Raw genomic sequence first — 57196 nt, 5'->3', positions numbered from 1 at the left:
ACAACCTACAAGCTGGCCATTGGCGACCGTGTAGAAAAACTGGAAGGCGATGAATTCAAATTGATTCAGTCCGGGACCATTATCGTCCGCGAATCGGAAACCGTCCGCGCGCAATAAGCTTGAGCCCCCGAGCGTACCTGCTCAGTCCTGGCCATTGACGGCATTGACTGGGCCGGGCGATCACGGGCGGCGAACCTCCGTCACTTCAATCCCAGGGTCTCCCTCAACCTGTTTGAGCGTGACCATCAGTCGCCCCTTCTCGCCCTCGACGTCATACATCAAGCGCTTGTAGCCCGGCGTACCATACGCGGGATACGCCACCACCTGCCTGACCAGCGTGATGCCCAACACCGCACCCACCTGCGCGCCCACCTGTTCCTGGGAACGGATGAACGCATCGAGTGCGAGGTTTTCGGACGTAGTGTCGTCGGGATTGCTCAAGAGATAAGCGGCCACGCCTCCCACGGTCACCAGGACCAGCAGTTGCCTGGCCGTTACCCCGAAGAAGTTCGCGGGCATCGGCATTTGAGACCAGACCTGTTTTTGTTGTAAGTACCGGGTAACCGGCATTGGTCGTTGATGATCAGACCAACCATTCTAAACAGGTCGATGGGTAATGCCAGATGAATCAGTTGTCGCCGTAGGTAATATCCTTGTTATCCCCGACACCGCCCAACGTCCGATCCTTGCCGAAGGAGAACAGGTCGAACGGAACCTGGGGTTGGCTCGGCGGAAAGTGATACTGATAAGCAACACCCCACGGATCGGTCAGCAGCTCCTCGTTGACATAGGGGCCTTTCCAATTCGCGTCGGCGGCGGGCGGCTTGATCAACCCCTCCAGGCCTTCCTCATCGGTCGGATAGCGGCCAGTGTCTTGATGGAAGTGCTCGACGGCCTTGCCCAGCTCGGCGACCTGGGTCTTGGCCGTAGCGATTTCCGTCAGGGTCATCTCGCCAAACAGCCGCGGCCACAATGCCAGGGCCAACACGCCGATGACGACGAGTACCACCAGCACCGCCCACCGCGTAAAGCCGCCGTGGGTGCGCCGGTTGCCGACTATGACTGGTGCAGACATTCTGAGCTCCCTTGTCGCTCGGTTGATACGCTCGTTATATGCCCTGCTTGTTGCAGTTGCGCAAGGCTAACGTAAGTCGATGCGAATCAACGCTCCCGCTGTTTTTTTCCAGGCCATTGAATCCCGGCCCTGCTGACCCTAGACTCCGGCCATGCGTTTACGTCATATCGAAGTGATTCAGGCCATCTTGCAGACCGGACACCTCGGCACGGCCGCCGAATGGTTGCAGCTTTCTGTGGGCGATGTGGACGCGACGCTCAAGGACGCCGAGCAGCAATTGGGCTTTATGTTGTTCGCCAGCGTGCGTGGACGCCTGCAGCCAACACGGGAAACCCTGGAGTTACAGGCGCAAATCGCCCATGTGTATGAAGCGCTGGAGCCGGTACAACGCTTGGCCAGCCGCCTGAAGCACCATCACGCGCCAACCCTGCGTGCCCTGTGTACGCCGCCCCTGGCCAATCAACTGCTGCCGCAAAGCATCGCCGTGCTGCGCCGACGCTTCCAGGACACGCCGTGCAACCTGTCGAGCCAGCCGACCCGCGAGATTGTCAGGAGCCTGTTGCTGCACGAGGCCGACGTGGGCCTGAGCCTGCATGACCCGGAACATCCGCAAATCCAAAGCAGCGTATTGGCCCAGGGCAAACTGCAACTGCTCGCGCCCCATGGCTGGCTCAAACCCAAGCAGAAGTACATCGCCCTGCAGGACCTGGCCGGGCAGTCGATGATCGGGCTGGAGGGCCAGGACCCGCTCAGTCGCCTGCTCGACGCCAAGCTGCAAGCCCTGCGCCCGCTGCCGGTGGTGCAGACGCGGGTGCAGACTTACCAGATGATGCGCAGCATGGTGGAGGCCGGTGAAGGCCTGGCGATCGTCGATCCGTTCACTGCGTTCGGCGCCCGGGAGGCCGGGCTGGACGCGTGCCCGGTATCGCCGCCGATCATGGTCAGCCTGTATGCGCTGACCCTCCGGGAGGGCGTGACCTCACCGGCACTGAATGCACTGCTGGAGATTGTCACGCAGAAAGCCGAAGGCCTGCTCGCGAGCTGAACGCGTCAGACCGCCTCGACTTCCGTCTTGAACAAGCGATACCAGAAAATCGCCACCTCACGGGTTTGCGGGTCGATCCCGCGATAGCGCAGGTGGTCGATCCCGCCCACCACGTACCCACAACGCTCATACAGGCGGCAGGCGCCGAGGTTGTTGTTCTGGGTCTCCAACATCATGCCCGGCAGGTTTTTCTTGCGACTCCAGAACTGCGCTACGTCCAGCAGCGCCTTGGCCACGCCGTGACGGCGCGCGGGCAACGCCACGGCCAGCTCATCGACGTGCGCGAAGCCATTCCAATTGGTACTGACCACGACATGCCCGACCGGTCTGTCGTCCAGAAAGGCCATGAAGATCGCGCTGTCGGGCGCGTCGCGAAAGCTGGCGAACTCCTCCGGGTCGATGCCGTAGCACTTGCGGTACGGCAGGATGCGCTCCACGAGCCACTGTTCGACCCGCTTGCCCAGCTCCGGCACGCCATAGGCGCTGACCTCAAAACTGAAATCATTGCCCCATACGTAGGCGTCGAAGCCCTCGTCGGCGACCCGCACACTGAGCCCTGGATACTTCGGGTTCATTACAGCTTGCATAAACATCCTTATCCCTTGATGCAATCGACGGTGTAACAACGACCACTGCCGTCGTCTTCGTGTTGCAACCCATGAACATCCGCGACAAAGCCGGGGAAACTGCTATCGAACGTGCGGGCAAAGGCCAGGTAGTCGATGATCGAACGCGTTGACTCGGTAAAGCGCTCACCCGGCATGATCAACGGAATGCCCGGCGGATAAGGCACCAGCATCACCGCGGCGATGCGCCCAGCCAAGGCATCGATGGACACCGCCTCGACGTCGCCCCTGACCAATTGGTCATAGGCGTCGGCCGGTTTCATCGCGATTTCGGGCAACACGGTGTACATCCGCTTGAGGTGTTTGGCGGTGGCGTTGCTACGGTAACAGCTATGTAATTGGTCGCACAGGTCGCGCAGCCCCAGGCCTTGATAACGCACTGGGCCCTGGGCAAATACCGAAGGCAGGCAACTGGCAAGGCTGACATTGGCGTCGTAGTTGCGTTTGAATTCCAGCAATTCGGTGAGCAAGGTACTCCATTTGCCCTTGGTGATGCCCATGGAAAACAGCACGAGGAACGAATACAGGCCGGTTTTTTCCACCACCAGGCCACGCTCCCAGAGGAATTTGCTGACCACCGCAGCGGGAATCCCGCAGTCGCTCAACGCGCCGCCGGCAGTGAGCCCGGGCATCACCAACGTGACTTTGATGGGGTCCAGCAGCACGTAATCTTCGGCCACGTCGCCAAAGCCATGCCAGTCATCCTCGGGCTGCAACAGCCAATCCGCCGTGGCGACCCGGTCGATGCCGGCCACGGACGGCGGCTGCCAGATGGAAAACCACCAGTCTTCGGCAGCGATGTGCTGGCGCAGGTTGGCCAGGGCACGGCGGAAGCTCAAGGCTTCGTCGAACATTTCCTGCAGCAGCGAGCGCCCCGCCGGGCCTTCCATCATCGCCGACGCCACGTCCAGCGAGGCGATGATGCTGTATTGCGGCGAGGTGGAGATATGCATCATGAACGCTTCGTTGAACCGATCGCGGTCCAACTGCCGAGCGCCGCCGTCCTGCACATGGATCATCGAGGCCTGGCTGAATGCCGCCAGCAACTTGTGCGTGGAATGCGTGGTGAACACCAGCGGGCTGTCCGGCGTGCGCGACGTGCCCATGCCATAGCGCCCGGCAAAGAACTCGTGGAACGCCGCGTAGGCGTACCAGGCCTCGTCGAAGTGCAGCACCTCGACACTGTTGCCCAATTGCTGCTTGATCAGCTCGGCGTTGTAGCACAGGCCGTCGTAGGTGGAGTTGGTGACCACCGCCAGCTTCACTTTCGCCGGCCGCCCGCGGGTCAATGGGCTGGCCTCGATCTTGGCGCGGATCGACGCGGGGCTGAATTCACTGAGGGGAATCGGGCCGATAATGCCCAGTTCGTTGCGCTCCGGGCACAAGTACAGCGGGATCGCGCCGGTCATGATGATCGAGTGCAATACCGATTTGTGGCAGTTGCGGTCGACCAGCACCAGATCATCTCGAGCGACCATCGAGTGCCAGACGATCTTGTTGGCGGTCGAGGTGCCATTGATCACAAAGAAGGTGTGATCGGCACCAAAATTCCGCGCAGCACGCGCTTCGGCTTCGGCCAGCGGCCCGGTGTGATCGAGCAGCGAGCCCAGCTCCGGCACAGACACGGACAGATCGGAGCGCAGCGTGTTTTCCCCGAAGAACTGATGAAACGCCTGCCCCACCGGGCTTTTGCGATAGGCCACGCCGCCACCGTGACCGGGGGTGTGCCAGGAATAATTGGAGTCGGCGGTGTGTTGTACCAGGGCTTTGAAGAAGGGCGGCAGCAGGCCATCAAGGTACGTGCGCGCGGCGCGGGCGACTTGCCTGGCGAGAAACGGCACGGTGTCTTCGAACAGGTAAAGAATGCCGCGCAGTTGGTTGAGTTCGCTCATCGCATCAGCCGGGGCGTTTTCCAGGGTGACTTGTTCACCCAGGGCGAAAATCGGCAGGTTGGGCGCCCTCAGTCGCGCGAGGCGGATCAGTTCGACCATGTTTTGCAGCAGATGGGTGTTTTCCCCAGCACCTTCGGCGGCGATCAGCATGCAGGCCAGGCCATGGTGGGTCGAGGCCACCAGCCGGCCTTCGGCATAGTCCACCGCAGAAAAGATACTGAAGCCCTCTTGTTCCAACTCTTGAGCGATACCCCGAACCCGGTCGCCGGCAACGGTGTCGGCCTTGATGTCGCGATGCACGATAAGGATGGGGAACTTCAGGTCTTTGTACATGGGGGCTTTGAGTCCTGAGGATGATGCACTCAGGGTAGAAGCTGTGAGCGGATGTAGCGAATGAAGATTTTGAAAGCAGCGACTCACCAATGTGGGAGGGAGCTTGCTCCCGATAGTGGCGGGCCAGTCGACATTGATGCAACAGATCCACCGCTATCGGGAGCAAGCTCCCTCCCACATTGCTGGATTGCGCTCAGCCAGATTATTGCTGGGTCAGTTGGGTCCACAACGCCGGCGCACCCGCCGACTTGGCAATCGCTTCGAGCCGCGCCGCATGCTCGGCCAGGTCCTGCGCGCTGGCGCGGATGATCGGCGTCGGTTTGCGATCCGCCGGCAGGCGACGGATTTCCGAAGGGCGATTGCCCGAACCCTCCGCCGAACCGGCACCGTCGGAGGCATTGCCGGCCAGGGACAGGCTGGTCTGCCCGCCGGTCATGGTCAGGTAAACGTCGGCCAGGATCTCGGAGTCGAGCAACGCGCCGTGCAGCTCACGGCCGGCGTTGTCGACGCCATAGCGTTTGCACAAGGCATCCAGGCTGTTGCGCTGGCCCGGGTGACGCTCACGGGCCATCATCAAGGTGTCGAGGATCGAGCAGTGCCGGGAAATATCCGCGCGATCCGTCTGCCCCATCAGGGCAAATTCGTTATTGATGAAGCCGACGTCGAACGCCGCGTTATGGATGATCAACTGCGCGCCGTTGATGAACTCGAAGAACTCGTCGGCGACTTCCGCGAAGCGCGGCTTGCCTTTGAGGAATTCGTCGGTGATACCGTGGACGCCGATCGCGCCCTCGTCACTTTCGCGGTCCGGTTGCAGGTAGACGTGGAAGTGACGACCGGTGAGGCGACGGCCCATGAGTTCGACACAGCCGATTTCAATGATCCGGTGACCATCGGTCACCGGCATGCCGGTGGTTTCGGTATCGAGTACAACAGATCGGATGGCCATCAGGGTTCAGCTCTCAACGGTGTGGTGTATTTCAAGGGGCGCAATCTTAACACGTCAGGCGGCATCAGCCCTGCTTGTAGCCCCGCACTTCGTCGACGCCACGGTTGGCCAACTGGTCGGCACGCTCGTTGCCATGGTGGCCGATGTGCCCGCGCACCCATTTCCAGGTGATGTTATGGCGGTTGCATTGCTCATCGAGCAGTTGCCACAGGTCGGCGTTCTTGACCGGCTCTTTGGCCGCCGTCTTCCAGCCGCGTTTCTTCCAGTTGACCATCCACTCGTTGATGCCCTTCATCACATATTGCGAGTCGGTCACCAGCAGCACGTCGCAACGCCGCTTGAGCTCTTCGAGGCCGCGAATGGCGCCCATCAGCTCCATGCGGTTGTTGGTGGTGTTGGCTTCGCCGCCCCACAATTCCTTCTCCACGCCCTTGCACACCAGCAAGGCGCCCCAGCCGCCGGGGCCAGGGTTGCCTTTACAGGCGCCATCGGTGAAGAGTTCAACGCTATCGGTCATCGGTTACATCCATCAAAACGGGTTGCCGGGCTTAGGCCGGCAGTATCCCGAGGCCGACTGATCCGGCCTGAAATCAAAAAGAGGGTTCTACGGTTGGCTTTGCTTGCGGTTGACCTTGGCCATCGGCATCGGCACCAGCTTGCCCATGGGTTGGCGTAGCACCTGACGCACCGGCCGCAGCCCGACCACGATCTTGCGTGCGACCAGTAAATAGAAGCCGCCACCCGACAGCTGCCAAGCCCCCGCCCGACGCTCCCAGCCGGCCAGACGGGCCTGCCACTTGGTCGACGCCAGCGGCGGACGATAGCACCCGAAGCGGCGTTTCTCCAGTGCGAAGCCCAGCAGGTTCAGCCAGTCCCCCACCCGCGACGGCGAAATGCAACGGGCCTGGCGCAGGCCGTCATGGGCGAACACATGGCGCAGGCCCCAGCTGCTCCAGGGGTTGATACCGACAATCAGCAAATGGCCACCTGGACGCACGCTGCTGGCGGCTTCGCGCAACAAACCATGGGGTGACAGGCAGAAATCCAGGCCATGCTGCAGCACCACCACATCGGCGGCGTGCTCGCTCAACGGCCAGGCCTGCTCTTCGCAGACGATCTCCACCCCCGGCAACGGCGCGCCCAGGCGCACATTGCGTTGCACCTGCGGCGCGGACGGCGGCGTCTGGGCCGACGGGCCGTAATGCACCAGGTAACCGCCAAAGAACCGGCCCAGCTCGTCTTCGAGCATGCGCCGTTCTTCATCCAGCAAAAATTGCCCGATCGGCCCGGACAGCCAGTCACGGGCCGCGCTGATCAGGGCCAGCCATTCAGGATCGGCCTGGGCGAACGCTTTATCAGTCATTGCATTCTCCAACTCGCCTAGACGTTCTAAGATGCACCAATGTGTTCAGCTTGGCGAATCGAAGAATGATACAGATCAGTGCCCTGCCCGCCTTCACCGATAACTACATCTGGTTGTTACAGGAACCCCAGTCCCGCCGTTGCGCCGTGGTCGACCCCGGCGATGCCGCCCCCGTGCTGGCCTGGCTCAAGCAGAACCCGGGGTGGACGCTCAGCGACATCCTCGTCACCCACCATCACCATGATCATGTGGGCGGCGTCGAAGCGCTGAAACGCGTGAGCGGCGCCACGGTCTACGGTCCGGCCCACGAAACGATCCCGGCGCGGGACGTTGCCCTGCAGGACAACCAGCGCATCAGCGTGCTCGGCTGGGACTTCGCGGTGTACGCCGTACCCGGCCACACCCTCGGCCATATCGCCTTTTACCACCCAGGCGTGCTGTTCTGCGGCGACACGCTCTTCGCCGGCGGTTGCGGCCGCCTGTTCGAAGGCACGCCGGCGCAAATGCATGCCTCGCTGCAACGCCTGGCCGCCCTGCCCGCCGACACGCGGGTGTACTGCACCCATGAATATACACAGAGCAATCTCAGGTTTGCCCAGGCAGTGGAACCGGACAACGCCGATATCGCCGAACGGGTGGAAAACGTCAACCGACTGCGCGCCCGTGGCGAGATCACGCTGCCATCCAACCTGGCCCTGGAAAAACGCACCAACCCGTTCCTGCGTACCGCTGAAACATCCGTTAAACAAAAAGTGGACGAACGGAACGGCCGCGACAACCGCTCTGGGGACGAGGTATTTGCTAGCTTGAGGGCTTGGAAAGATAAGTTCTAACGTGACGCAATCTGATACGTAATTTCTGAATGGTTGACCGGAACCAAAGCGCTTTCTAGAATCGCCCGACATTTTTGCCCGGAACTTACTTCCAGCCAATGTCGTCATCTACTCGTAAATCCAATCATTCAGACGCATTGACCCGCCTGGCTCAAGCCGTGGCGGTGGCTGTCTCCGCAACTCTGGCGGGCTGCCAATCGACAAATTTCGCTGCACAATCCACCGTGCAACCCAAACCGAATCTTGCTGCCAAGATCAAGCAAAAACCTATTTGGCTCTCAGAGAAGCCGAGCCCCGAAGCGCCCCAGGATGTCTGGGAACGCATGCGTCGGGGCTTTCAATTGCAGGACGGCCTCGGCGTCAACCCGCGTATCGAGCAACAACGCCTGTGGTTCGCCAGCAACCCGTCCTTCCTGGAGAACGCCGGCGAACGCGGCAGCCTCTACATTCATTACATCGTCGAACGCCTTGAAGAACGCAACATGCCCCTGGAGCTGGCGCTGCTGCCAGTGATTGAAAGTGCCTACAACCCAATGGCCTATTCGCGCAGCGATGCCGTCGGCTTGTGGCAGTTCATTCCCTCCACCGGGCGCTACTTCAACCTGCGCCAGACCCGCGCCTACGACGGTCGTCGCGATATCACCGCGTCCACCACCGCCGCCCTGGACTATCTGACACGTCTGCATGACATGTTCAACGGCGACTGGCTGCTGGCCCTGGCCGCGTATAACGCCGGCGAAGGCACGGTAAGCCGGGCGATCGAGCGCAACGAGAAGCTCGGCCTGCCGACCGACTACTGGAACCTGCCCCTGCCCCAGGAAACCAAGGACTACGTGCCCAAGTTCCTGGCGCTGTCCCAGGTGGTGCTGGCCCCCGAGGCCTACGGCATCAACCTGAACCCGATTGCCAACACGCCGTACTTCAAAATGGTTGAAGTCAAGCAAAGCATGGACCTGTCACGGGTCGCCGCGCTGGCCGAGATCGACGAAGACGAACTGTTCCAGCTCAACCCGGCGCTGAAACAACGCACCACCCTGGACGGTCCCCAGCATTTGCTGGTGCCCAGCTCCAAGGCACAACTGCTGACCAGCAGCCTTTCGGCGATGAAGCCTGAAGAATTGCTGGCATTACGCCCTAAAAAGCCGGTTTTCGACGAAGTCGAGAGCAAATCCGTGGCCGGTCGCAGCCGTAGCTACAAAGTGCGCAACGGCGACAACCTGACGCTGATCGCCAAGGCCAACAAGGTCGACGTGCATGACCTGCAGCGCTGGAACAAGCTCAACGGCCAGGCACTCAAGGTCGGCCAGACCCTGGTGATGCAGGACACGCGCAAGCTGGTGGCCAAGGCCGACAGCAAGAAGCCGGTGCAGTACAAGGTCAAGAAAGGCGACTCGCTGTATATCGTCGCCAAGCGTTTCAACGTCGAGATGCAACATCTCAAGCGCTGGAACCCACGCACTGGCATGGCGCTCAAGCCTGGGCAGATGCTGGTGGTTTCCGGGCCAAGATAAACCGCAGGCAAGCGCGCTCCTGTGGGAGCTGGCTTGCCTGCGATGCAGACACCGAGGTGTATCAGTTACATCAGGGTGATGCCATCGCAGGCAAGCCAACTCCCACATTTGATCTCTACGCCGCTCAATACCTCGCCAGCCTCCTGCCACCCTTCCCAACAGCCTTTTTCCAACGGGAACAAGCTGTTACTGTACCGATCATAAAGCCCAAGCTGCCTGGATCGGATCTCTGACTTGACGCGTCCCCTCCTTCTACTAATAAGTCTGGCCTTGAGCTTTGCTGCGCACGCGACGATTACCGAAAGCCACGGTTATGCGCAGTTCGGCACGCTCAAGTACCCGACCAAATTCACCCACTTCGATTGGGTAAACCCTGCAGCGCCGAAAGGCGGGACGTTGCGGGTCATGGCGTTTGGCACGTTCGACACCCTCAACCCTTATACCTTCAAAGGTTCGAGCCCGGTTTCCACACCGAACTTCCTGCAATACGGCGTCAATGAGCTGAACGAACCGTTGATGGTCGGCACCGGCCAGTACGCGCCGTCCGGCGATGAGCCGACCTCCAGCTACGGGCTGATTGCCCAATCGGTGGAGTACAGCGAGGACCGCAGCTGGGTGGTGTTCAACCTGCGCCCGGAAGCGCGCTTTCACGATGGCAAGCCGATCACCGCGTATGACGTGGCGTTTTCCTATCGCACCCTGCTGACCGAAGGTCATCCGCAGTACCGCACCAACCTGCAGGAAGTCGCGCGGGTCGACATCCTCAACCGCCACCGTATCCGTTTTGTGTTCAAGCGCGCCGGCAACCCGTTGCTGATCCTGCGCCTGGGCGAACTGCCGGTGCTGCCCCAGCATTACTGGAAAAACCGCGACTTCAAGGCCACCACCTTCGAACCACCGCTGGGCAGCGGGCCCTATCGCCTCAGCAAGGTCACCCCAGGCCGGCAACTGGTGTTCGAGCGGGTCAAGGACTATTGGGGCAAGGACCTGCCGGTCAACCAGGGTTTCTATAACTACGACAAGGTCGAAGTGGAGTTCTACCGCGACAGCGACGTCGCCTTCGAAGCCTTCAAGGCCGGCGAGTTCGATATCTATATCGAGCATCAGGCCAAAAACTGGGCGAATGGTTATGACTTCCCGGCGGTCAGCCGCGGCGACGTGATCAAGGCGCAGATCGCCCACCAGATCCCGACCCAAAGCCAGGGCCTGTTCATGAACACGCGGCGCCCGACGTTCAGCCAGGCCAAGGTGCGTGAAGCCCTGGGGCTGATGTTCGACTTTGAATGGACCAACCGCACCCTGTTCAGCAACGCCTATAAACGCACCTTGAGCTATTACCCCAACAGCGAATTTTCGGCGACCGGCGTCCCGGTCGGCCATGAATGGTTGATGCTCTCGCCCTACCGCGACCAACTGCCGGCCAATCTCTATACCCAACCGTTCAGCCTGCCCCGGACCGACGGGCACGGCATCCCTCGCGAGACCTTGCGCCGTGCCCTGGCCCTGCTCGGCGAAGGCGGCTGGAAGCTGTCCGGGCAGCGCCTGCTCAACAAGGACGGGCAACCGCTACGCTTCGAGATCCTGCTGGTCAACCCGAACCTGGAGCGCATCCTGCAGCCCTACGTGGAAAACCTGAACAGTGTCGGTATCGACGCGCGCCTGCGCACGGTCGACCGGGCGCAGTACAAACAACGCCTTGATCAGTTCGACTTCGACATGATCCTGATGACCCTCAACCAGACCCTCAGCCCCGGCCTTGAGCAGTGGCAGTACTTCCACTCCAGCCAGGCGGCGATCAAGGGCAGCAAGAACTACGCCGGCATCGCCAACCCGGTGGTCGACCGCCTGCTCGAACAACTGCTGGCGGCACACACCCGCGACGAACAACTGGCCGCCGGCAGGGCCCTGGACCGGGTCCTGCTGTGGCAGCACTACAGCATTCCCAACTGGTACCTCAACTATCATCGCCTGGCCTACCGCAACCGGTTCGCCTTTGTCACCACGCCGCCCTACAGCCTGGGCCTGAGCGCGTGGTGGCTGAAAGCTTCGGAGAAAGCCCAATGATGTCTTTGCGTACGGCACTGCTCGGCAGTCTGTTGCTCTGCACGGCGGCCAACGCCGCCCCGCAACATGCGCTGACCCTCTACGACGAGCCACCCAAGTACCCCGCCACCTTCAAGCACTTCGACTACGTCAACCCCGATGCCCCCAAGGGCGGCACCTTTCGCGAGTCGAGCATGGGCGGTTTCGACAGCCTCAACCCCTACATCAGCAAGGGCGTGCCGGCGGACAATATCAGCCTGATCTACGACACCCTGGCCATGCAGAGCCTGGACGAACCCATCACCGAATACGGCCTGGTGGCCGGCAAGATCGAAAAAGCCCCGGACAACAGCTGGGTGCGCTTCTACCTGCGCCCCGAAGCACGCTTCCACGATGGCCACCCGATCCACGCCGAAGACGTGGTGTTCACCTTCCAGATGCTGATGAAGGAAGGCTCGCCGCTCTACCGCACTTACTACGCCGACGTCGACGAAGTGGTCGCCGAAGACCCGCTGCGGGTGCTGTTCAAGTTCAAGCGCACCAACAACCGCGAATTGCCGCTGATCCTCGGGCAACTGCCGGTATTGCCCAAGCATTGGTGGGCCACCCGCGACTTCACCAAGGGCAACCTGGAAATCCCGCTGGGCAGCGGGCCGTACAAGGTCGCCGAGGTCAAGGCCGGGCGCATGATCCGCTACGAGCGGGTCAAGGACTACTGGGCCAAGGACCTGCCGGTCACCCAAGGTTTCTACAACTTCGATCAGCGCATCACCGACTATTACCGTGACAGCACGGTAGCCCTGGAAGCGTTGAAGGCCGGGCAGTTCGACTACTGGCTGGAGTTCAGCGCAAAGAACTGGGCCAACGCCTACAACATTCCGGCCGTGGCCGAGGGGCGCCTGGTCAAGGAAGAGATCCCCAACGGCAACCCCACCGGCATGCAGGGTTTCGTGTTCAACACACGCAAGCCGATGTTCCAGGACGTGCGCGTGCGCAAGGCCATCAGCCTGTTGCTGGATTTTGAATGGAGCAACAAGCAGCTGTTCAACGGCGCCTACACCCGCACCCGCAGCTACTTCGAGAACTCGGAGATGGCCGCCACCGGCCTGCCCGGCCCGGACGAACTGGCGATCCTCGAACCGCTGCGCGACAAGATCCCCGCCGAAGTCTTCACCCAGGCCTTCGAACCGTCCAAGACCGACGGCAGCGGCATGATCCGCACCCAGCAGCGCGAGGCCTACCAACTGTTGCAGGAAGCCGGCTGGCGCATCGTCGACGACAAGATGGTCGACGCCACCGGCAAACCGGTAAGCATTGAATTTTTGCTGGCGCAGACCGAGTTCGAACGCATCCTGCTGCCCTTCAAGCGCAACCTGGCAGACCTGGGCATCGACCTGGTGATTCGCCGGGTCGACGTCTCGCAATTCGTCAATCGCCTGCGCTCGCGGGATTTCGACATGCTGGTGGGCAGCTTCCCGCAGTCCACCTCGCCGGGTAATGAACAACGCGAATTCTGGAAATCCTCCAGCGCCGACAAGCCCGGCAGCCGCAACTACATGGGCCTCAAGGACCCGGCCGTCGACCAACTGGTCGAAGAACTGATCGACGCCGACTCGCGCAAAAGCCTGATCGCCCATGCCAAGGCCCTGGATCGCGTGTTGCAATTTGGCTACTACGTGATCCCCAACTGGCACATCAAGACCTTCCGCGTGGCGTACTGGGACCATCTCGGTCATCCCAAAGTGCCACCGCGTTATGACGTCGGCACCGCCACCTGGTGGGCCAAACCCGACGTCAAACCTGCCACCACCCTGGACACGAGCGCCGACCCGGCGAGCGGAGGCGATTAAATGCTGGCCTATATCATTCGCCGCCTGTTGCTGATCATCCCCACGTTGTTCGGGATTCTGCTGATCAACTTCGTCATCATCCAGGCCGCCCCGGGTGGCCCGGTGGAGCAGATGATCGCCAAGCTCGAAGGCTTCGAAGGCGCCACCAGCCGCATTGCCGGCGGCGGCGCCGAAGTCGCGGTGGCCGGCTCCAGCTACCGTGGCGCCCAAGGCCTGGACCCGGCGCTGATCAAGGAAATCGAAACCATGTACGGTTTCGACAAGTCGGCACCGGAACGCTTGTGGATCATGGTCAAGAACTACGCCCGGCTGGATTTCGGCGACAGCTTCTTTCGCGACGCCAAGGTCATCGACCTGATCAAGGAAAAGATGCCGGTGTCGATCTCCCTCGGGCTGTGGAGCACGCTGATCATGTACCTGGTCTCGATCCCGCTGGGGATCGCCAAGGCCACGCGACACGGCAGCCACTTCGACGTATGGACCAGCTCGGCGATCATCGTCGGCTACGCGATCCCGGCGTTCCTGTTCGCGATCCTGCTGATCGTGGTGTTTGCCGGCGGCAGTTACTTCGACTGGTTCCCCTTGCGCGGGCTGACCTCCAACAATTTCGATGAGCTGAGCTGGGGCGGCAAGATCCTCGACTACTTCTGGCACCTGGCGTTGCCCATCACCGCGCTGGTGATCGGCAACTTCGCGACCATGACCCTGCTGACCAAAAACAGCTTTCTCGACGAGATCAACAAACAGTACGTGGTCACCGCCAAGGCCAAGGGCCTGACCAACCACCGCGTGCTCTACGGCCATGTGTTCCGCAACGCCATGCTGCTGGTGATCGCCGGTTTCCCCTCGGCGTTCATCGGGATCTTCTTCACCGGCTCGCTGCTGGTGGAAGTGATCTTCTCCCTCGACGGCCTCGGCCTGATGAGCTTTGAAGCCGCGATCAACCGCGACTACCCGGTGGTGTTCGGCACGCTGTTTATCTTCACCCTGCTCGGGCTGGTGGTGAAACTGATCGGTGACCTCACCTACACCCTGGTCGATCCGCGTATCGACTTCGCCAGCCGGGAGCATTGAGATGAATCTGTCCCCCCTCAATCGCCGCCGGTTCGAGCGGTTCAAGGCAAACAAACGTGGCTGGTGGTCGCTGTGGCTGTTCCTGATCCTGTTCGGCCTGAGCCTGGGCGCCGAGCTGATCGCCAACGACAAACCGCTGGTGGTGCATTACGACGGCGACTGGTATTTCCCGGCGCTCAAACGCTACCCGGAAACCACCTTCGGCGGCGAGTTCCCTCTGGAGGCCAACTACAAGAGCCCGTATATCCAGGAGCTGCTCAAGGCCAAGGGCGCGTGGACGCTGTGGGCGCCGATCCCGTTCAGCTATCAGAGCATCAACTACGACCTGAAGGTGCCAGCCCCCGCGCCGCCGTCTTCGGTCAACCTGCTGGGCACCGATGACCAGGGCCGCGACGTCTTGGCGCGGGTGATCTATGGCTTTCGCGTGTCGGTGCTGTTTGCCCTGACCCTGACCGTGCTCAGCTCGATCATCGGCGTGATCGCCGGGGCCCTGCAGGGCTTCTATGGCGGCTGGGTCGACCTGGCCGGGCAACGCTTCCTGGAGATCTGGTCGGGCTTGCCGGTGCTGTACCTGCTGATCATCCTCGCCAGTTTCGTGCAGCCCAACTTCTGGTGGCTGCTGGGGATCATGCTGCTGTTCTCGTGGATGAGCCTGGTGGACGTGGTCCGCGCCGAGTTCCTGCGCGGGCGCAACCTGGAATACGTGCGCGCGGCCAGGGCACTGGGCATGCAGAACGGCGCGATCATGTTCCGCCATATCCTGCCCAATGCCATGGTCTCGACCATGACCTTCATGCCGTTCATCCTCACCGGCGCCATCGGCACCCTGACCGCCCTGGACTTCCTCGGCTTCGGCCTGCCGGCGGGTTCGCCGTCGCTGGGGGAACTGGTGGCCCAGGGCAAATCCAACCTGCAAGCGCCGTGGCTGGGCATGAGTGCCTTTGCCGTGCTGGCGATCATGTTGAGTTTGCTGGTGTTTATCGGCGAGTCCGCTCGCGATGCCTTCGACCCGAGGAAATGAGATGAATCAGGACAATCTGATCGAAGTCCGCGACCTCTGCGTCGAGTTCGTCACCGGCGAGCATCACCACCGCGTGGTGAACCACGTCAGCTTCGACATCAAGCGCGGCGAAACCCTGGCGCTGGTCGGCGAAAGCGGCTCCGGCAAATCGGTGACCGCCCACTCGATCCTGCGCCTACTGCCCTACCCCTTGGCGCGGCACCCCGCCGGCACCATCGAATACGTCGGCCAGGACCTGCTGACCCTCAACGAAAAAACCATCCGGCATATTCGCGGCAACCGCATTGCGATGATCTTCCAGGAGCCGATGACCTCGTTGAACCCGCTGCACTGCATCGAGAAGCAGATCAACGAAGTGCTCGGCCTGCATAAAGGGCTGACCGGCAAAGTCGCGACCCGGCGCACCCTCGAGTTGCTCGAACTGGTGGGCATTCCCGAGCCGCATAAACGCCTCAAGGCGCTGCCCCACGAACTGTCCGGTGGCCAGCGCCAACGGGTGATGATCGCCATGGCCCTGGCCAACGAGCCGGAGCTGTTGATTGCCGACGAACCGACCACCGCCCTCGACGTGACGGTGCAGTTGAAGATCCTCGAGCTGCTCAAGGAACTGCAGGCGCGCCTGGGCATGGCGTTGCTGCTGATCAGCCACGACTTGAACCTGGTGCGGCGCATTGCCCACCGTGTGTGCGTGATGCAACAGGGTTGCATCGTCGAACAAGCCGATTGCGAAACCTTGTTCCAGTCGCCGCAGCACCCTTACACCCAGGAACTGCTCGCCGCCGAACCCAGCGGCGGGCCGGCCGCCACCGCCGTCGGGCCACCGTTGCTGGAAGTGGACGACTTGAAAGTCTGGTTTGCGATCAAGAAAGGCTTTTTGCGCAACACCGTCGATTACGTCAAGGCGGTGGACGGCATCAACTTCAGCCTGCCCCAGGGACAAACCCTGGGCATCGTCGGCGAAAGCGGCTCGGGCAAGTCCACCCTCGGCCTGGCGATCCTGCGCCTGATCGCGAGCAAAGGCGGGATTCGCTTCGAAGGCCAGCAACTCGACCGCCTGACCCAGCAACAGGTGCGCCCGTTGCGCCGGGAAATGCAGGTGGTGTTCCAGGACCCATTCGGCAGCCTCAGCCCGCGCATGTGCGTCAGTGAGATCGTCGGCGAAGGCCTGCGCATTCACAAGATGGGCAGCCCGGCGGAGCAGGAAGCGGCGATTATCGCAGCGCTCAAGGAAGTCGGCCTCGACCCGCAGTCGCGGCATCGCTACCCCCACGAGTTCTCCGGCGGCCAGCGCCAACGCATCGCCATTGCCCGCGCCCTGGTGCTCAAGCCGCGCCTGATCCTGCTCGACGAACCGACCTCGGCGCTCGACCGCACGGTGCAGCGCCAAGTGGTGGAATTACTGCGCGGTTTGCAGGCCAAGTACAACCTGACCTATCTGTTCATCAGCCATGACCTGGCGGTGGTGAAAGCGTTGAGTCACCAGTTGATGGTGGTCAAGCATGGGCAGGTGGTGGAACAGGGCGACGCGCCGACGATTTTCGCCAACCCGCAGCATGCCTATACCCGGCAGTTGCTGGAGGCGGCGTTTCTGGTGCCGACGCCTTACCCAGGGCCGTGACCTATCCGTTCAGCGCGAAAGGATAGGTCGCTCGCCTCAGGCCGCCAGCCCGCGCCCGGCCCGCTCCAGGTTGCGCCACAACCAGCCCGGCAGCACGTCCGGGTCCAGGCTGTCGATCAGGTTCTTCAAGCCCAGCCCCAACTCCGTGTCGCCTTCAATCACCAAGCGACGCCGGAAGAACAAGGTGTCCGGATCTTCCTGGCGACTGGCCAGCAACAAGAACTCGCGCCAGTTACCACTGATGGTCACCTGGGCCTCGGCTTTTTCAGCGATGCGCAAGCCATCCCGCGCCAGCGTCAGGTACCAGCACAGCCCAAGGTCGGGGATGCGCAGGCACATCCAGCGCCCGCGCAGCAGGTCGAAGCCGCCGTCGCGCAACGGCTCGGCCAGGCAGCGGTTGAGGCCTTGCTGCAAGGCCAGGCGCTGCACCCGAAACGGCACGTGGCGCACCAGCGGCAACAAGCGATCGGCGCCCTTGAGCAGCCATTGTTTGCGACTCAACACAGGCCCACCTCCTCGACCCGCAGCATGCCGGCCTGGCCATGCCAATAACCGTTGCAACCGTCGACGCACAACGGCGGCATCGCGCCCTGGCGCACCTGGTCGAACGCCTGGACCACGCCGACCATCCCTTCGGCGCGTGGGCTCAGGCGCAACAGGTCAGCGCCACACGCGACCAGGCCGGGGTAATCGGCGAGCAGGTTGGTGACATCGGCCGACATCGTCTGAATCCCGTTCAAGGTGAACAACGGTTGCCCTTCCTGGCTGGTCAGGGCCATGCCGTCGGGGTAGTTGATGCAACAGAACTGGCAATCGTCCTTGGGCCGGTTTTCCGCGCGGGCGGTGAAGCAACGGGCCGAGTACGCCAGGGGCAAATGCCCATAGGCGAAGATCTCCACTTCGGGCAGCGGCCGGCCGAGTTCGCGCACCTGTTCCAGCACATCGGCGATCAGGCTCTGCGAGCACTCCACCGGCGGCACCCAGCGCTGCATGCCCGCATCGAGCAATTGCACCAGGGCGTGGCCGTTGTACAGGTTGAGCGCCGGGCCGCCGGCAAAGGGCAACTTGCGCTCGATCAGCAACTGCACCGCGCCCATGTCGTTGGCCTCGACCAGCACCTCGCCGTTATCGCACAGGCGGCGCAGGCTCGACAGTTCAGAGGCAGCTTCGATCAAGGTCAGGCTCGACAGCACGATCTGCGCCGGGCTGCACGACTGCAACTCGCGGCCCAGGCCCAACCATTGATCCAGGGAAAACGCGCGGCGTTTGGAGCACACGGTTTCCCCCAGGTAAATCACGTCCAGGGGCAAGCCGGCCATGTCTGAATAGAAGCGCCCCAAGTGTTCCTTATCCCAATAAAACAGCACCGGTCCCAGGCTGAGCTTCATCTGTGTTTCCTCATTGCCATGCGCGATGGTAAGCACCCAGGGTGGTCTGGCTGCCTTCGGAAAGTCCGGCCAGCACCTGGCGCCACTGGTCCTTGACCACAAAATTGGCCGGGGCGCTGCGGTGGGCGTCGAGGGCGGCGCGCCAGACTCGGGTGACTTGTTCCACATAGGCCGGGCTGCGTTGCCGGCCTTCGATCTTCACCGCCTCCACGCCGATGGCGCTGAGTTCGGGCAACAGGTCCAGGGTGTCGAGGCTGGTCGGTTCTTCGAGGGCATGGAAGCGCTTGCCGCCGACCAGGAAGCGGCCTTTGCACAAGGTCGGGTAGCCGGCCGGTTCCTCCGGGGTGTAGCGGTCGATCAGCACTTCACTGAGGCGCGCGCTGAGGCCATCGGCGTCGTCGCTCCAGCGCACCGCCTTGGCCGGTGAGCACACGCCGCACAGGTTGGGCGACTCACCGGTGATATACGACGACAAGTGGCAACGCCCTTCGGCCATGATGCACAGGCTGCCGAAGCCGAACACTTCGATCGGCACCACGCTGCTCGCCGCCACCTGTTTGACCTGGGCCAGCGACAGCACTCGCGGCAGCACCGCGCGGCGGATGCCATAGCGTTCGACGTAGAACTTCAGCGCCGCCGCATGGGTGGCGGAGCCCTGCACCGACAAGTGCAACGCCATCTGCGGATGGTGCGCGGCAGCATAGCCGAGCACACCCGGGTCGCCGGCGATCAGCGCATCCACGCCATGATCGGCCGCACGGTCGACGGCGCGTTGCCAGCGTGACCAGATCTTCGGTTGCGGGTAGGTATTGACCGCCACATACAGCTTGCGCTGGTGCTGGCGGATATGGGCGACGGCGGCGTCGAACTGCTTGTCGTCCATGTTCAGCCCGGCGAAATGCCGGGCATTGGTGTCATCGCGAAAACCGACATACACCGCATCGGCGCCTTGGCGCACCGCGGCTTTCAGCGCAGGCAGGTTGCCTGCCGGGCAGACCAGTTGCATGGAGACTCCTCATTGAAACTCGGCGAAAGACAAGAAAGGCACCGGTGCATCCTTGAGCAGCAGTTGCTCGCGCTCGACAATCACCAGGCCATCGGCCCAGCAGGCGGCAGTGAGCATCGCCGAGCTTTGCTGGGGGTGCAGGACGGCGCGCAATTGCCCATCCGCGCCGGGGCTCAAGCGCGCGCGCAGGTACTGGCGGCGCTTGTTGGGGGTAGGCCATTCAAAACCGGCCGGCACCTGGACCGGCACCGGCAACACGCGCTCGACGCCCTGGGCGCGCAACAGGAACGGGCGCACCACCACCAACGCAGTGATCAGCGCGGCAGACGGGTTGCCGGGCAGGCCGATCCACGGTTTGCCCGCCACTTCGCCAAACGCCAGGGGCTTGCCGGGCTGGATCGCCAGGCGCCAGAAATCCACGCGACCGAGTTCCTGGATGGCTTGTTTGAGATGATCCTCCTCGCCCACCGACACACCGCCGGTGGTCAGCAGCAGGTCGCATTCGGACGACGCGAGGATCAACGCGTCGCGGCTGGCGGCCAACGCGTCGGCCATCACCCCGTAGTCGAGCACCTCCACGCCCCAACCGCGCAATAACGCGGTCACCAGGTGGCGGTTGCTGTTGTAGATCTGCCCCGGCGCCAGCGACTCGCCCGGCTCGCGCAGTTCATCGCCGCTGCTCAGCAGGCACACGCGCAGGGGGCGATAGACCTTGACCCACGGAATGCCGGCCGACGCCAGCAGGCCGACTTCCTGGGCGCGCAGGCGCTGGCCGACACGCAACAGGCGTTGCCCGCGCTGCATTTCTTCACCGCGCTTGCGCACGTGTTCGCCCAGGCGCAGCGGCGGGCACCAGATACGCTGGCCGTAGACGCGGCAACGCTCCTGGGGCACCACGCTGTCGGCGCCGGGCGGCAGCGGCGCACCGGTGAAAATCCGTACTGTCTGCCCGGCCAGTAAAAGCTCATCGCTACTGTGCCCGGCAGCAATCCGCCCGGCCAGCACCAAGTAGCCGCCCTGCTCCGGCACATCGGCGGCGCGCAGGGCGTAGCCGTCCATGGCGCTGTTGTCCCAGCACGGCAGGTCGAGAGGTGAAAACAATTCTTCGGCGATCACCCGACCCGCGGCCTGGCCGAGGGGGATGACTTCGGTGGGCGGCGCAGGTGGCGCCTGCGCCAGCAGTTGCTCGATCGCCTCGTCCACCGGCATCAATTGCCCGCTGTCGCACACGCGGGTGTTCATGACCGCGCCTCGCAGGCGCTGAGCGCTTGTTCGAACTGAGGCTTGAGGTGCGCAACGAAGTTGCACGGGCCGGTGCGGCTGTCCAATTGACTGAGCAGAATCTGGTCCCAGGCAGTACGGCACGCGCCGGGCGAACCGGGCATGCAGCACACCAGCACGCCATTGCTCATGCCCGCCAGGGCGCGGGACTGCAAGGTGGACATGCCGATTTCCGCCAGGGACACCTGGCGGAACAGCTCGCCGAACCCGTCCACTTGTTTATCCAGCAGCGGCAACACCGCTTGTGGCGTGTTGTCGCGAGCGGTGAAGCCGGTGCCGCCGGTCATCAGGATCACTTGCACCTGAGGGTCGGCGATCCACTGCGAAACGCGGGCGCGGATCTGGTAGATATCGTCCATCACCAGGCCACGGTCGATCAGCACATGGCCGGCACCTTCAAGGCGCTCTACCAGGGTCTGCCCGGAGGTATCGGTGTCAAAGGTGCGGGTGTCGCTGATGGTCAGTACGGCGATGTTCAGGGAGACAAAACTGCGTTGGGTCAAATGGGCCATGATCAAGGCTCCAGGCGGGTAAAAAGATGCGCTCAGCCTGCGCCGCAACGGGCGCAGGGCCTATTCCTCGAAGGAGGTACCTCGTCAGGGCGCCAGCCGTGTGCGCTGCCAGGCGCCGTTTCGCAGGCGGTAGTCGAGGCGGTCATGCAGGCGGTCGGGGCGGCCTTGCCAGAACTCGATGCGGCGCGGTTGCAGGCAGTACCCGCCCCAGTGCTCGGGTCGTGGCGGTTGCTGGCCGGCGAACCGCTCGGTGACCTCACGCAGCAAACCTTCCAGCTCGCTGCGGTGGGTCAGCGGCTGACTCTGCGGCGAGGCCCAGGCACCGAGTTGGCTGGCGGCCGGGCGGTCGAGGAAATAGGCGTCCGACAGCGCCGGATCAAGGCGCTCGACCGCGCCTTCAATACGCACCTGGCGCTCCAGGCCGGGCCAGAAAAACGTCATCGCGGCATGGGGGTTGCTCGCCAGCTCCTCGCCCTTGGCGCTCTGGTAATTGCCAAAAAACACAAAACCTTCGGCGCTGAAGCCCTTGAGCAGCAGGATGCGGCAATGGGCGTACCCTTCGCTGTCGACCGTGGCCAGGGCCATGCTGTTGGCCTCGGCGGGAGGCGCTTCGGTCTTGCGCGCCTGGCTCAGCCACTGGCCGAACAACACCAGCGGATCGTCTTGCTCGCCGTCGTCCCGCAGGCCGTAGAGGGTGTAGTTGCGGCGCAGTTGCGCGAGGGACAGGGGCATGGGACGAACCTCCAGAGAATTCGCCACAGTGTGGGAACTGCGCAGGTTTTAGCCCTTGACCGCGATCAACAATCCGCCGCGTCATGGCGCCGCAGGCGGCTCACCACAATGACTTCGCCAGCACCACGATCACCACCATGTGCGCGAGAATGCTGCGCCGTATCCACAGCGCACGCTGGGGGCTCAGGCGCTCGCGGGTCAGCCAGTAGGCCAGCAGCAGGTAGTGCCCGATGATGCTCAGGGCGAGGAAGATTTTCAGGCTCAGGAACAGTCCGAAATGACTGTTCCATGGCAGACCGCGGTAATGCCAGGCCAGGCCGATACCCGCGCCATACAGCAGCACCACCACGCCATGCAGCACCCGCCGCGAACGCCGGGCGATCGCGTGTTCCGCGGTGAAACGCGCCGACCAGGCCAGCTCCTCGCGGGCGCTGTGCCAGATCACCACTTCAAAGAACAGCGTGCCGATAAAGGCGATCGCCGCCAGCAGATGCACGATCAACAACCACGAATACAGCATGCAATGCTCCTAACCGGGGTGCCCGTCGACCCGCGCCCGCCACAACATCGGGCCATCCCGCCACAGGTACAAGCCCAGGCCGACCGACCAGCACAGCCCCGCCAGCCACAAGGCCGCCACGGGCCAGATCAACACCAGTGCCACCCGGCACACAGCCGCCAGGTTCAACAGGGCGAACGCCAGGGTCATCCCGCCCGGTGGCTGCAACGGCCGACCGGTATGGCCCAGGCTGACCCGCGCCACCATCGCCAGGATCAGCCCGGCCATGGCGCCGATCGTCAGCGCATGCACGGCCAGGCTCGGGTTGAGCGGCGCGCCGAAATGCCACAGCGCCATGCCCAGGCAGGCCACGGCCAACCATGCGTAGGCCAGGTGCAGCGACCACAGCAGCGGCACGCGCCACAGGCCACGGTCATGCCAGCGCGCCAGGCGCAGCAAGTGGCCCAGGCCAAGCACAGCGAACAGTACGCCGCTCCACCGGCTGGGGAACACCGCCAGCCCGCTGGCGTAAAGCAACGCCACCAGGATCGAACCGCCCAGCAACACACGGTCCAGCCACGGCCACGGCTTGACCGCATCGACCCGGCCCAGGCCACGTTGGGTGAAGAATGGAATCACCCGACCGCCGATCAGCCCCATCATCGCCGCCACCAGCCATAACCCCGTGAGCACCGCCTGGCGCTCCACGCCTTCGTCATGGGTCAGCAACCCATACAACGCCAACGCGTCTGCCACGGCGAGCAAGCCCAGCACCAGTACGATTGGGTAGTTACGGGTTTGCCTGACCTTCCACAGCGTCCAGCCCATCACCCCGGCCACCGCCAGCGGAAAACTCAGTTCCAGCACCGCCAGCAGCGGCCACGGCAGGTTCAGCAACCAACCCAGGCGCGCCGCCAGCCATAACCCGGCGAGCAACGCCAGGGGCGCGCCGCTGAGGCCGGGGCGGCCGGTCCAGGTCTGCACCGCGGTCAGCAAAAAGCCGGCGATGATCGCCACGCCAAAACCGAACAGCAGCTCATGCCGGTGCCAGGCCAGCCAGCCGCCAGCCGGTTGCCAAGTACCGGTGGCGCCGCCCAGGGCGAACAGCCACAGAGGAATGACCAGCACCGCCAACAGGCAGGCACCGAGGAAAAACGGGCGGAATGCCAGGCGAAACAATGGGGGAATAGCCATGGCCTTGCGTCGATCGAGCACTTGCATAGCACGGCTCCTAAACAGATGAATGCGACAATCTTGCGCTGCAGCCTGCGCTTTGCCCTTGTCGTAGATCAAGCACGCCCGCCACAGACAGGGGAACTTTGCCAGGAAATAACCGCCTGAATCCGGTACGCTCAGCGTTTTTACTCAAGGAGTTAATTCCCATGGCCAAAGCCACTGCCCGTCACATCCTCGTTGCCACCGAAGACAAGTGCAACGAACTCAAGGCCCAGATCGAAGGCGGCGCCGATTTCGCAGAAGTCGCCAAAGCCAATTCCAGCTGCCCATCCAGCCGTCAAGGCGGCGACCTGGGTTCGTTCGGTCCAGGCCAGATGGTTAAAGAATTCGACACCGTCGTGTTCAGCGCCCCGGTCAACACCGTGCAAGGCCCGGTGAAAACCCAGTTCGGTTATCACCTGCTGGAAGTCACCAGCCGTCAGGACTGATTCAGTCCACGCTGATGCTTGAAACAACGGCCCGCCTTTTGGTGGGCCGTTGTGCATGGGATGACTGGCGATGCTCAGGCCGTTAGCGTACAAATCCCTATTCTCCTTCACCCGGCGCTCAAGGCAGATAATGCGACTGGCTTTTTCGACTCTATTCAGCTCCACCCTGGCCCTGCTGCTGGCCAGCACCGCTGTGATCGCGGCCCCGCAAACCTACCTGACCGTGTATGGCGAACCGGCCAAATATGGCGCCGGCTTCAGCCATTTCGACTACGCCAACCCCAACGCGCCCAAGGGCGGCAGCCTGCGGCGTTCGGCCATCGAAATCGGGCGCTTCGACCATGTGCTGCCCTATATCGACAAAGGCATCGGCGTGTCCCAGATCGACGGCTGGCTCTACTCGCCCCTGGCCCTGCGCTCCCTGGACGAGCCGTACACGGTCTACGGCCTGGTCGCCGAGAAGATGGAACGCGCGGACGACGGCCTGTCGCTGCGCTTCTACCTCAACCCCAAGGCCCGTTTTGCCGATGGCACACCGATCACCGCCGAAGACGTGCGCTACAGCTTCGATTTGCTGATGACCCAGGGCAGCCTGCGCTTTCGCACGCTGTTCGCCGACGTCAAACACGTCGAAGTCGAAGGCGAACGCCAGGTGCGCTTCGATTTTTCCAGCGATGAAAACCGCACCCTGGCGCTGGATATCGCCACCCTGCCGGTGTTCCCCGAGCACTGGTGGAAAACCCGCGACTTCGCCAACGGCGGCGGCTATGAAGCGCCGCTGGGCAGCGGCCCGTATAAGGTCAGTAAGATCGACGCGGGCAGCACCATCACCTTTACCCGCAACCCTGACTGGTGGGGCAAGGACTTGCCGGTCAGCCGTGGCCTGTACAACTTCGATCACCTGAGCCTGGAATATTTTGGCGACACCGAAGTGGCGCGCCAGGTGCTGCGTGGCGGCGCGTATGATTTCAACCGCGAGTTCTCCGCCACCGGCTACTCCATCGGCTACAACGGCCCGGCGCTGGATGACGGCCGCCTGCAACGCGCGCACCTGGCCAAAGAGATGCCGCAACCGGCCCAGGGCTACGTGTTCAACGTGCAGAACCCGATGTTCAAGGACCGTCGCGTGCGCCAGGCCCTGGCGATGCTGTGGGATTTCGAATGGGCCAACCGGCAGATGATGCGCAACCTGTACATCCGCCAGCAGAGCTACTTCTCCAATAGCCCGCTGGCTGCGAGCGAATTGCCGACCCCGGAAGAGCTGGCGATCCTCGAACCCCTGCGCGGCCAGGTGCCCGACGAGGTGTTCAGCCAGGTCTTCAAAGCGCCGGTCACCGACGGCAGCGGCATGATCCGCGACAAGCAACTGCAAGCCCTGGCCCTGCTGGAAGAAGCCGGCTGGAAACCCAAGGGCGACAAGCTGGTCAACGCCGCGGGCGAGCCGCTGGAGTTCACCTTCCTCAATGCCCAGGCCGGCATGGAGCGTCTGTTGCTGCCGTACAAGCGCAACCTGGCACAGATCGGCATCACCCTGAACATCCGCCGCATCGACTCCTCGCAGTACGTCAACCGGCTGATGACACGGGACTACGACATGATCGTCACCGGTTTCCCGGTCACCACCTCGCCGGGGATGGAGCTGTACAACTACTTCGGCTCCGCCGCCGCGTTCGACCCGGGCGCCAACAACTACACAGTGCTCAAGGACCCGGCCGTCGACAGCCTGATCAAGGGCCTGGTGAAAGCCAACACCCAGGCGCAGATGCTCACCTACGCCCACGCCCTGGACCGGGTGCTGCAATGGAACTACCTGTGGATCCCCAATTACTACCCGCCCGGCACGTCCGCCGCGTGGTGGAACCGCTTCGGCCGCCCGGCGATCGAGGCGAAGAATGACGAAGCCCTGGAAACCTGGTGGGAAATCAGCCCCACGCCACTGACGAACGCACAAATGAGCGCGGAGCTTAAAAAACGCGGAGGGATGCGCTGATGTTTGCCTATATCGTGCGGCGCCTGCTGTTGATCATCCCGACGCTGGTGATCATCCTGCTGGTCAATTTCGTGATCGTGCAGGCCGCGCCCGGCGGGCCGGTGGAACAGGCGATCGCCCACCTGCAAGGGATCGGCGGCGGCGGCATCGGCGGTTCCGCCGGCGAAGGCCTCGGCAGCAGCTCGCGGGCCAGCCGCGGCCTGGACCCGAAACTGATCAAGGACATCGAAAAACAATACGGCTTCGACAAGCCGGCACCGGAGCGCCTGTGGCTGATGCTCAAGAGCTACGCCCGGCTGGACTTCGGCAACAGCTTTTTTCGCGGCGCGACCGTCACCGACCTGATCCTGGAAAAGATGCCGGTGACCATCTCCCTCGGCCTGTGGGCCACGCTGATCACCTACCTGGTGTCGATCCCATTGGGCATTCGCAAGGCAGTGCGCCATGGCAGCAGCTTCGATGTGTGGAGCAGCACCGCCATCGTGATCGGCTATGCGATGCCGGCGTTCCTGTTTGCGATGTTCCTGATCGTGGTGTTCGCCGGCGGCACGTCGCTGAACTGGTTCCCGGTGCGCGGCCTGGTCTCGGAAAACTTCGACGAACTGAGCACGGTGGGCAAGATCGCCGACTACTTCTGGCACCTGGTCCTACCGGTCACGGCGCTGGTGATTGGCGGGTTCGCCACGCTGACCATTCTGACGAAAAACTCGTTCCTCAATGAGATCACGCGCCAATACGTAGTCACCGCCCGCGCCAAAGGCTTGAGCGAACGGCAGGTGCTGTACGGGCATGTGTTCCGCAATGCGATGCTGCTGGTGATCTCGGGGATTCCCCAGGCGTTTATCAGCGTGTTCTTTGCCGGCTCGCTGCTGATCGAGGTGATCTTTTCCCTCGACGGCCTCGGGCGCATGAGCTACGAAGCCGCGGTGTCCCGCGACTACCCGGTGGTGTTCGGTTCGCTGTTTATCTTCACCCTGTTCGGCCTCTTGATAAAACTGATCGGCGACCTCTGCTACACCCTGGTGGACCCGCGTATCGACTTCGCCGCGAGGAACGCCTGATGTTCAATCTATCTCCCGTGGCCCGTCGGCGTTTCGAGCGGTTCAAGAAGAACCGCCGCGGCTGGTGGTCACTGTGGCTGTTTATCGGCCTATTCATCCTGACCCTGGGCGGCGAGTTGATCGCCAATGACAAGCCCTTGGTGTTGAGCTTCAAGAACGAGCTGTATTTTCCAGTGTTCAAGCGCTACACCGAGCAGCAGTTCGGCGGGCAATTGCCGTTCCAGGCCGACTATCGCAGCGACTACGTGCAGAAGCTGATCAAGCAGGACGGCGGCTGGATGCTGTTCCCGCCAGTGCCGTTCAGCGACGACACGCCCAACTACGAACTGACCCGCCCGGCCCCCAGCCCGCCCTCGGCGGTGAACTGGCTGGGCACCGACGACCAGTCGCGCGACGTGGTGGCGCGGGTGATCTTCGGCGCGCGGGTGTCGATCCTGTTTGCCCTGGCTCTCACCGCGATCAGTGCGAGCATCGGCATCGCCGCGGGCGCGTTGCAGGGTTACTACGGCGGCTGGGTCGACCTGATCGGTCAGCGGGTGCTGGAAGTGTGGTCAGGGTTGCCGGTGCTGTACCTGCTGATCATCCTGTCCGGTTTTGTCGAACCGAACTTCTGGTGGCTGCTGGGGATCATGGCACTGTTTTCCTGGCTGGCCCTGGTGGACGTGGTGCGCGCCGAGTTTCTGCGCGGGCGCAACCTGGAGTACGTCAAGGCGGCGCGGGCGTTGGGTTTGAGCGACGCCAAGATCATGCGCCGACACATCCTGCCCAATGCCATGACGGCCACCCTGAGCTACCTGCCGTTTATTTTGACCGGCGCGATTTCCACCTTGAGCGCCCTGGATTTCCTCGGCTTCGGCATGCCGGCGGGCAGCGCGTCGCTGGGTGAGTTGATCGCCCAGGGCAAGCAGAACCTGCAAGCGCCATGGCTGGGCCTGACGGCGTTTTTCACCTTGGCGCTGATTCTGTCGCTGCTGGTATTTATCGGCGAGGCGTTGCGCGATGCCTTCGACCCCCGTGCATGAGTGAGTCTGTATGAGCGACAACCTGATCGAGATCCGCGACCTCTGCGTCGCCTTCAGCGGCCAGACCGTGGTGCGTAACCTGAGCCTGGATGTGCGCCCCGGCGAGTGCCTGGCGCTGGTCGGCGAGTCGGGCTCGGGCAAGTCGGTGACGGCCCTTTCGATTCTGCAACTGCTGCCCGAAGCCGGCACGCAAACCAGCGGCTCCGTGCGCTATCGCGGCCAAGAGTTGATCGGCGCACCGGCGGCCACCCTGCAAAAGCTGCGTGGCGACCGCATCGCCATGATCTTCCAGGAGCCGATGACCTCCCTCAACCCGCTGCACAGCATCGAAAAGCAGATCGGCGAAACCCTGCTGTTGCACAAAGGTATGGGCGGCAAAGCAGCACAGGCGCGCATCATCGAGTTGCTCGATCTGGTCGGCCTCCAGAACCCCCAGGAACGGCTCAAGGCCTATCCGCACCAACTCTCCGGCGGCCAGCGCCAACGCGTGATGATCGCCATGGCCCTGGCCTGCGAGCCGGAACTGCTGATCGCCGACGAGCCCACCACCGCGTTGGACGTGACCGTGCAGCGCAAGATCCTGTTGCTGCTCAAATCCTTGCAGCAACGCCTGGGCATGTCGCTGCTGCTGATCAGCCACGACCTCAACCTGGTGCGCAGCATGGCGCAGCGCGTGTGTGTGATGCATACCGGCGAGATCGTCGAACAGGCCGACTGCGAAACCTTGTTCAACGCGCCACAACACCCCTACAGCCGCTTGCTGCTCGACGCTGAACCGGCGGGCGAGGTGCTGTGCGGCGAAACGCGCGAAACGGTGTTGCAGGTCGACGACCTGAGCGTGCAATTCCCCCTCGGCGGCGGCCTGTTTCAGCGCAAGACCTACCTGCGCGCGGTGGACGGCATCAGCCTCAGCGTGCAGCGCGGCAAGACGCTGGGCATCGTCGGCGAGTCGGGCTCGGGCAAATCCACCCTGGGCCAGGCGATCCTGCGCCTGCTGGACTCCACCGGCAGCATCCGCTTCCAGGGCGTCGCCCTCGACGCGCTCAACCACAAACAGATGCGCCCGTGGCGCAAACAGATGCAGGTGGTGTTCCAGGACCCTTACGGCAGCCTCAGCCCGCGCATGTCGGTGCAGCAGATCATCAGCGAAGGCCTGGAAGTCCACGCACCGTGCAGCCTCGCCGAGTGTGACGCGCAGGTGATCCAGGTACTCAAGGACGTCGGCCTCGACCCGGCCAGCCGGTATCGTTACCCCCACGAGTTTTCCGGTGGCCAGCGCCAACGCATTGCCATCGCCCGCGCGCTGGTGCTCAAGCCGGCGCTGATGCTGCTCGACGAACCCACCTCGGCCCTCGACCGCACGGTGCAGAAGCAAGTGGTAGCGTTGCTGCGCGAGCTGCAGGACAAATACGGCCTGACCTACCTGTTCATCAGCCATGACCTGGCCGTGGTGCGCGCCATGGCCCACGACATGATCGTGATCAAGGACGGCAAGGTGGTGGAGCGCGGCGCCAGCCATGATGTGTTTGAATCGCCGCAACACCCGTACACCCAGGAACTGCTGGCCGCCGCACACATCCCCTTGTAGGAGCGAGCTTGCTCGCGAAAAGCGCAAGGACACCGCGTTCAACCAGCAGGCCCGCGTCATCGTTAACGTTTTTCGCGAGCAAGCTCGCTCCTACAGGATTCTGCACGCATGAACACCAGCCTCAAGGACTACCAACAGGTTCGCGGCCTGGCCATCCAGTCGCTGTTCGAGATCATCGAGCAGTCCAGCGAAGGCACGGTGATTGTCGACCGCGACGCGAACATCGTGTGGATGAACGAGCGCTACGCCAAGCGCTTCGGCCTCAAGAGCGCCGACGAAGCCATCGGCCAACCCTGCGAACAGGTCATCGCCAACAGCCTGTTGCGCCAGGTGGTGCGCAACGACCAGCCGATCCTGCTGGATATCCAGGACACGCCCAAAGGCCCGTTGGTGGTGATGCGCCTGCCGATCCACAACGACGCCGGCGCGGTGATCGGCGCCATCGGCTTTGCGCTGTTCGATGAGCTGCGCAACCTGTCGCCGCTGATCGAGCGTTACCTGAGCATGCAGCAAGAGCTGGCGTCCACCCGCTCGCTGCTGCGTTCACGCCAGAGCAAGTACACCTTTGCGCACTTTATCGGCACCAGCGCCACCAGCCTCGAAGTCAAACGCCGCGCACGGCGCAGTGCGAGTGCCGAGTCGCCGGTGTTGCTGCTCGGCGAAACCGGCACCGGCAAGGAGTTGCTGGCCCAGGCGATCCACGGCGCCTCGACGCGGGCGCACAAGGCATTTGTCAGTATCAACAGCGCGGCCATTCCCCATGACCTGCTCGAAGCCGAGTTCTTCGGCACCGCGCCCGGCGCGTTTACCGGCGCCGACCGCAAAGGCCGCCCCGGCAAGTTGCAGATCGCCCAGGGCGGCACGCTGTTTCTCGATGAAATCGGCGACATGCCCCTGCCGCTGCAAAGCAAGCTGTTACGGGTGTTGCAGGAGAAGGAATACGAACCGGTCGGCTCCAACGAGATGCGGCACAGCGACGTGCGGGTGATCGCCGCCACGTCCATGGACCTGGAAGCGGCGATCAAACGCGGCGAGTTTCGCGCCGACCTGTATTACCGGCTGAATGTGCTGCCGATCCAGGTGCCGCCGTTGCGCGAACGCCTGGAGGATATTCCGGCGCTGAGCGAAGCGATCCTCGAAGACCTGCGCAGCCACCACGAACTGGACCGCGAGGCCCTGGCGTTGTTGGCGCGGCATGCATGGCCGGGGAATATCCGCGAACTGCGCAACGTGCTGGAACGCGCGGCGTTGTTGAGCGATGACCGGGTGTTGGGCGCGGCTGAGATTCGCGCCGCGATCGGCACGTTCAGCCCGGTGGCGCACGAGGCGATGGAAACGCTCGAAGGCGAGACGTTCGCGGCGGCGCGGGAGCGCTTCGATCGGCAGTTGATCACGGCGGCGCTCAAGGCCTGCGGCGGGAATGTGGTGGACGCGGCCCAGCGCTTGGGGCTGGGCAGGTCGACCTTGTACAAGAAAATGGTCGTGCTGGGCCTGGCAACATCTCAATAAAGAGACAAAATTCTCAAAACAAAGACAATCTTTGTGGGAGGGGGCTTGCCCCCGATGGCAGTGCCTCAGTCAGCCTATTCTTTACAGATCCACCGCTATCGGGGGCAAGCCCCCTCCCACCTTTGATGTGCTTTTGTCTCAGAATTGAGACCAGATCTGAAAAGCTTGTTCATGGATACAATAATATCTATTTATTTCAATAGGTTATGAACATGGCACGCATCTCGCTATAGCCCTCCTCCAACGCATCACCCCACAAAAATAACAATCTGATGGAGACACACCATGAGTGTGATCATTGCCTTGGCAGCCCTCGCGCTGCTGATGCTGGCTGCCTACCGTGGCTACAGCGTCATCTTGTTTGCCCCCATCGCCGCCCTCGGCGCTGTCCTGCTCACCGACCCGTCCGCGGTCGCCCCGGCGTTTACCGGGGTGTTCATGGAGAAAATGGTCGGTTTCATCAAACTGTATTTTCCGGTGTTCCTGCTCGGTGCCGTGTTCGGCAAGCTGATCGAGCTGTCGGGTTTCTCGCGCTCGATCGTGGCGGCCGCAATCCGCTTGCTCGGCACGCGCCAGGCGATGCTGGTGATCGTGCTGGTCTGCGCCCTGCTCACCTACGGCGGCGTGTCGCTGTTCGTGGTGGTGTTTGCGGTGTACCCGTTCGCGGCGGAGATGTTCCGCCAGAGCGACATCCCCAAGCGCCTGATCCCGGCGACCATCGCCCTCGGCGCGTTCTCGTTCACCATGGACGCGCTGCCCGGCACGCCGCAGATCCAGAACATCATCCCCAGCACGTTCTTCAACACCACCGCCTGGGCTGCGCCGTGGCTGGGGCTGATCGGCACGATCTTCGTGTTCTGCACCGGCATGCTCTACCTGGCGCGCCAGCGCAACAAGGCGCAACGGGCCGGTGAAGGCTACGGCACCGAACTGCGCAACGAGCCGGAAACCGCCGAGAACCTGAGCCTGCCCAACCCCTGGATCGCGCTGTCGCCGCTGCTCCTGGTGGGCGTGATGAACCTGCTGTTCACCCACTGGATCCCGCAGTGGTACGGCAAGACCCACAGCCTCAGCCTGCCGGGCATGAGCGCGCCGGTGACCACCGAAATCGCCAAGCTCACCGCGATCTGGGCGGTGCAGGCGGCGTTGCTGGTGGGCATCGTCATGGTGCTGGTGTTCGGCTGGTCGGCGATCAAAAGCAAGCTCGCCGAAGGCAGTAAGAGCGCGGTCAGCGGTGCGCTGCTGGCGGCGATGAACACCGCCTCGGAATACGGCTTCGGTGCGGTGATCGCCTCGCTGCCGGGCTTTCTGGTGCTGGCGGACTGGCTCAAGGGCATCCCCAACCCGCTGGTCAACGAAGCGATTACGGTGACGCTGCTGGCCGGTATCACTGGCTCGGCGTCCGGCGGCATGAGCATCGCCCTGGCGGCGATGTCCGAGAGTTTCATTGCGGCGGCCCATGCGGCGAATATTCCCCTCGAAGTGCTGCACCGGGTCGCGGCCATGGCCAGCGGCGGCATGGACACCCTGCCCCACAACGGCGCGGTGATCACCTTGCTGGCGGTCACCGGGCTGACCCACCGCGAAGCCTACAAGGACATCTTCGGCATCACGATCATCAAGACCCTCGCGGTGTTCGTGGTGATCGGTACTTTCTACGCCACCGGCATTGTGTGAGGTTTTCATGACGAACTTGAACGGCAAGACCGCCCTGGTCACCGGCTCCACCAGCGGTATCGGCCTGGGCATAGCGCTGAGCCTGGCCGAGGCCGGCGCCAACCTGATCCTCAACGGCTTCGGCGACGCCAGCGCGGTGATCGCCCAGGTACAGGCGTTCGGCGGCAAGGTCGGGCATCACCCGGCGGACGTCAGCGACCCGGCGCAGATCGCCGACATGCTCGCCTACGCCGAGCGCGAATTCGGCGGCGTGGATATTCTGGTCAACAACGCCGGCATCCAGCATGTGGCGGCGGTGGACGAGTTTCCGGTGGAGCGCTGGGATGCGATCATCGCGATCAACCTGTCGTCGGTGTTCCACAGCACGCGCCTGAGCCTGCCGGGCATGAAGGCCAAGGGCTGGGGGCGCATCGTCAATATCGCCTCGGTGCATGGCCTGGTGGGTTCGGTGGGCAAGGCCGCCTACGTCGCGGCCAAGCACGGCGTGATCGGCCTGACCAAGGTGGTCGGCCTGGAAACCGCCACCAGCAACGTGACCTGCAACGCGATCTGCCCCGGCTGGGTGCTGACGCCGCTGGTGCAGAAGCAGATCGATGATCGCGCGGCCAATGGTGTCGACCCGCAGCAGGCGCAACATGATTTACTGGCAGAGAAGCAGCCGTCGCTGGAGTTCGTCACCCCGCCGCAACTGGGTGAGCTGGTGTTGTTTTTGTGCAGCGAGGCCGGTGCCCAAGTGCGCGGCGCGGCATGGAACATCGATGGTGGTTGGCTGGCCCAATAGACCAAACACAGAAAATCCAATGTGGGAAGGGGCTTGCCCCCGATGGCAGTGGGTCAGTACCGCATGTGCTAGCTGATACTCCGCCATCGGGGGCAAGCCCCCTCCCACATTGGAACGCTATTGTTTGAGACCTGTACAAGAATAAGAGACGTGCTTATGTCCGAGATCCTCTGGCAACCCTCCCCCGAACGCATCCGCCACACCCGGATGGACCAGTTCCGGCGCTTTATCAATCAGCGCTACAGCGTGCAGCTCGACGACTACCCGGCGTTGCACCAGTGGAGCATCGACCAGCGCCCCGACTTCTGGCAGGCGATCGTGACGTTTTTCGACGTGCAGTTTCGCAGCCCGCCCAGCGCGGTATTGATCGAAGGCGCCGCGATGCCCAGCGCCGAGTGGTTCCCCGGCGCGACCCTGAACTTTGCCGAGCACCTGCTGCGCCGTCGCGACGCTCACCCTGCCGTGGTCGCCATCAGCGAAGACGGCCAGCGCGAGCAACTGAGCTACGCCGAACTGGCCGCCCACGTCGCCGGCCTGCAACGCAGCCTGCGGGCGGCCGGGGTCGGGCTGGGCGATCGGGTTGCCGCGTGCATGCCCAACACCTGGCAAACCCTGGTCGGCATGCTGGCCACCACCAGCCTGGGCGCGATCTGGTCGTGCTCATCGCCGGACTTCGGCACCCAAGGCGTGATCGACCGTTTCGGCCAGATCGAGCCCAAGGTGCTGATCGCCTGCGCCGGTTACCGCTACGCCGGCAAAACCATCGACCAGAGCGCCAAGCTCAACGAGATCCTCGAACGCCTGCCGTCCCTGCAGCACCTGATCGTCGTGCCGTATGCCCGGCCCCAGGCGCGGGTCGAGGACTATCGGAGCGACGCCAATGTCGCGCTGTGGAGTGACTTCTACCAACCCGGCGGCACGCCTGAGTTCGTCGCGGTGCCGTTCGACCATCCGCTGTATATCCTCTATTCCAGCGGCACCACCGGCGTGCCCAAATGCATCATCCACGGCACCGGCGGCGTGCTGCTCACCCACCTCAAGGAGCACGGCCTGCATGCGGACCTGTCCCGCGAGGATTGCCTGTTCTACTACACCACCTGCGGCTGGATGATGTGGAACTGGCTGGTTTCGGTACTCGCGCTCGGCGCCACCGCCGTGCTGTATGACGGCTCGCCATTTCACCCTGGCCCCGAGCGCTTGATCGACCTGATCGACGCCGAACGGATCAGCGTGTTCGGCACCAGCCCCAAGTTCCTCGCCACCCTGGAAAAAGCCGGCCTGCAGCCGCGCCTGAGCCATGACCTGAGCAGCCTCAAGGGCCTGATTTCGACTGGCTCGCCGCTGTCGCCGCAGAGCTACGACTACGTGTACCGCGAGATCAAGGCCGAGGTGTGCCTGTCATCGATGTCTGGCGGCACCGATATCGTCTCCTGCTTCGTCATCGGCAACCCGGTGCTGCCGGTACGCCGCGGCGAAATGCAATGCAAGGGCCTGGCGATGGCCATCGAGGTGTGGGACGACCAGGGGCGGCCGTTGCTCGGTGAAAAAGGCGAACTGGTGTGTACCCGGCACTTCCCCGCCATGCCCATCGCCCTGTGGAACGACCCGCAGCAGAAAAAGCTGCGCGCCTCCTATTTCAGCCAATTCCCCGGCGTGTGGGCCCAGGGCGACTACGCCGAACAGCGGCCCAACGGCAGCCTGCTGATTCACGGGCGCTCCGACGCGGTGCTCAACCCCGGCGGCGTGCGGATCGGCACCGCCGAGATCTATCGGCAGGTGGAAAAAGTCCCGCAGGTGCTGGAAAGCCTGGCCATTGGCCAACGCTGGCAAGACGATGTGCGAGTCGTGCTGTTCGTGCGACTCGACGACGGCGTCGAACTGGATGACGCCCTCGAACAGCAGATCCGCCAGGTGATCCGCGCCAATACCACACCACGCCATGTACCGGCGAAGATCCTCGCTGTCAGCGATATCCCGCGCACCATCAGCGGCAAGATCGTCGAACTGGCGGTGCGCAATGTGGTACACGGCGAACCGGTGAAAAACACCGACGCGCTGGCCAACCCGGAGGCCCTGGCACAGTTTCGCGACCGGCCTGAGCTGGCGCTTTAAGATGAAAGGTTTCAGCGCCAACGCACTCATTTGCAGAAAAAAACCCAATGCATGCTATTTTTCGGGGGTAGTCACCCACCGCTATCCCACCGGATAATCGCTGTTGTCATTTTTCAAAGCGTTACGCTCAGGGCTTTTTATGAAGGAAACATCCACCGGTAGCGAAGCCGCCGCATTGATTGCGCGGCTGGACTGGGCCAAAAGCCCCCTCGGTGAGGCCAATGATTGGCCGCAAAGCCTGCGTACCGCCGTGGATATCGTCGTCCACTCGCCGATGCCGATGCAGCTGTTGTGGGGCCGCGAACTCATCCAACTCTACAACGACGCCTTCGCCCTGCTGGCGGGCAACAAGCACCCCGACGCGATGGGCCAGCCGGCGCACCAGACCTGGCCGGAATTGCACAGTTTCACCGCGCCGATCTATGACGCGGTCTTCAGCGGCCAGGTGCGCTCCTTCAGTGAGCAGCGCTTTGTGCTGCAACGCAACCAGCGCGACACCGAGATCTGGCTCGACCTGACCTACAGCCCGATCCGCGATGAACGTGGCAGCGTCGCCGGCATCCTCGTCACCGCCATCGAAACCAACGAACGCCGCCAGTTCACCCAGGAACTGCAACAGCGCTCCGAAGCCAGCCTCAAAGCCCAGCAAAGCACCGAGCAACGCCTGCGCCACCTCAACGAAAACCTCGAAGAGCGTGTGGCCCAGCGCACCCTGGCACTGGCCGAGGCCAACCAGCGCCTGCAAAACGAGATGGTCGAACGCGAACGCGCCGAAGACGCCCTGCGCCACGCGCAGAAGATGGAAGCGGTGGGCCAACTCACCGGCGGCATCGCCCATGACTTCAACAATATGCTCACTGGCATCATCGGCAGCCTGGACCTGATGCAACGCTACATCGCCGCCGGGCGCAGCGACGACATCGGCCGCTTTGCCGACGCCGCCGTGGCCTCCGCCCATCGCGCCGCCGCCCTCACCCACCGCCTGCTGGCGTTCTCGCGGCGCCAGTCACTGGACCGCCGCCCGCTCGACCCGAACCAGTTGGTGGCCTCGCTGGAAGACTTGTTCCAGCGCACCAAGGGCGCGCACATCACGCTCAAGGTGCAACTGGGCCACGATATCTGGCCGGTGAACAGCGACGCCAGCCAGCTGGAAAACGCCCTGCTCAACCTGGTGATCAACGCGCGGGATGCCATGCCCGATGGTGGCGAACTGCTGATCGAAACCGCCAACAGCTACCTCGACGGCACCGACATCACCACCCCGGAACCGGTCAAGGCCGGTGATTACGTGATGCTCGGCGTGCGCGACAACGGCACCGGCATGGCGCCGAAAATCCTGGCCAAAGCCTTCGATCCGTTTTTCACCACCAAGCCCATCGGCCAGGGCACCGGCCTGGGGCTGTCGATGATCTATGGCTTCGCCCAGCAATCCGGCGGCCATGTGACCCTCCACAGCGAACCGGGCCAGGGCACCTGCGTGCGCTTGTATCTGCCGCGCCTGCACGGCACTTCCCTGGCAAGCAGCTTGCCGGCCAGCCTCAGTGAGGCCGCGCCCGTGGCCCTGGCCGGGGAGGCTGTGGTGGTGGTCGAGGACGACCCGGCGGTCCGCATGCTGGTGGTCAATGTCCTCGATGAACTGGGCTATACCGCGCACCAGGCCGCGGATGCACGCACCGCCTTGCCGCTGCTGGAATCAGACTTGCGCGTGGATTTGCTGGTGACCGACGTCGGCCTGCCGGGCATGAACGGCCGGCAACTGGCGGAAATCGCCCGTCAGCACCGCCCGGGCCTGCGCATCCTGTTCATGACCGGTTATGCGGAAAAAGCCGCCGAACGCCAAGGCTTTCTGGAAGACGGCATGGACATGGTGGCCAAGCCGTTTTCCATCGACGTGCTCGCCACCAAAATCCGCAGCATGATCAGCGTCGACGATCCAGTTCAGGCATAATCGCGCGCCGTCGCACACCCCGGTAGAGAACCATGAAAGCCCAAGCCCGCCATATCCTGGTGAAAACCAGTGAAGAAGCCGAACAGCTCAAGCAGCGCATCGCCAAGGGCGAAGCGTTCGATGTGCTGGCCAAGAAGTACTCCACCTGCCCGTCCGGCAAGCGCGGCGGCGATCTGGGCGAGATCCGGCCGGGGCAGATGGTCGGCGCGATTGATGCGGTGATCTTCAAGAAGCCGCTGCGGGTGGTGCATGGGCCGGTCAAGAGCAAGTTTGGGTATCACTTGGTGCAGGTGTTTTATCGGGATTGAGGGGTTGGCTTTAGGGCGCTATCGGGGGCAAGCCCCCTCCCACATTCGACCGCATTGCGCTCACTGTGGGAGGGGGCTTGCCCCCGATCCGCCGCAGGCGGCCATTCACCCCCTATCTAGGAATCAACGCCCCCGGCACCTGGATCACCCGGCTCGCCAACCGATGCCCGGCCAAGGCCGCCTCTTGCGGCGAGCCGCCCTTGAGCCGACTGGCCAGGTACGCCGCGCTGAACGAGTCCCCCGCCGCCGTGGTGTCTACCACCGTCTCGACCTTCAACGCCGGCACGACAAAACGCTGGCCTGCGCAACGAATCAAACAGTCCTCGGCACCGCGCTTGAGCACGACTTCCCCGACTGCCGGGTACGCCGCGAACACCTGTTCGCTGTCGGCATGACCAAACAACGCGCGCTCGTCATCCTCGGTCAGCAAGGCCATATCCACCTCGGCCAACACTTTGTGATAGGCCGCACGCGCCGCCTCGATACTCGCCCACAAACGCGGCCGGTAGTTGTTGTCGAACACCACCCGGCCGCCGCGCCGACGGGTTTCGATCAAGGCCTGCAACAAGCGCTCGCGCCCGACTTCACCGAGCACCGCCAGGGTGATGCCGCTGAAATACACCACGTCATAGCCCGGCAACGCTGCCAGGATCGGTGCGGCGGCGGGCGTGGTGAAGCAGTCGCGCACGGCCGCTTCGTTGCGCCAGTAGAGGAATTTGCGCTCGCCGTTGGCGTCGGTCTGGATGCAGTACAACCCCGGCAACCGCCCGGGCAGGCGCTGGACCATGCTCAGGCCCAGGCCTTCGTCGGTCCACTGTTGGCACATAGCGTCGCTGAAGCTGTCATCGCCCAGGGCGGTGACGTAGTCGACGTGGCCGAGCGCCCCCAACTCGCGGCGCAGGTACACCGCGGCGTTCAGGGTGTCGCCGCCGAAGCTCTGGTGCAGGCTGCCGTCGGCGCGGTGTTGCAGTTCGATCATGCATTCGCCGATGAGGGCGATGCGGGGTGTGGTGTTCATGCCTGTTGTCTCCGGTGCGGCTGATGGCCCCTTCGCGGGCGAGCCCGCTCCTACCTTTGAATGTGTTCACACATCCAAAGGGCGCAGCGGGTTTGCCCGCGATGGAGGCGACGCGGTCTAGAAGCAGGTATGCAGTGACTCGATCACCTGCAGTTGCTCATCCACCAGGCAACCGACCTGCCACTTGTCGAACGTCAGGCACGGGTGGGAAGTGCCGAAGGAAATAATGTCGCCGATGCGCAGCTCAACCCCCGGCGCGACGCTCATGAACGCATGCTGGTCCATCACCGCGGTGACCTTGCACGCGCTCACATCATCGCCTTGCGCCGGCACGATCCCGGCCTTGTAGCGCTTGAGCGGCACCGGCAAACCGGCGTCGTAGGCCACATCGCGCTTGCCCAGGGCGACCACCGCGAAGCCAGGCTCAGGCAACGATTGCACGTGGGCCCAGACTTCCAGCGCCGGGAGCAGGCCTTCGCTGAGGTCGCTGCGTCGGTCGAGCACGCAGCATTGCGCGTCTTTGTAGATGCCATGGTCATGGGCCACGTAGCTGCCGGGACGCAGCACGCTGAGGAAACGCCCGGCGGCGTTTTGCGCCTCGAAGGACTCGGCGATCAGGTCATACCAGGCCGACCCCGACGCGGTGACGATGGGCTTGGCCAGGTCGAACGAGCCGTTGTTCTGCAGGTCCACCGCCAGGCGCACCAGGCTCGCGGCGAAGTCGCGGATGCCAGTGATGGCGTGTTCGCCGTGGATCACGCCTTCGTAGCCTTCGATACCGGTCAGGGCCAGCGCCGGCTGGGCCTTGATCGCCGTGGCCAGGTCGCGCACCTCTTGCTCGCTGCGGCAACCGCAACGGCCGCCGACCACGCCGTACTCGATCATCACGTTCAGGCGCAGGCCACGGGCGGCGAAGAACAGGCCCAGGTCGGCGACGTTGTCCGGGTGGTCGACCAGACAGTGGAAGTCGAAGTCTGCGTCGGCCAGCAAGTCGGCGATCAACGCCATGTTCGGCGCGCCCACCAGTTGGTTGGCCATCAACACACGGCGCACACCGCCGGCATAGGCGGCGCGGGTCTGTACCGCGCTGGCCAGGGTGATGCCCCAGGCACCGGCGGCGATCTGGCGCTGGAACAGGGCCGGCATCATGCTGGTTTTGCCATGGGGCGCAAGCTCGGCGCCGCTGTTGCTGACAAAGGCCTGCATCCAGCGGATGTTGTGTTCGAGGGCGTCGCGGTGCAGCACCAGGGCCGGCAGGCTGACGTCACGGACCAGATGGGCGCCGACAGCGGCGGCGCCCTTTGCAACGGCGTTGATGGCAGGCATGAACTGCTCCTATTCGTTGATGCGACGGGCCAGGTTGTTGGCGCTTTCGATCAACACCCGGCGATAGTCGTTGTAGTTTTTACTGGCATCGGCGCGGGGCGCGACGATGCACAGGGTCGCAATGCTGATGCCCTGCGCGTCCCGGACCGGGGCGGCAAAGCAATGGGTAAAGGTGTCGGCCACGCTGTCGAAGGAAAAGAAGCCATCGACGCTGGCCTGACGGATCTGTGCGAGGAAGGTCTCCAGCGGCAAGCGCTGGCCGTCCGGCAGGATGAAATCGTCGGGGTCGATCAGGTCGACGATCTGCTGGTCGCTCAAATGCCCCAGCAACAGGCGCCCGGACGCGGTCCACGGGATCGGTGCGTTTTCGCCGATGTCCGAGGAAATCCGGAAATGCCGCTCGCCTTCACGCATCAGCGCCACCGTATATTTGCGCCCGTTGAGCAGGCACATCTGCGCGGTTTCGTGGGTCTGGCTGACGATTGCCTGCAAGGCGTGGTCGGCCTCGCGGGTCAGGTCGAAATGGCGCAGGTGCGCCTGACCGAGGAAGTACAGCTGACGGCCGAGGTAGACGTGCCCGTCCTTGCCCACGGTTTCCAGGATGCGGCGTTCCAGTAAGGAGGCGACCAACTCGTAGACCGTGGACTTGGGGCTGCCGATGCCGCTGGCGATATCATTCGGGCGCAGGGGCTGGCCGACTTCCTTGAGGAAATCGAGGATGTCGAATGCACGGTCCAGGCCTTTGGCGCGGCGTTTGATGGTGTCTTCGGTCATGGAGGTTTCGGTCCGCTCGAAATGGTAGGGCTGGCGCAGGTCCACTGTGGGAGGGGGCTTGCCCCCGATGGCGGTGTGCCAGTGGACACATCTGTTGCTGAGACACCGCTATCGGGGGCAAGCCCCCTCCCACATTGGATTTGATGTGGTCTTGAGAGTGGGGCATTTAGCCCTTTTTCTTGTAGGCCACGCAATCGATCTCGACCTTGCAATCCACCATCATGTTGGCCTGCACGCAGGCACGTGCCGGGGCGTGTTCGGGGCTGAAGTATTCGCCGAAGACTTTGTTGAAGCTCCAGAAATCCCGTGGGTCTTCCAGCCAAACGCCGACGCGCACCACGTCGTTCAAGGCGTAGCCAGCCTCTTCGAGAATCGCCACCACGTTGCGCATCGTCTGGCGGGTTTGCTCGACGATACCGCCGCTGATGATTTCACCGTCCACCGCTGGCACCTGGCCCGAGACGTAGAGCCAGCCGTCCGCTTCCACCGCGCGGGCGAAAGGCCGAGGCTGGCCGCCGCCGGCGGTGCTGCCGGTGCCGTAACGAGTAATGCTCATAAATAGTGCTCCTTGACTGACAGTTAAAAACGAATGTTCTTCAGGAATTCCGCCAGGCGCGGCGACTGCGGGCGTTCGAAGATGTCCTTCGCCGAGCCCTGTTCTTCAATGCGCCCCTGATTCATGAAGACGATTTTGTCCGAGACTTCGTAGGCAAAGCGCATCTCATGGGTCACCAGCAACATGGTCATGCCTTCTTCCGCCAGGCCCTTGATCACGCTGAGCACTTCGCCCACCAGTTCCGGGTCGAGGGCCGAGGTGACTTCGTCGAACAGCATCAGGCTGGGGTTCATCGCAATCGCACGGGCGATGGCCACGCGCTGTTGCTGGCCGCCGGACAACTGGCCGGGGAAGTGATTGCGGCGTTCCAGGAGCCCTACACGGTCCAACCATTTTTCCGCCAAGGCCACGGCTTCGTCCTTAGGCATTTTCTTAACTTTCAACAAGCCCAGGGTGACGTTCTGCAGCGCCGTCAGGTGCGGGAACAGGTTGAACTGCTGGAAGGCCATGCCGGTCATGGCGCGATGCTGGGCGATCACCCGCTCCGGGTGGCGCACGCGCTTGCCGGCGATGTCGCTGTAGCCGATGGACTCGCCATCCAGGCTGATCTGACCGCCCTGGAACTCTTCGAGCAGGTTGACGCAGCGCAGCAGCGTGGTCTTGCCCGAGCCGCTGGAGCCGATCAACGTCACCACGTTGCCGCGCTGCATGGACAGGTCGACGCCCTTGAGCACTTCCACCGTGCCGTATTGTTTGCGCAGGCCGCGAATGTCCAGCAGCGGTTGGGTCGTTTGAGGTTGGTTCATGGCAAGGCCACCCGCTTTTCAATGTAGCGCCCGAATAACTCGATGGCGTAGTTGATGACAAAAAACAGAAAACCCGCGAACAGGTAGAACTCCAGGGTCATGAAAGTGCGCGCGATCACCTGCTGGGTACTGAGCAGCAACTCGGCGACACCGATCACCGACAGCAGGGTCGAGGCCTTGACGATTTCCGTGGAGGAATTGACCCAGGTCGGCAAAATCTGCCGCAGCGCCTGGGGCAACAGCACGTAGCCCAGGGACTGGTGGAACGTCAGGCCAATCGCCTTGCCCGCTTCCATTTGCCCGCGGGGAATGGCTTGCAGCGCGCCGCGCACGATCTCCGCGACGTGGGAGCCGCAGAACAGCGTCAGCCCGACCGCACCGGCCTGGAACGCGCTGATCTGCCAACCGAGCGCCGGCAGCATGTAGAAACACGCCAGCACCAGCACAAACACCGGCGTGCCACGGATCAGGTCGACATACAGACGAAACGGCAGACGCATCCAGAATCTGCCGTAGGTCAGGATCAACCCGGCGACGATGCCGATCAGGGTGCCGAAGATAATCGCCAGCGCCGAGACATAGACGCTGGCCTGGAACCCGGCCCAGAGGGTGTCCCGGGCGATCCACAACTCATGCAGCCAGCTGGGGGATTGGTACATGCGAGCCTCTTCTAACGACGGATCGCCAGACGCTGTTCCAAGTAACGGAGCAGCATGGCGATCAGGTAACAGGCGGCCACGTAGAGCGCGGTCGTGACCAGCCAGGTTTCGATCACCCGGTAGCTTTCGACGTTGATCTTGCGGGCGTAATAGGTCAGCTCCGGCACCGCGATCGCGGCGGCCAGCGAGGTGTCCTTGAACAGCGAAATGAAGTTGTTCGACAGCGCCGGCAGTACGTTGCGCAGCATCACCGGCACGGTGATATAGGCGCGAATCCGCCACTCGCCCAGGCCGATGGCCAACCCGGCTTCGCGCAAGCCCTTGGGAATATTCAGCAGCCCGGCGCGGAACACTTCGGTCAGGTAGGCACCGGCGTACAGCGACAGGGTGATGATGAACGACGGGATCTTGTCCAGGCGGATACCCAGGCTGGGCAAGGCGAAGTAGATCAACAGGATCAGCACCAGGATCGGCGTATTGCGCACCACCGTCACATACACCGAGGCCAACAGGCGCAGCGCGCGGTGCTTGGACAGCATGGCAAACGCCATCAGCAGGCCGATCACGCAACCGATGGCGATCGACAGCAGCGCCAATTCGAGGCCGAGCCCCAGCCCCGCCAGCAAGGTGTCGAAGTCGCGCCACACGGCGGCAAAGTTCAACTGATAGTTCATGGTCGACAGTACCTGATGGGGGCGCCGTTCGCGGCGCCCCGGTTTTCACGAATCACTTGAACTCGACGGGGAAACCAATCGCCGGCTCCGGCAGGTCGACGCCGAACCATTGCTTGAACGAGGCCTTGTAGGTGGGGAATTCCACACCGGTCATGGCTTCGTGCAGCGCGGTGTTGACGAAGTTCAGCCAGTCCTGGTCGCCACGCTTGACCGCGCACGCGTAGGTTTGCGGGCTCCAGGCATACGCCGGGCTGCGGTAGCGGCCGGGGTTCTGCACCATCAGGTACTTGACCGAAGACTGGTCGGTGGCGGCCGCATCGGCGCGGCCGGAGTTCACCGCCTGGTACATCAGGTCGACGCTGTCGTACTGGTCGACCTTGGCCTTGGGCAGCGCCTGGTGGACCAGTTCTTCGGCGTAGACGTTTTGCAGCACGGCCACGGTGACGCCGTCGCCGGCGGCCTGCAGGTCTTCGATCTCCTTGTATTTGCTGTTGTTCGGCAGCAGCAGGCCGACGCCTTCGCGGTAGTACGGCAGGGTAAACGCTACCTGCTGCGCACGGCTGGCGGTGACGGTAATGAACTGGCAACTCATGTCGACTTTGTCGGTCAGCAGGTTGGGAATCCGCGCGTCGGAGGACTGCACCACAAACTCGACCTTGCTCGGGTCGTTGAACAAGCCCTTGGCCACGATGCGGCCGATGTCGATGTCAAACCCCTGCAACTTGCCATCCGCTCCCTGGAAGTGCCACGGCGCATTGGTACTGCCTGTACCCACGATCAGATGCCCACGCTTGAGCACATCATCGAGCTTGCTGCCCGCCGCCTGCACAGTGCTTGCGAGGGAAGCCGATGCGGCGAAGAGAAAAACACACGCTTTGAACACGGAAGGTCGGTGATGCATGACAAGCACTCCAGGAGTTGTGTATTCCGCTATACCGGAACTTAGTATGTAACAACGGAATAGACAGCAGAAAGTGTGCCATACGCACGAGCGGGAAAATAGGTTGGGAATAAACTCGTTTTAAATCAGCGATATAAACATTCATGCGACACAAGGCGTATCGCCAGCAGGTGCAATCCCTTTGCTACCCAAGGCCCCACACTGCGGTGACAGGCTCACCTGGGCGCACCAGCCTGGCGTTACCGCGCACCATGGCAGTGCGCGCACTTGAACGGGTTCTGACGGGCGTGCGAGCGACCTGTGAAGATTGACAGTAGACGCAGGCGTTCTTCCCACCTAGCGTAAGCGCAGGTACAACAGGGAGAAGCCCTCGTGAACTATGTCAACGCGGTGGTTGAGGACAAGGCTGCGTTTGAACGGGAACTGAATACCCCGCAGCCTGTGTTTATCGTGTTCATGTCACATGACTGCACCGCGTGCAGTGACGCGATGCCGCGCTTCATGCGAATCAGCGAGCGTTACAAGGACCAGGCCAAAGTCTTGATCCTTGACTGCGTCAACACGCCCAGGCATCCGCGTGTCGACCGCATTCCGATGCTGCTGATCTACCGCGACCAGGTACTGCTCGACGCCCTCCCCGGCCTTGCCGAAGACGCGCTGGAAAGCGCCTTCGAGCAGTACACCCAAGCCTATCCGGTCACGCCTGTGGCACCAGCCCCCGGAAAACCTGCATGAACCATGGCGTCCGGCAACTCACCGGCAATGGACTCAAGAATATCGGTCATGCTCAACACGCCGATGAACTCACCGCACTCGTTGATCACGAAGGCGATGTGGGTCGAGGCCTGGCGCATCTGTTCCAGGGCGTTGAGGATCGAGCAACTCGCCAGCAAGTTGATCGCCCGGCGCGCCAGTTGCTCAAGATCCGGTTCGTTGCCGGCCAGGTAATCCTTGAGCAACTCCTTCTTATGCACAAAACCTAATGGCTCATCGACAGCACCGTTGCGGATCAACGGCAGGCGCGAGTAGGACGAACGCATCAGTTTCAGGCGGATAGTGTCGCGATCGTCCGCCAAATCGATAAAGTCGACCTTGGCCCGCGGCGTCATCAAGCTGCGGATCGGCCGCGCGGCCAGTTGCAGCACGCCGCTGATCATTACGCGCTCACGTCGGTCGAACAGCGGGCCCTGAGTCACATCCGGTTCACCCAACAGATCGGCCACCTCTTCGCCCACCTCGTCCTCCGTCAGGTTGCGCCCGCCGAGCAAGCGCATCACCGCATGGGCGGTGCGCTCCCGCACGGGCAACACGCCTTGCGCCGACTTCTTGCGCCGGGCCCGGGCAATCTGGTTGAACACCTCGATCAGGATCGAGAAACCAATCGCCGCATACAGGTAGCCTTTCGGAATATGAAAGCCCAGGCCTTCGGCGGTCAGGGCGAAACCGATCATCATCAAGAAGCCCAGGCACAGCATGATCACCGTCGGGTGCGCGTTGACGAAGCGGGTCAGCGGCTTGCTCGCGACGATCATCAGGCCGATGGAAATGATCACCGCGATCATCATCACCGCCAACTCATCGACCATGCCCACGGCGGTAATCACCGCGTCGAGGGAGAACACCGCGTCGAGCACCACGATCTGCGCGACAATCGGCCAGAACATCGCATAGGCCACATTGCCCGAGCGTTGCACCACATGGCCCTCAAGGCGTTCATGCAATTCCATGGTGGCCTTGAACAACAGGAACACACCACCGAACAGCATGATCAGGTCACGCCCGGAGAAGCTCTTGTCGAACACCTCGAACAACGGCTGGGTGAGGGTCACCAACCAGGAAATACTCGCCAGCAAGCCCAGGCGCATCAGCAAGGCCAGGGACAAACCGATCAACCGCGCACGGTCGCGCTGCTCCGGCGGCAACTTGTCCGCCAGGATCGCGATAAACACCAGGTTGTCGATGCCCAGCACCAGCTCCAACACAATCAACGTCAACAGGCCAAGCCAGGCCGTAGGGTCCGCTAACCATTCCATTTATAGAGTCTCTTTATCAGTGTTCAGAATGCCGGGCACGGCAAAGCGCGGTCAGGGGACCGGGAAAGGGTTAACCATTGGAATACGAGGTGCTTCAGCGGGAACAGCGACAGCGGTTGTCTTGGAGAAAGACGACTGGGGGGCTCCGAAAGGGCGTTCATGCAAGTCCTGAAATAACAAAAGGACCTCAATCCTACATTCGAAATACAAATTCCCTACAACACAAAACCATTACAAAACCTGTCCCCAAACCCCATGTGCGAGGGGGCTTGCCCCCGATGACGGTGTATCAGCCAGCATATATGTAACTGAAAGACCACTATCGGGAGCAAATCAAATCGTCGCCCCCCCCCCTCCCACACCTTGACCTGTGGCGTATCAGGCTTTACGGGTCGCTTCATCCAGCGCCAATATGGTATGAGCATTCGTGACCGTGGTCGCAAGGGTGTTGATCACCCCCGACCGCAACGCCCCCAGCGTGGCCGCCGCCTTGGTGTTCTCGCTGGCAATTGCCACCACATCCGGAATCCGGAACAACTCCTGCACCGTCAGCCCGATCACCCGCCCCTGGATGGCGTTGACCGCCGGCTGCCCGTGGATATCGATAAAGTCATACCCCATCATGTCGCCCACCGTGCCGGACAACCGCGCCTGGGCAATCTCCTGGGGCGAGAACCAGCCCATGCGTACCATGTTGCTGTTCTCGCTCATGTCGCCGATGCCGATCAGCGCAATGTCGGCACGCCGCGCCCGATCGAGGGTCGAGCGCACCGTGTCGTTATTGATCAGCACGCCGCGCAGTTCCGGGTTGGCCACCAGGGCCGGCGCGTACAGGCTTTCACTCTCGCCGCCAAAGCGCAGGGCCAGGCGCCGGCAGATATGGTCGGGGTTCATGTATTCGCCAGCCTTGAGCGAACCGCCGATGGCGCAGACAAATGTGCAATTGCGCGTCACCGGCAGGAACACGTTATCGGCCACCGCGCCAACATTACGCCCCATGCCCACGGCGACGATCATGCCGTCGCTCAAAGTCTTGTTCAGGTAATTGGCCACCAGGCTAGCGACGGCCGAGCGCTGGGTGTCGGGGTCGCTGTGGTCGACGGCGATCAGGGCGCGGTCGAGCTTGAAGCGCTCCACCAAGGCGCGTTCCAGCTCATTGTTCATCGCCGGGTGCTGCAACACGCGCACTTCGACAATGCCTTCATCGCGCGCACGTTTGAGCAGGCGACTGACTTTTGCCCGCGACAGGTCAAAGCGCTTGGCGATGGCTTCCTGAGTGACGTTTTCGAGGTAATAGAGCATCGCCACTTCGGTCATCTGATCGATATCGCTGGCAATGCGCTGGCTACTGTCACTCATGGGGACGGGCTTCCGTTTCGGCGTCAAAGGCACATTCTCCCGACTCTTGCCCCGCCACGTCCACTACTGATGCCCATCGCGCTCGATCGCATTGATGCGCGCGACCTTGGCCCCGGAACGCGCCGCCTCGAACTCCGAGGCCAGGAACGCGGTGACGATGCTCTTGGCCAGCTCGGCGCCGATCACCCGTGCGCCGATGGACAGGATCTGCGCATCGTTGCTCTTGCGCGCGCGCTCCGCCGAGTACGTGTCATGGGCCTGCGCCGCGCGAATCCCCAACACCTTGTTCGCCGAGATGGCCATGCCGATCCCGGTGCCGCACACCAGCACGCCCAGGCGCTGCTGCCCGGCATTGATGGCATTGGCCACGGCCAGCGCGATGTCCGGGTAGAGCACCGGCGCGGTGGAATGGGTGCCGAAGTCGGTCACTGGGTAGCCCAGCGTCTCGATATGGCGCTTTAACAGCTCTTTGAGCTCAAAACCCGCTTCATCGCATCCGATAGCCACCGGGAAAGGTGTGTTCATGGCGTCTGGCTCCGCTGCCGAGGTCGTGCTTATGACTGATCAGATGATCACTCAGTGAAATATCGTTCAGTCATTTCGCGGGCATCACCCCCTCTCTGTCAAGCATGATTTAACTGACCCGGCAGTCAAAGCGGTCTAGAAAGGCGTTATTGGCGAAAAACATCAGAATCCCAGCTTTTACATGAAAGAGATTGACTGATCAGAATTTCATTTGATACACATATGCTCACAGCGAAACATGACTGTGCGACCTAATAAGAATTCACAGCACGAGGACACGCCGATGGCCACGCCATTACTGCTCCAGGCTGAACACGTCGCCAAGGCTTACGCCGGTATCCCTGCCCTGCGTGACGGGCGCCTCTCTCTGCGTGCCGGCAGCGTCCACGCCCTGTGCGGCGGCAATGGCGCGGGCAAGTCGACGTTCCTGAGCATCCTGATGGGCATCACCCCGCGCGACGCCGGCACCATCCTGCTCAACGGCACAGCGGTGCAGTTCAACCGCCCGAGTGAAGCCCTGGCATCGGGGATCGCAATGATCACCCAAGAGCTGGAACCCATCCCCTACATGACCGTCGCCGAAAATATCTGGCTGGGCCGCGAACCACGCCGTGCCGGCTGCATCGTCGACAACAAGGCCCTGAACCGGCGCACCCGCGAGCTGCTCGAAAGCCTGGAGTTCGACGTCGACGCCAGCAGCCCGATGCACCGCCTCAGCGTGGCGCAGATCCAACTGGTGGAAATCGCCAAGGCGTTCAGCCATGACTGCCAGGTGATGATCATGGACGAACCCACCTCGGCCATCGGCGAGCACGAAGCGCAGACCCTGTTCAAGGCGATCCGCCGCCTCACCGCCCGTGGCGCCGGCATCGTGTATGTGTCGCACCGCTTGAGCGAACTGGCGCAGATTGCCGATGACTACAGCATCTTCCGCGACGGCGCCTTCGTGGAAAGCGGGCGCATGGCAGATATCGACCGCGACCATTTGGTGCGCGGCATCGTCGGCCAGGAACTGACGCGCATCGACCACAAGGTCGGCCGCGAATGCGCCGCCGCCACCTGCCTGCAGGTCGACAACCTGAGCCGTAAAGGCGAGTTCCACGACATCAGCCTGCAACTGCGCCAGGGCGAGATCCTTGGCATCTATGGCCTGATGGGTTCGGGGCGCAGCGAGTTCCTCAATTGCATCTACGGGCTGACGGTGGCCGATTCCGGCAACGTCACCCTGCAAGGCAAACCCATGCCGATCGGGCAGCCCAAGGCAACCATCGACGCCGGCATGTCGCTGGTCACCGAAGACCGCAAAGACAGCGGCCTGGTGCTGACCGGCAGCATTCTGTCGAACATCGCCCTGTCGGCCTACAAACGCCTGTCGAGCTGGTCGCTGATCAACGCGCGCAAGGAAACCCGCTTGGCCCAGGACATGGTCAAGCGCCTGCAGATCAAGACCGCCTCCCTGGAACTGCCGGTGGCCTCCATGAGCGGCGGCAACCAGCAGAAAGTCGTGCTCGCCAAATGCCTGTCGACCGAACCGGTGTGCCTACTGTGTGACGAGCCCACTCGCGGCATCGACGAAGGCGCCAAGCAGGAGATCTACCACCTGCTCGACCAGTTCGTGCGTGCCGGCGGCGCCGCCATCGTGGTGTCGTCGGAAGCCCCGGAACTGCTGCACTTGAGCGATCGCATCGCCGTATTCAAAGGCGGCCGACTGGTGACCATCAGCACCGACACCGCCCTTTCCCAGGAAGCCTTGTTGAGTCTTGCCTCATGAATGCCAAAACCCTGTCCACCCCAGCCACCTCCATCACCGCCGCGCCGCGCAACCGCCTGCGCCTGTCCCTCGACCGCTTCGGCCTGCCGCTGGTGTTCATCCTGCTGTGCGTGGTGATGGCATTTTCCAGCGAATACTTCATGACCTGGCGCAACTGGATGGACATCCTGCGCCAGACCTCCATCAACGGCATCCTCGCCGTGGGCATGACCTACGTGATCCTGACCAAGGGCATCGACCTGTCCGTGGGTTCGATCCTCGCGTTTGCCGGACTGTGCAGCGCGATGGTCGCGACCCAGGGTTACGGCCTGCTGGCGGCGGTGAGCGCCGGGATGTTCGCCGGGGCGATGCTCGGCGTGGTGAATGGTTTCATGGTCGCCAACCTGTCGATCCCGCCGTTCGTGGCCACCCTCGGCATGCTCAGCATTGCGCGCGGCATGACCTTCATCCTCAACGACGGCAGCCCGATCACCGACCTGCCAGATGCCTACCTAGCACTGGGTATCGGCAAGATCGGCCCGATCGGCATCCCCATCATCATCTTTGCCGTGGTCGCGCTGATCTTCTGGATGGTGCTGCGCTACACCACTTACGGCCGTTATGTGTACGCGGTGGGCGGCAATGAAAAGAGCGCGCGCACCTCCGGCATCGGCGTGCGCAAGGTGATGTTTTCGGTGTACGTGGTCTCGGGCCTGCTCGCCGGACTGGCCGGCGTGGTGTTGTCGGCGCGCACCACTTCCGCCCTGCCCCAGGCGGGGTGTCCTATGAGCTGGACGCGATTGCCGCCGTGGTGATCGGCGGCACCAGCTTGTCGGGCGGCACCGGCAGCATTGTCGGCACGCTGTTCGGCGCGCTGTTGATCGGCGTGATCAACAACGGGCTGAACCTGCTCGGCGTGTCGTCCTATTACCAGCAGGTCGCCAAGGGCCTGATCATCGTGTTCGCAGTACTGATCGACGTGTGGCGCAAGAAAAAACGCTAGAGAACGACCCAACTACAACAATAACGGAGTTCCCCTCATGAAACTTGGTACCACCCTGGCCGCCGTGGCGGCCCTCTCCCTGCTCGCCAGCAGTATCGCCGTGGCCGCCGACGGCAAAACCTACAAGGTCGGCGCAGCCGTCTACGGCCTCAAGGGCCAGTTCATGCAGAACTGGGTCCGCGAGCTCAAGGAACACCCGGCGGTCAAGGACGGCACCGTGCAATTGACCGTGTTCGACGGCAATTACGACGCCCTGACGCAGAACAACCAGATCGAAAACATGGTGACCCAACACTACGACGCGATCCTGTTCGTGCCCATCGACACCAAGGCCGGCGTCGGCAGCGTGAAGCAGGCCATGAGCAACGACGTGGTGGTGATTGCCTCCAACACCAAAGTGGCCGACGCCGCCGTGCCATATGTAGGCAACGACGACGTCGAAGGCGGCCGCCTGCAGGCCCAGGCCATGGTCGACAAGCTCAACGGCAAGGGTAACGTGGTGATCATCCAGGGCCCGATTGGCCAGTCGGCGCAGATCGACCGGGAAAAAGGCGAGCTGGAAGTGCTGGGCAAGCACCCCGGCATCAAGATCATCGAGAAAAAAACCGCCAACTGGGACCGCGCCCAAGCCCTGGCGCTGACTGAAGACTGGCTCAACGCCCACCCCAAAGGCATCAACGGCGTGATCGCGCAGAACGACGACATGGCCCTGGGCGCTGTGCAGGCCCTGAAGTCCCACGGCCTGACCTCCAAGGACGTGCCCGTTACCTCGATCGACGGTATGCCGGATGCGATCCAGGCGGCGAAGAAAGACGAAGTCACCACCTTCCTCCAGGACGCCCAGGCCCAGTCCCAAGGCGCATTGGACGTGGCATTGCGCGCCCTCGCCGGCAAGGACTACAAACCGCAATCGGTGATCTGGGAACGTTATGCCAAGGACGTGAAATGGGCCGACGGCACCGCCAAGACCTACATCCTGCCGTGGGTGCCGGTGACCAACGCCAATGCCGACGCGCTGTACCAACAAGTCAGCGGCGGCAAGTAACTACTGGCTTGAAACACACTCAAGTGTGGGAGCAAATGTGGGAGGGGGCTTGCCCCCGATAGCGGTGCACCAGTGATAGATCAGGTGACTGACACACCGCCATCGGGGGCAAGCCCCCTCCCACATTGAATCTCCAGTGCATTAAAAGAGGAGTCATTCATGTCTGGATTCTGGAACCAAGCCTTCGACCTCACCGGCCGTTGCGCGGTGATCACCGGCGGTGCCGCCGGCATCGGCCTGGCCTGCGCCAGCCTGCTGGTCGAACGCGGCGCGCGGGTGGCGCTGCTGGACCGCGACCCGGCGGTGGTGGCCGTGGCCGCCGGCCTCGGCGCCGAGCATCTGGGCATTGCCGTCGACCTCAGCCAGATCGACCAGGTGCAACACAGCGTCGACCGGGTTTTCGCCCACTTCCAACGCCTCGATTACCTGATCAACAGCGCCGGCGTGGCCTTGCTCGACAAGGCCATCGACGTCAGCGAAAGCGCCTGGGACACCACCCTCGACATCAACCTCAAGGCCAGCTTCTTCGTCGCCCAGGCCTGCGCCCGGCACATGCTCGCCCAGGGCGGCGGGCGCATCGTCAACCTGGCCTCCCAGGCCGCGGTGATCGGCCTGGACCGGCATGTCGCGTATTGCGCGAGCAAAGCGGCCATCGTCGGCATGACCAAGGTATTGGCCATGGAATGGGCGCCACAGATCAACGTCAACGCCATCTCCCCCACCATCGTCGAGACCGCGCTGGGCAAGCAGGCCTGGGCCGGCGAAGTCGGCGAACGGGCCAAATTGCAGATCCCGGCGGGCCGCTTTGCCCAGCCGGAAGAAATCGCCGGGCTGGCGCTGTACCTGCTCAGCGACGCGGCGCAAATGATCACCGGCGCCAACATGGTGATCGACGGCGGCTACAGCATTCAATAATTCATCTATTTGTCGTGAGGTTTTGTCATGTCCACCGTTACCGAACGCACGCCCGAGCAACTCACCCCGATCATCCCGAAAACCATGCAGGCCGTGGTCTGCCATGGCCCGGAAGACTACCGCCTGGAAACCGTCGACGTGCCCACCCCCGGCCCCGATGAAATCCTCACCAAGGTCGAGCTGTGCGGCATTTGCATGGGCGACATCAAGACCTATCGCGGCGCCCCGTCGTTCTGGGGCGACGCCGAGCAACCGCGCTACGTCAAGCCGCCGATGATCCCCGGCCACGAATTCGTCTGCCGCGTGGTGGCCCTCGGCCCCGGCGCGGAAAAGCGTGGAGTGAAGGTCGGCGACCGGGTGATCTCGGAGCAGATCGTGCCGTGCTGGGGCTGCCGCTTCTGCAACCACGGCCAGTACTGGATGTGCCAGAAACACGACCTGTATGGCTTCCAGAACAATGTGCAGGGCGCCATGGCGCAGTACATGATCTTCACCAAGGAAGGCATCATCCATAAAGTGCCGGACTCGATTGCGCCGGACGAGGCGATCCTGATCGAACCGCTGGCCTGCTCGCTGCACGCGGCGGAGCGCGCCAATGTAGATTTCGACGACGTGGTGGTGGTCGCCGGCGCCGGTACGCTGGGCCTGGGGATCATCGGCGCAGTACGCATGCGCAATCCGAAAAAGCTGATCGTGCTCGACATGAAACCCGAACGCGCCGCCCTTGCCCTGCGCATGGGCGCCGACGAAGTGTGGAACCCGGCCGAGGTGGACGTGCTGGCGAAGATCCGCGCAATCACCGACGGCTACGGCTGCGACATCTATATCGAAGCCACCGGTCATCACAAGGCCGTCAACCAGGGCCTGGCGATGCTGCGCAAACTCGGGCGTTTCGTTGAGTTCAGCGTGTTCAACGACGAGGCTACGGTGGATTGGTCGATCATCGGCGACCGCAAGGAACTGGACATCCTCGGCTCGCACCTGGGGCCGTACATGTACCCGCGCGCCATCGACTTTATCGGCAACCGCAAGATCGACATGCGTGACGTGGTGACCCACAAGTTCGCCCTGGCGGACTTCAAGGAAGCGTTTGCGGTGATGGAGCGAGGCGACAAATCACTCAAGGTCGTCCTCGAACCCTAAACACACCACGCATCCCAATGTGGGAGGGGGCTTGCCCCCGATAGCGGTGGCTCAGTAATTGATGAGCTCACTGTCACGCCGCCATCGGGAGCAAGCCCCCTCCCACACTGAACAGCTGTGAACCCATAAAACAAGAACACAGGAACCCGCGTTATGAATCGAGTCATCAACGATCCGGACCACGTGGTCGAGGACATGCTGCGCGGCATCCTGGTCGCGCATCCGCAATTGCGCCAGTACGAAACCAATCCACGGGTCATCGTCAAAGCCAAACCGTCGGGCCAAGGCTGCGTCGGCATCGTCACCGGCGGCGGTTCGGGCCATGAGCCGGCCTTCCTCGGCTACGTCGGCCCCGGCCTGGTCGACGCCGTGGCCGTCGGCGAGATTTTTTCCTCGCCCACCGCCAAGAGCTTCTTCGATGCGTTCCGCGCCGCCGACCACGGCGCCGGCGTGGCCTGCCTGTACGGCAACTATGCCGGCGACAACATGAACGTGAAGCTGGCAATGAAAATGGCCGCCAGCAAAGACATGCGTATCCGCACCGTGGTCGCCAACGACGACGTGGCGTCCGCGCCCAAGGCCGAGATCGCCAAGCGGCGCGGCGTGGCCGGGGAAATCTTCATGTGGAAGATCGGCGGTGCCGCCGCTGCCCAGCACTACGACCTGGACGGTGTGATCCGCGTCGCCCAGAAAGCCGTCGACCACTGCCGCTCGATCGGCATCGGCCTCACCCCCTGCACCATTGCCGCCGTGGGCAAGCCGAACTTCGAGATTGCGGACGGCCAGATGGAACTGGGCATCGGCCATCACGGCGAACCGGGCATCGAAGTCATCCCGATCGAACCCGCCGCCGCCATGGCCGAGCGCATGCTCGCGCCGATCCTCGCCGACCGCGACTTCAGCCAGGACGACAGCGTGGTGGTGCTGGTCTCCGGCCTCGGCGCCACGCCGGTGATGGAGCTGTATATTTTCTACGCCGAGGTGGAACGCCAACTCACCGCCAAGGGTTTGAAAATCCACCGTTGCTACGTGGGCAACTACTTCACGTCCCTGGAAATGATGGGCGTGACCCTGACCCTGCTCGGCCTCGACACCGAGCTGAAAACCCTGATCGACCAACCCTGCCGTTCCATCGGCATGACCCAGGCGGAGTGAACCATGAGCGAGCATTTTTCCACCCGCGATGGCAGCGCCATCGTCGCCGACCTGGTCAGCGTGATCGTGGCCAACCGTGAGTACCTCAGCGAAATCGACGGCGCGATTGGCGACGGCGACCACGGCATCAACATGGCCAAGGGGTTCGCCCATTGCGGGCGCTCGATCGAAGGCCGCCAACTGAGCCTGGCCGAAGCCCTGGACGAACTGACCCTGAGCCTGATGGAAGGCATCGGCGGCTCCATGGGGCCGTTGTACGGCAGCCTGTTTATCGGCATGGCCGATGAAGTGCGCGGCTGCGAAGACATCGACGCGGCCACCTTCGCTCACCTGCTGCGCGGCGGCCTGACCTCGTTGCAGGACATCACCGAGGCCGGCGTGGGTGACAAGTGCCTGATGGACACCTTGATCCCGGCGGTCGAAGCGTTCGAGCGGGCCCATGCACAGGGGGCGTCCTTCGGCGATGCGCTCGACACGATGAAAACCGCCGCCTCACAGGGGCGCGACTCGACCAAGGACCTGGTGGCCAAGATCGGCCGCGCCAGCCGCCTGGGCGAACGCTCACTGGGCGTGCTGGATGCCGGCGCGGTGTCGTGCTGCCTGATCCTCACCCGCCTGGCCGATTCCGTGCAGCCGCGGCTGGTGTAACGCTTCAGGCTGGCGCTTGTTTGACCTGCTGGATATACCGCGCCACCGCCGGCGCTTGCTCGAAGCGCCGGTGAATCAACGACAGCCACGACGCCGCCTCACTGCCCTGGATACTGCGATAGACCACGCCCGGCAGACTCACATGCCCGACCACCGACGCCGGCACCACGGCCACGCCCTGCCCCAACGACACCAATGCCACCACCGCGACCAACCCGCCCGGCTGCGGCCCCAGGCGCGGCGCATAACCGCCTTGGGCGGCGACGTGCAACGTGCCGCTGATCTGCTCCGGCAGGATAAACGTCTCGTTTTGCAGATGCTCGCAACCGATGCCCTTCAAGCCCAGTAACCAGGAATCCTGGGGCAGCGCCAACACGAAACCTTCGCGGTGCAGGCGTACCGCCTCCACGCCGTCGGGCAACGTCATCGGCGAACGGATGTAGCCTATGTCGTAGCGCCCATCCGCCACCGCGCCGGGCAAGGTCGCCATCGCACATTCGCGCACGTTCACGCTGACGTCGGGAAACGCCTGGCTGAACCCGTGCATTTGTCGCTGCAACAACCCGGAATACACCGCCGAAGCCACGTAGCCCAA

At 63.0% G+C, this 57196-nt stretch carries 53 protein-coding genes and 2 pseudogenes (2 of these 55 only partly in view); 28 read left to right on the top strand and 27 right to left on the bottom strand.

Annotated elements, in window-relative coordinates; translation table 11 throughout:
• Positions 1-117 carry the end of a hypothetical protein gene (locus INT12_RS12355; RefSeq protein WP_046383133.1) on the top strand. The gene continues 120 nt to the left of window position 1, outside the view, so 117 of the gene's 237 nt are visible here — the last part of the coding sequence; its start codon lies off the left edge, out of view; its stop codon occupies positions 115-117.
• A gap of 63 nt (positions 118-180) precedes the next feature.
• Here the strand turns inward: INT12_RS12355 and INT12_RS12350 are convergent, their stop codons facing one another.
• Together INT12_RS12350 and gspG are read right to left on the bottom strand one after the other, a co-directional pair.
• Positions 181-525 (bottom strand): hypothetical protein, encoded by a 345-nt coding sequence (locus tag INT12_RS12350; RefSeq protein WP_017846613.1) that lies wholly within the window; start codon positions 523-525, stop codon positions 181-183.
• Positions 526-628: 103 nt separating this feature from the next.
• The gene (gspG, locus tag INT12_RS12345) at positions 629-1075 is read right to left on the bottom strand and encodes a type II secretion system major pseudopilin GspG (RefSeq protein ID WP_193040095.1); all 447 of its coding nucleotides are present in this window, start codon (positions 1073-1075) and stop codon (positions 629-631) included.
• 151 nt (positions 1076-1226) lie between these two features.
• Here gspG and INT12_RS12340 point away from each other — a divergent pair, with 151 nt between their 5' ends.
• Positions 1227-2120: a LysR substrate-binding domain-containing protein gene (locus INT12_RS12340; RefSeq protein WP_017846615.1), complete on the top strand. Its 894-nt coding sequence runs from the start codon at positions 1227-1229 to the stop codon at positions 2118-2120.
• Positions 2121-2125: 5 nt separating this feature from the next.
• Here the strand turns inward: INT12_RS12340 and INT12_RS12335 are convergent, their stop codons facing one another.
• The 5 genes from INT12_RS12335 to INT12_RS12315 all read right to left on the bottom strand — a co-directional run bounded on the left by INT12_RS12335 (position 2126) and on the right by INT12_RS12315 (position 7283).
• On the bottom strand, positions 2126-2695 hold the full coding sequence (locus INT12_RS12335; RefSeq protein ID WP_046485995.1) for a GNAT family N-acetyltransferase: 570 nt from the start codon (positions 2693-2695) through the stop codon (positions 2126-2128).
• Positions 2696-2715: 20 nt separating this feature from the next.
• The gene (locus INT12_RS12330) at positions 2716-4971 is read right to left on the bottom strand and encodes an Orn/Lys/Arg decarboxylase N-terminal domain-containing protein (protein ID WP_017846617.1); all 2256 of its coding nucleotides are present in this window, start codon (positions 4969-4971) and stop codon (positions 2716-2718) included.
• 202 nt (positions 4972-5173) lie between these two features.
• Positions 5174-5914, bottom strand: a complete 741-nt coding sequence (dnaQ, locus tag INT12_RS12325; protein WP_193058863.1) for a DNA polymerase III subunit epsilon — start codon at positions 5912-5914, stop codon at positions 5174-5176.
• A gap of 70 nt (positions 5915-5984) precedes the next feature.
• Positions 5985-6437, bottom strand: coding sequence for a ribonuclease HI (rnhA, locus tag INT12_RS12320; protein ID WP_017846619.1), 453 nt, complete (start codon positions 6435-6437; stop codon positions 5985-5987).
• An 87-nt stretch (positions 6438-6524) separates the two neighbouring features.
• Positions 6525-7283, bottom strand: coding sequence for a class I SAM-dependent methyltransferase (locus INT12_RS12315; protein ID WP_017846620.1), 759 nt, complete (start codon positions 7281-7283; stop codon positions 6525-6527).
• Between the two features lie 65 nt (positions 7284-7348).
• Between INT12_RS12315 and gloB the strand changes: the two genes are divergently transcribed.
• The 7 genes from gloB (at position 7349) to INT12_RS12280 (ending at position 17233) form a co-directional block, all read left to right on the top strand.
• Entirely contained in the window at positions 7349-8116 is a 768-nt protein-coding gene (gene gloB, locus INT12_RS12310; RefSeq protein WP_193040096.1) for a hydroxyacylglutathione hydrolase, read from the top strand.
• 98 nt (positions 8117-8214) lie between these two features.
• On the top strand, positions 8215-9627 hold the full coding sequence (locus INT12_RS12305) for a lytic transglycosylase domain-containing protein (RefSeq protein WP_026139979.1): 1413 nt from the start codon (positions 8215-8217) through the stop codon (positions 9625-9627).
• Positions 9628-9861: 234 nt separating this feature from the next.
• Positions 9862-11691, top strand: coding sequence for an extracellular solute-binding protein (locus INT12_RS12300; protein WP_126586697.1), 1830 nt, complete (start codon positions 9862-9864; stop codon positions 11689-11691).
• Positions 11688-13520 (top strand): extracellular solute-binding protein, encoded by a 1833-nt coding sequence (locus INT12_RS12295; protein WP_102618075.1) that lies wholly within the window; start codon positions 11688-11690, stop codon positions 13518-13520. Before INT12_RS12300 ends, INT12_RS12295 begins: the two co-directional genes overlap by 4 nt.
• Positions 13521-14594, top strand: a complete 1074-nt coding sequence (locus INT12_RS12290; RefSeq protein ID WP_017846625.1) for a microcin C ABC transporter permease YejB — start codon at positions 13521-13523, stop codon at positions 14592-14594.
• A gap of 1 nt (position 14595) precedes the next feature.
• Positions 14596-15615 carry an ABC transporter permease gene (locus INT12_RS12285; protein WP_017846626.1) on the top strand — a complete coding sequence of 340 codons (1020 nt, stop codon included), beginning with the start codon at positions 14596-14598 and terminating at the stop codon, positions 15613-15615.
• A gap of 1 nt (position 15616) precedes the next feature.
• Positions 15617-17233 carry an ABC transporter ATP-binding protein gene (locus INT12_RS12280; protein WP_193040097.1) on the top strand — a complete coding sequence of 539 codons (1617 nt, stop codon included), beginning with the start codon at positions 15617-15619 and terminating at the stop codon, positions 17231-17233.
• A 36-nt stretch (positions 17234-17269) separates the two neighbouring features.
• On the opposite strand, the gene ubiT is transcribed toward INT12_RS12280, so the two are convergent.
• From ubiT to INT12_RS12240, 8 genes are all read right to left on the bottom strand, one after another.
• Positions 17270-17737, bottom strand: coding sequence for a ubiquinone anaerobic biosynthesis accessory factor UbiT (gene ubiT, locus INT12_RS12275; protein ID WP_017846628.1), 468 nt, complete (start codon positions 17735-17737; stop codon positions 17270-17272).
• On the bottom strand, positions 17731-18621 hold the full coding sequence (locus INT12_RS12270) for a U32 family peptidase (protein ID WP_193040098.1): 891 nt from the start codon (positions 18619-18621) through the stop codon (positions 17731-17733). The genes ubiT and INT12_RS12270 overlap by 7 nt, the downstream gene beginning before the upstream one ends.
• 10 nt (positions 18622-18631) lie before the next feature.
• A complete protein-coding gene (gene ubiU / locus INT12_RS12265) occupies positions 18632-19627 on the bottom strand; it encodes a ubiquinone anaerobic biosynthesis protein UbiU (RefSeq protein WP_017846630.1) in 996 nt (331 codons plus the stop codon).
• Between the two features lie 9 nt (positions 19628-19636).
• A complete protein-coding gene (gene glp / locus INT12_RS12260; protein ID WP_193040099.1) occupies positions 19637-20869 on the bottom strand; it encodes a gephyrin-like molybdotransferase Glp in 1233 nt (410 codons plus the stop codon).
• On the bottom strand, positions 20866-21420 hold the full coding sequence (moaB, locus tag INT12_RS12255; protein ID WP_046383123.1) for a molybdenum cofactor biosynthesis protein B: 555 nt from the start codon (positions 21418-21420) through the stop codon (positions 20866-20868). Before moaB ends, glp begins: the two co-directional genes overlap by 4 nt.
• 84 nt (positions 21421-21504) lie before the next feature.
• On the bottom strand, positions 21505-22152 hold the full coding sequence (gene pdxH / locus INT12_RS12250) for a pyridoxamine 5'-phosphate oxidase (RefSeq protein ID WP_102618078.1): 648 nt from the start codon (positions 22150-22152) through the stop codon (positions 21505-21507).
• Positions 22153-22252: 100 nt separating this feature from the next.
• Complete coding sequence (locus tag INT12_RS12245; RefSeq protein ID WP_017846634.1) at positions 22253-22672, bottom strand: membrane protein; 420 nt, start codon at positions 22670-22672, stop codon at positions 22253-22255.
• A gap of 9 nt (positions 22673-22681) precedes the next feature.
• The gene (locus INT12_RS12240; RefSeq protein WP_193058862.1) at positions 22682-23872 is read right to left on the bottom strand and encodes an NnrS family protein; all 1191 of its coding nucleotides are present in this window, start codon (positions 23870-23872) and stop codon (positions 22682-22684) included.
• Between the two features lie 161 nt (positions 23873-24033).
• Between INT12_RS12240 and INT12_RS12235 the strand changes: the two genes are divergently transcribed.
• From INT12_RS12235 to INT12_RS12185, 11 genes are all read left to right on the top strand, one after another.
• Positions 24034-24315 (top strand): peptidylprolyl isomerase, encoded by a 282-nt coding sequence (locus tag INT12_RS12235; RefSeq protein ID WP_003208024.1) that lies wholly within the window; start codon positions 24034-24036, stop codon positions 24313-24315.
• Positions 24316-24445: 130 nt separating this feature from the next.
• Entirely contained in the window at positions 24446-26305 is a 1860-nt protein-coding gene (locus tag INT12_RS12230; RefSeq protein WP_193040100.1) for an extracellular solute-binding protein, read from the top strand.
• Positions 26305-27366 (top strand): microcin C ABC transporter permease YejB, encoded by a 1062-nt coding sequence (locus INT12_RS12225; protein ID WP_193040101.1) that lies wholly within the window; start codon positions 26305-26307, stop codon positions 27364-27366. Before INT12_RS12230 ends, INT12_RS12225 begins: the two co-directional genes overlap by 1 nt.
• Entirely contained in the window at positions 27366-28388 is a 1023-nt protein-coding gene (locus tag INT12_RS12220; RefSeq protein ID WP_017846638.1) for an ABC transporter permease, read from the top strand. The genes INT12_RS12225 and INT12_RS12220 overlap by 1 nt, the downstream gene beginning before the upstream one ends.
• A 10-nt stretch (positions 28389-28398) precedes the next feature.
• The gene (locus INT12_RS12215) at positions 28399-29976 is read left to right on the top strand and encodes an ABC transporter ATP-binding protein (RefSeq protein WP_193041159.1); all 1578 of its coding nucleotides are present in this window, start codon (positions 28399-28401) and stop codon (positions 29974-29976) included.
• 108 nt (positions 29977-30084) lie between these two features.
• A complete protein-coding gene (locus tag INT12_RS12210; protein ID WP_193058861.1) occupies positions 30085-31485 on the top strand; it encodes a sigma-54 interaction domain-containing protein in 1401 nt (466 codons plus the stop codon).
• A 285-nt stretch (positions 31486-31770) separates the two neighbouring features.
• A complete protein-coding gene (locus INT12_RS12205; protein ID WP_126586709.1) occupies positions 31771-33162 on the top strand; it encodes a GntP family permease in 1392 nt (463 codons plus the stop codon).
• Between the two features lie 7 nt (positions 33163-33169).
• Complete coding sequence (locus INT12_RS12200) at positions 33170-33943, top strand: 3-hydroxybutyrate dehydrogenase (protein ID WP_017846642.1); 774 nt, start codon at positions 33170-33172, stop codon at positions 33941-33943.
• Positions 33944-34099: 156 nt separating this feature from the next.
• Positions 34100-36055, top strand: a complete 1956-nt coding sequence (locus tag INT12_RS12195; protein WP_193041136.1) for an acetoacetate--CoA ligase — start codon at positions 34100-34102, stop codon at positions 36053-36055.
• Positions 36056-36194: 139 nt separating this feature from the next.
• Positions 36195-38003 carry an ATP-binding protein gene (locus INT12_RS12190; RefSeq protein WP_046487235.1) on the top strand — a complete coding sequence of 603 codons (1809 nt, stop codon included), beginning with the start codon at positions 36195-36197 and terminating at the stop codon, positions 38001-38003.
• A 32-nt stretch (positions 38004-38035) separates the two neighbouring features.
• Entirely contained in the window at positions 38036-38311 is a 276-nt protein-coding gene (locus INT12_RS12185) for a peptidylprolyl isomerase (protein WP_046383114.1), read from the top strand.
• A 112-nt stretch (positions 38312-38423) separates the two neighbouring features.
• On the opposite strand, the gene INT12_RS12180 is transcribed toward INT12_RS12185, so the two are convergent.
• The 8 genes from INT12_RS12180 to INT12_RS12145 form a co-directional block, all read right to left on the bottom strand.
• Positions 38424-39329 carry a sugar kinase gene (locus INT12_RS12180; RefSeq protein ID WP_193040919.1) on the bottom strand — a complete coding sequence of 302 codons (906 nt, stop codon included), beginning with the start codon at positions 39327-39329 and terminating at the stop codon, positions 38424-38426.
• A gap of 117 nt (positions 39330-39446) precedes the next feature.
• Positions 39447-40655, bottom strand: a complete 1209-nt coding sequence (locus INT12_RS12175) for an amino acid deaminase (RefSeq protein WP_193040920.1) — start codon at positions 40653-40655, stop codon at positions 39447-39449.
• Between the two features lie 9 nt (positions 40656-40664).
• On the bottom strand, positions 40665-41429 hold the full coding sequence (locus INT12_RS12170; protein WP_026139982.1) for an IclR family transcriptional regulator: 765 nt from the start codon (positions 41427-41429) through the stop codon (positions 40665-40667).
• 166 nt (positions 41430-41595) lie between these two features.
• Positions 41596-41985 carry a RidA family protein gene (locus INT12_RS12165; RefSeq protein ID WP_017846649.1) on the bottom strand — a complete coding sequence of 130 codons (390 nt, stop codon included), beginning with the start codon at positions 41983-41985 and terminating at the stop codon, positions 41596-41598.
• A gap of 23 nt (positions 41986-42008) precedes the next feature.
• Complete coding sequence (locus INT12_RS12160) at positions 42009-42791, bottom strand: amino acid ABC transporter ATP-binding protein (protein WP_017846650.1); 783 nt, start codon at positions 42789-42791, stop codon at positions 42009-42011.
• On the bottom strand, positions 42788-43450 hold the full coding sequence (locus tag INT12_RS12155) for an amino acid ABC transporter permease (protein ID WP_177033423.1): 663 nt from the start codon (positions 43448-43450) through the stop codon (positions 42788-42790). Before INT12_RS12155 ends, INT12_RS12160 begins: the two co-directional genes overlap by 4 nt.
• Before the next feature lie 11 nt (positions 43451-43461).
• Positions 43462-44124 carry an amino acid ABC transporter permease gene (locus INT12_RS12150; RefSeq protein ID WP_017846652.1) on the bottom strand — a complete coding sequence of 221 codons (663 nt, stop codon included), beginning with the start codon at positions 44122-44124 and terminating at the stop codon, positions 43462-43464.
• A gap of 52 nt (positions 44125-44176) precedes the next feature.
• On the bottom strand, positions 44177-45025 hold the full coding sequence (locus INT12_RS12145) for a transporter substrate-binding domain-containing protein (RefSeq protein ID WP_017846653.1): 849 nt from the start codon (positions 45023-45025) through the stop codon (positions 44177-44179).
• A 372-nt stretch (positions 45026-45397) separates the two neighbouring features.
• On the opposite strand from INT12_RS12145, the gene INT12_RS12140 reads away from it, so the two are divergent.
• Positions 45398-45760, top strand: coding sequence for a thioredoxin family protein (locus tag INT12_RS12140; protein ID WP_046487241.1), 363 nt, complete (start codon positions 45398-45400; stop codon positions 45758-45760).
• 5 nt (positions 45761-45765) lie between these two features.
• Here the strand turns inward: INT12_RS12140 and INT12_RS12135 are convergent.
• The 3 genes and pseudogenes from INT12_RS12135 to rpiB form a co-directional block, all read right to left on the bottom strand.
• Positions 45766-47058 (bottom strand): annotated as a pseudogene (locus INT12_RS12135) (TerC family protein); the annotation flags it as partial.
• 378 nt (positions 47059-47436) lie between these two features.
• Entirely contained in the window at positions 47437-48417 is a 981-nt protein-coding gene (locus INT12_RS12130; RefSeq protein WP_017846656.1) for a sugar-binding transcriptional regulator, read from the bottom strand.
• Between the two features lie 63 nt (positions 48418-48480).
• Entirely contained in the window at positions 48481-48942 is a 462-nt protein-coding gene (gene rpiB, locus INT12_RS12125; protein WP_017846657.1) for a ribose 5-phosphate isomerase B, read from the bottom strand.
• A gap of 283 nt (positions 48943-49225) precedes the next feature.
• Between rpiB and INT12_RS12120 the strand changes: the two genes are divergently transcribed.
• The 7 genes and pseudogenes from INT12_RS12120 to dhaL all read left to right on the top strand — a co-directional run bounded on the left by INT12_RS12120 (position 49226) and on the right by dhaL (position 56601).
• Entirely contained in the window at positions 49226-50713 is a 1488-nt protein-coding gene (locus INT12_RS12120; protein WP_046383108.1) for a sugar ABC transporter ATP-binding protein, read from the top strand.
• Positions 50710-51695 (top strand): annotated as a pseudogene (locus INT12_RS12115) (ABC transporter permease). Before INT12_RS12120 ends, INT12_RS12115 begins: the two are co-directional and overlap by 4 nt.
• Before the next feature lie 37 nt (positions 51696-51732).
• Positions 51733-52740: a substrate-binding domain-containing protein gene (locus tag INT12_RS12110; RefSeq protein ID WP_017846660.1), complete on the top strand. Its 1008-nt coding sequence runs from the start codon at positions 51733-51735 to the stop codon at positions 52738-52740.
• A 159-nt stretch (positions 52741-52899) separates the two neighbouring features.
• Positions 52900-53655, top strand: a complete 756-nt coding sequence (locus tag INT12_RS12105) for an SDR family oxidoreductase (RefSeq protein ID WP_046383107.1) — start codon at positions 52900-52902, stop codon at positions 53653-53655.
• Between the two features lie 27 nt (positions 53656-53682).
• A complete protein-coding gene (locus INT12_RS12100) occupies positions 53683-54798 on the top strand; it encodes an MDR/zinc-dependent alcohol dehydrogenase-like family protein (protein WP_046383106.1) in 1116 nt (371 codons plus the stop codon).
• Positions 54799-54951: 153 nt separating this feature from the next.
• Positions 54952-55953, top strand: coding sequence for a dihydroxyacetone kinase subunit DhaK (locus INT12_RS12095; RefSeq protein ID WP_017846663.1), 1002 nt, complete (start codon positions 54952-54954; stop codon positions 55951-55953).
• Between the two features lie 3 nt (positions 55954-55956).
• Positions 55957-56601: a dihydroxyacetone kinase subunit DhaL gene (gene dhaL, locus INT12_RS12090; protein ID WP_126586723.1), complete on the top strand. Its 645-nt coding sequence runs from the start codon at positions 55957-55959 to the stop codon at positions 56599-56601.
• A 4-nt stretch (positions 56602-56605) separates the two neighbouring features.
• On the opposite strand, the gene INT12_RS12085 is transcribed toward dhaL, so the two are convergent.
• Positions 56606-57196: the 3' portion of a LysR family transcriptional regulator gene (locus tag INT12_RS12085; protein ID WP_046383104.1), read on the bottom strand. It continues 282 nt past the right edge of the window; 591 of the gene's 873 nt are visible here — the last part of the coding sequence; its start codon lies off the right edge, out of view; it ends in the stop codon at positions 56606-56608.

Origin of the sequence: Pseudomonas sp. K8 (assembly GCF_014889455.1) — a bacterium.
GTDB classification, from domain to species: domain Bacteria; phylum Pseudomonadota; class Gammaproteobacteria; order Pseudomonadales; family Pseudomonadaceae; genus Aquipseudomonas; species Aquipseudomonas veronii.
The sequence above is the reverse complement of the archived record's forward strand: the minus strand, read 5'-3'. Positions and strand labels throughout refer to the sequence as shown.

Bases quoted from the DNA above. Each gene is read 5' to 3' on its own strand.
- INT12_RS12350 (WP_017846613.1), bottom strand. From the start codon at position 525: ATGCCGATGCCCGCGAACTTCTTCGGGGTAACGGCCAGGCAACTGCTG.
- gspG (WP_193040095.1), bottom strand. From the start codon at position 1,075: ATGTCTGCACCAGTCATAGTCGGCAACCGGCGCACCCACGGCGGCTTT.
- INT12_RS12340 (WP_017846615.1), top strand. From the start codon at position 1,227: ATGCGTTTACGTCATATCGAAGTGATTCAGGCCATCTTGCAGACCGGA.
- INT12_RS12335 (WP_046485995.1), bottom strand. From the start codon at position 2,695: ATGAACCCGAAGTATCCAGGGCTCAGTGTGCGGGTCGCCGACGAGGGC.
- INT12_RS12330 (WP_017846617.1), bottom strand. From the start codon at position 4,971: ATGTACAAAGACCTGAAGTTCCCCATCCTTATCGTGCATCGCGACATC.
- rnhA (WP_017846619.1), bottom strand. From the start codon at position 6,437: ATGACCGATAGCGTTGAACTCTTCACCGATGGCGCCTGTAAAGGCAAC.
- INT12_RS12315 (WP_017846620.1), bottom strand. From the start codon at position 7,283: ATGACTGATAAAGCGTTCGCCCAGGCCGATCCTGAATGGCTGGCCCTG.
- gloB (WP_193040096.1), top strand. From the start codon at position 7,349: ATGATACAGATCAGTGCCCTGCCCGCCTTCACCGATAACTACATCTGG.
- INT12_RS12305 (WP_026139979.1), top strand. From the start codon at position 8,215: ATGTCGTCATCTACTCGTAAATCCAATCATTCAGACGCATTGACCCGC.
- INT12_RS12295 (WP_102618075.1), top strand. From the start codon at position 11,688: ATGATGTCTTTGCGTACGGCACTGCTCGGCAGTCTGTTGCTCTGCACG.
- INT12_RS12290 (WP_017846625.1), top strand. From the start codon at position 13,521: ATGCTGGCCTATATCATTCGCCGCCTGTTGCTGATCATCCCCACGTTG.
- INT12_RS12285 (WP_017846626.1), top strand. From the start codon at position 14,596: ATGAATCTGTCCCCCCTCAATCGCCGCCGGTTCGAGCGGTTCAAGGCA.
- INT12_RS12280 (WP_193040097.1), top strand. From the start codon at position 15,617: ATGAATCAGGACAATCTGATCGAAGTCCGCGACCTCTGCGTCGAGTTC.
- INT12_RS12270 (WP_193040098.1), bottom strand. From the start codon at position 18,621: ATGAAGCTCAGCCTGGGACCGGTGCTGTTTTATTGGGATAAGGAACAC.
- ubiU (WP_017846630.1), bottom strand. From the start codon at position 19,627: ATGCAACTGGTCTGCCCGGCAGGCAACCTGCCTGCGCTGAAAGCCGCG.
- glp (WP_193040099.1), bottom strand. From the start codon at position 20,869: ATGAACACCCGCGTGTGCGACAGCGGGCAATTGATGCCGGTGGACGAG.
- moaB (WP_046383123.1), bottom strand. From the start codon at position 21,420: ATGGCCCATTTGACCCAACGCAGTTTTGTCTCCCTGAACATCGCCGTA.
- pdxH (WP_102618078.1), bottom strand. From the start codon at position 22,152: ATGCCCCTGTCCCTCGCGCAACTGCGCCGCAACTACACCCTCTACGGC.
- INT12_RS12245 (WP_017846634.1), bottom strand. From the start codon at position 22,672: ATGCTGTATTCGTGGTTGTTGATCGTGCATCTGCTGGCGGCGATCGCC.
- INT12_RS12240 (WP_193058862.1), bottom strand. From the start codon at position 23,872: ATGCAAGTGCTCGATCGACGCAAGGCCATGGCTATTCCCCCATTGTTT.
- INT12_RS12235 (WP_003208024.1), top strand. From the start codon at position 24,034: ATGGCCAAAGCCACTGCCCGTCACATCCTCGTTGCCACCGAAGACAAG.
- INT12_RS12230 (WP_193040100.1), top strand. From the start codon at position 24,446: ATGCGACTGGCTTTTTCGACTCTATTCAGCTCCACCCTGGCCCTGCTG.
- INT12_RS12225 (WP_193040101.1), top strand. From the start codon at position 26,305: ATGTTTGCCTATATCGTGCGGCGCCTGCTGTTGATCATCCCGACGCTG.
- INT12_RS12220 (WP_017846638.1), top strand. From the start codon at position 27,366: ATGTTCAATCTATCTCCCGTGGCCCGTCGGCGTTTCGAGCGGTTCAAG.
- INT12_RS12215 (WP_193041159.1), top strand. From the start codon at position 28,399: ATGAGCGACAACCTGATCGAGATCCGCGACCTCTGCGTCGCCTTCAGC.
- INT12_RS12210 (WP_193058861.1), top strand. From the start codon at position 30,085: ATGAACACCAGCCTCAAGGACTACCAACAGGTTCGCGGCCTGGCCATC.
- INT12_RS12205 (WP_126586709.1), top strand. From the start codon at position 31,771: ATGAGTGTGATCATTGCCTTGGCAGCCCTCGCGCTGCTGATGCTGGCT.
- INT12_RS12200 (WP_017846642.1), top strand. From the start codon at position 33,170: ATGACGAACTTGAACGGCAAGACCGCCCTGGTCACCGGCTCCACCAGC.
- INT12_RS12195 (WP_193041136.1), top strand. From the start codon at position 34,100: ATGTCCGAGATCCTCTGGCAACCCTCCCCCGAACGCATCCGCCACACC.
- INT12_RS12190 (WP_046487235.1), top strand. From the start codon at position 36,195: ATGAAGGAAACATCCACCGGTAGCGAAGCCGCCGCATTGATTGCGCGG.
- INT12_RS12185 (WP_046383114.1), top strand. From the start codon at position 38,036: ATGAAAGCCCAAGCCCGCCATATCCTGGTGAAAACCAGTGAAGAAGCC.
- INT12_RS12180 (WP_193040919.1), bottom strand. From the start codon at position 39,329: ATGAACACCACACCCCGCATCGCCCTCATCGGCGAATGCATGATCGAA.
- INT12_RS12175 (WP_193040920.1), bottom strand. From the start codon at position 40,655: ATGCCTGCCATCAACGCCGTTGCAAAGGGCGCCGCCGCTGTCGGCGCC.
- INT12_RS12170 (WP_026139982.1), bottom strand. From the start codon at position 41,429: ATGACCGAAGACACCATCAAACGCCGCGCCAAAGGCCTGGACCGTGCA.
- INT12_RS12165 (WP_017846649.1), bottom strand. From the start codon at position 41,985: ATGAGCATTACTCGTTACGGCACCGGCAGCACCGCCGGCGGCGGCCAG.
- INT12_RS12160 (WP_017846650.1), bottom strand. From the start codon at position 42,791: ATGAACCAACCTCAAACGACCCAACCGCTGCTGGACATTCGCGGCCTG.
- INT12_RS12155 (WP_177033423.1), bottom strand. From the start codon at position 43,450: ATGTACCAATCCCCCAGCTGGCTGCATGAGTTGTGGATCGCCCGGGAC.
- INT12_RS12150 (WP_017846652.1), bottom strand. From the start codon at position 44,124: ATGAACTATCAGTTGAACTTTGCCGCCGTGTGGCGCGACTTCGACACC.
- INT12_RS12145 (WP_017846653.1), bottom strand. From the start codon at position 45,025: ATGCATCACCGACCTTCCGTGTTCAAAGCGTGTGTTTTTCTCTTCGCC.
- INT12_RS12130 (WP_017846656.1), bottom strand. From the start codon at position 48,417: ATGAGTGACAGTAGCCAGCGCATTGCCAGCGATATCGATCAGATGACC.
- rpiB (WP_017846657.1), bottom strand. From the start codon at position 48,942: ATGAACACACCTTTCCCGGTGGCTATCGGATGCGATGAAGCGGGTTTT.
- INT12_RS12120 (WP_046383108.1), top strand. From the start codon at position 49,226: ATGGCCACGCCATTACTGCTCCAGGCTGAACACGTCGCCAAGGCTTAC.
- INT12_RS12110 (WP_017846660.1), top strand. From the start codon at position 51,733: ATGAAACTTGGTACCACCCTGGCCGCCGTGGCGGCCCTCTCCCTGCTC.
- INT12_RS12105 (WP_046383107.1), top strand. From the start codon at position 52,900: ATGTCTGGATTCTGGAACCAAGCCTTCGACCTCACCGGCCGTTGCGCG.
- INT12_RS12100 (WP_046383106.1), top strand. From the start codon at position 53,683: ATGTCCACCGTTACCGAACGCACGCCCGAGCAACTCACCCCGATCATC.
- INT12_RS12095 (WP_017846663.1), top strand. From the start codon at position 54,952: ATGAATCGAGTCATCAACGATCCGGACCACGTGGTCGAGGACATGCTG.
- dhaL (WP_126586723.1), top strand. From the start codon at position 55,957: ATGAGCGAGCATTTTTCCACCCGCGATGGCAGCGCCATCGTCGCCGAC.